The following is a 57,671-nucleotide window of genomic DNA, read 5'->3' as shown; positions in this document are numbered from 1 at the left end:
CATCATTCGGGTCACAGCGGTTGACCGCGCAGGTAACGAATCGGTACGGGAATTCCATCTTGTCATCGATATAGACCCAACCCACCTTTTGGAGGTGCTGAAAGAAGGAGCCGAAAAAGGCTGGATCAGCAAGGATGGGATCTTGCAAAGTTTATCTGCCAAAGTGCAGCACGCTGTGGAAGTGCAAAACGATGCTGAAAAATTGGAAAATGCCTTGAAGGCTTTTGAAAATCAACTGAAAGCACAAGACGGAAAGGCTCTCGACTCATCATTTGTCCAGATGCTGCTGCAAGATGTGAATTATATCCTGAATAAAAGCAGCCTGTAATACCCATCTAGAGCAATGAACCCTATGAAGGTTTATTCATTCAAACGGTCAAACTGAAATCCAAAATGAACTGATTAACAAGTACCAACGAGAAACAACCCCTTCATCACAATACACTGGTACCCATAGACTGGACACTTTTTTAAAAAGGTGTTCAGGGTGTGGGYATTCTTTGTACACTGGGTTAGGTACTGGAGGGAGAACAACATGACCAACTGGCAGAGCTAATGATTCGCAGCGGAGCCTCGCTTGCCGATATTTCGCAAAAGCTCGGTTATTTGAATCAGAGTTTCTTCACCCGCTGCTGCCCCTTTTCATTACGTTAACCGAGCTGGAGCTGCCAGCAGTTATTTCGAAGCTTGTATCCGAGGCGGAAATGCAAACTAAACCGGCAAGAGTCCGAAAAATATTGGTCGTCTCGCTGACAATTACGGGTGTACTCAGCATTTTTCTAACACTCTTCGCCTTACTTGCATCCAAGTGGATCGCATCCGTGTTTTTAAATGCGGTTCTTCTTAACAGTACAGACAATTGTGCATAAGGACCAGGGATTGACTCTATTTGCAGCCAAAACGTATAATGAAAACAAATCACAAACAAATCAGAAAAAGATATTTTCAGTGATTTTTTGGAATGATAACAAACTAGAATCAAACTAATAAAAGGTCCGACTAATTCAAGAGCGAAGGGAATTCAAACCAATGCTGCTGGTACCTACTATTGAAGCTCTGATGGCTCTACCTCCTGATGCTCGCAACGCCGGTACTCTGGTCTATGTGAGCGGTTATTATGCGGAAGAAGATGGCGGGGGCATGCAAGTCCGCTGGGTCCCCTCTAGCGCGAAAGCCCATAATGGGGGTACGGTCCTTGACCCTGAAGCGGGCAGTGGGAAGCCTGGCAGATGGGAGCAAATTCATAACGGCATCGGCGATTTCCGCAAGTTCGGACTGTTCGACGCTACGAAGGATGCCGACGATGCACTTGATGCAATGATGCACGATCCAGCTGTTCGCCGTATTGAGGCGTATACGAATCTGAATTTCTCGGTACGACACACATATGATCGCAGCAATATAGAGCTGGACTTCCATAACAACACGGTTACGACAGTAGGGATCGAGCTGAACACGAAGGACAATCCGTTTGGTGCGGTTCTCTGCTTCCGTGGCACGGCGACCGGAGTGACACAAACCGTCACCTTGTCCGCAGAACTTGCAGAGCTGACCGATGTGTTGGAAGTGTATGATGCTACAGCATTCAAGGTAGAGGAATGGTGGCTTGCACGAGTTAGCAACCACCCAGCCGGCGGTGCGCAGCGCGAACTGGATTACCTTCTGCGGGTTACTGAGATTATCGACACTACACATGTCCGGGTCAATTACAAGCTAGGTTGGCCGCTTGCAGCGGGTAGGCAAATTCAGTACAAGCAGATGAATCCGGTATTCCGCAGCCACGTACGCAATATGAGATTCGAAGGCGTTCCTGTGCCTCCATCTATCTCGACTACAGTCAGGCTGTTCGACACTTGGGATCAGATTGGTTCCAATCCAGTTGCCTACGAATTCGCTGTGGAATGCGATGTGTCCGGTATTTATGCGACGAAGGTATTCTGGCCGGTCATTGAGCGCCGATATTGCTCGCATTATGTGACGGAACGCTGTGAGCTGATTAATCCGGTGGAACGGGATTGGGGAGGCACTGGCTACCTCACCCAGCAGCTTAATGTTCTGTATGGTCATGTGAAGGATTGCAATACGAGCAACTCGCGTCACTTGAACGACTTCACATGTGCGGCCTATTGTATGGTAGAGAACTGCCATGGCGACGGCGATGACTACGGGCCGTTCGTCACGCATGGACAGTTCGAGCATGACCTCGTCTTCGTCGGCAACTCCGGCTTGTTATCGTTCGCGAACAGCGGTACGACTTGGGGTAACAGCGCGAAGCGCATCACGGTCAAGAAGCATGTCGCCTCACGTGTTGTAGCCCACAAGTGGCTGACTGATCTGACGTTGGAAGATGTACACGCCGTCAAGAAGGAAGGGCTCATCGACTCCGGCTCCATCTGGGCGAATGTGGATGGCTTGCAGATGCGGGGTTGCACCGCCGAGGCGATGCTTACGCTAACCAAGGGCTCGAATCTAGCTCGCCGCAAAAACGTCATTGACGGCTGTTCCTTCGGCATGCTGAACGGTTATGAATTGGCTCGCCCGATTCATTCGGGCACGACTGAACCCGGCTATACGCCGGTCAACGACGACCTGACGATTGTAAATAGCGAATTCTACAACATCGAAGATGTCGACTTGGGCAGCATCAACAAGTTGACGTTGACCAATACGTGGTTCAAGGGTGCTTCCGGGACGACCGGCAGAGTGAGAGTTGGATCGCGGGACATTGTGATGTTGGGAGGCGGCTTCGTCGATTGCGGCTTCGTCCTGACCGGCGCCTGGGACAAGAGCAATCGGGACGGGACGAACCCGGACATGCTGACCGACCAATCGATCTCGATTGATGGAGGCGTGTCCTTCCATGGAACGAATGGAGAGCGAGCGTTCCTGAAAAGCGTCGACGCGACCAATGTGGTGAAGTGGAGCTTCGGCAACTGCACGAGCCAGGCAGCCGATGCGGATACCGCGCACTTCCATATCGAAGGCGGGTCCCACAAGCTGAAGGCGGTCGGATCGGTGTTCGAGGGCGGCAAGTATGAAGTGGCGGACGGTAGCTTCGGCGGGAGTCAATACTTCCTGCTGACTTCCTGCGTGGAAGAAGGCGTCAACCGTACCTCGCTGCCGGTTGAGAGCGATACGGTGAAGCACCGCGCGGGTAATATTTTCTTGACCGAATAGACAAGATCAGCTCTCGAAGTTTCGTGGCACTAGGTTCCATTGGAGGCCGCGAAACTTCGTTCTTTTCACAGCGGCACGCTGGAATTATGGTATACTGGTTCTATTAGAACAACTTAGAACGAACTGGAACGATAGGCAGAAAACGGGGTTTGAGGTAATGGCGAAGCAGGTGGACAATCAAGTGGAGAAGCAGGTAGGACGTAAAAGCTCCCGCGCACGGTTGAACGACCTAATCAACCAGTTGAGGGAAGAGATCATGACAGGCAAGCGAGCGGAGGGAGAGTACCTACCCTCGGAGAAAGCCTTCGCAGAACAATACCAATTAAGCAATCAATCCGTGCGTAAAGGGCTTGAGGTGCTGCTTGCAGAACAGCTGATCGAGAAGATTCCACGTGTCGGCAGCAAAGTACTGGGCCCTCCGGAAGACGGATTCGTTACGGTGAAGCTTGGGTTCCACACTTCGATTACGAGCGAGGCGCAGATCGACGAGATTCTCTCTCGCTTCCATAAGCAATATCCTACCATTCACGTGCAACCTGTACCTATATCGTACTCGGATTTCGGCCACGTGAAGCAGTATTTGACAGGCCGCATCCTGGATGCCGTAATGATGAACTACAATGACTTCCGCAATTTCCTCGAGCAGGGTCACCTGGAGTTATTGGAGCCCCTGGAGCGTAACGAGGGCGTGTACCCGTTTCTATCTGATGCCTTCACCGTGGATGGGCGTCAGCTCGCGCAACCGTTCATCTTCTCACCGCTTGTCCTTTGCTACAACAGGCAGCATTTCCTGGAGAACCATATGCCGGAGCCGGACAGCAGCTGGAAGTGGGACGACTTGATCCGTAATGCAGAGAAATTGAACTTGCCGAATGAACGGATCGGATTCCACTGTGATCTACTGTCGCCGAACCGCTGGCCGCTGTTGCCTATACAGCAGGGCGTCCAGGTCGAGCGTGATCACGATGGGGCCATTCGGTTAGCTGGCACACGGATGATGGAAGCCCTGCAGATGTGTCGAGAGATGAAGCGCCAACTTCCGCTCATGTCTGAAGGTATCACTGTCGGACAATCCGAACAGTTGTTGGCGAAGGGCAAAGTATCGATCATCATGACCAGCTATTTTTACCTCAACTACTTAATCGAGGATCAAGTAGCATTCGATTTGGCGCCGGTCCCGCACATGGGTACACCTTCCACGCTGCTGCTTAACATCGGTTTAGCTGTCAACCGGCTATCCCCGGTCAAGGAAGCGGCTGTCAAGCTGGTGGAGTTTCTAACCGCTTATGAGACCCAATTGCTGATTCGTCAACAAACATACAGCCTTCCTGCGATGAAGATCGCCGCGGAATGGCAGGGGGAAGAGATTATGTACCGCCCGTCCAGGTTCTCCTTATTCCGCGAGACGATCCCCGGCTTTCGATATTTCACAGATATGGGCCTGCAAGCAAGTGAGCTGGCTCTGATTAACCGGGAGGTCAAGCTGTATTGGGCTGGTCTGGAGAACGAGAAGACGTTCTGCTCGCGTATCGAGGATCAGTTTCGCCTTGTAACGTCGTAGCCTTATAGAATGGTAGCTTTGTAACGTCGTAAGGTTGTCGCAAGCTCAATGGAAGGAGGCGTATCCATGAATATCGGGATAACCGGTGCTATTCTGATCATCCTCATCGTCTTGCTGTTGTTCGGGCCGTCCAAGCTGCCGAAGCTGGTTCAATCGGTCAGCACCATGGTGCGGGAGATGAAAAGCAGCAGCAAAGATCGGAAGGACGAGGAGAAGGACAAATTGGGTTGAATGGAATTTGCTTCATGTTCAGAATCGTGCTACTATGGGATTCATAGAGACAAATGGGCGAACTCGTAGAGTCAGAAGGTTACAGCGCATTGGAAAGCAACCTTAAGCCGCAGTATTTTATTATCGGAATCTATTTATTATGAGAAGGAGCTAATTCCCCCATGCAAACAGGTACAGTGAAATGGTTTAACGCAGAAAAAGGTTTCGGATTTATCGCAGTTGAAGGTGGCAACGATGTATTCGTTCACTTCAGCGCAATCTTAGGCGACGGCTACAAGTCGTTGGACGAAGGTCAACGCGTAGAATTCAACGTAGTACAGGGCAACCGCGGTCCACAAGCCGAGAATGTTGTTAAACTGTAACTCATAGCTTAAGTCAGTCCTATTGGAGAGTGCCTGCGGCACTCTCTTTTTAACAGAATCAGAAAGTATAAACTTCGAGAGGTTACATCCTGATTCGGCATAAAAAGTTACCGCTAAAGACGAACCCGCTTCATCGAGTTGCTCCGATAGGAGCTTTTTTTATACATTTAAGAATTTATAAATCCAGGGGTCCCCGCAAAGTAATAGGAATAAGCTATGCAGGTTCACTTCACTTTGTGGGGTTATTTGCTGGTATTCTGAATGGAAGAAGCAGATAGAATATAGATAGAGAGGATGAATGGACGATGGCGAAGCAAAAATATTATGTGGTGTGGGCTGGAAAGAAGCCTGGCGTGTATACGAGCTGGCCGGAATGCCAGAAGCAAGTGGAGAAATTCGAAGACGCCAAGTTCAAATCATTCGAATCGCAGGCAGAAGCGGACGCAGCCTACAAGGCGGGCTGGAAGGGAATTTGGGGCGTAGGTTCCAGCAAGGGAGCTAGCACAGGCGCGAAGAGCTCCAGAACCGCAGGAAAAGCGAAGACAGAACCGGAATACAGTATGGATGCTATCGAATATGATAGTATTTCCGTGGATGTGGGCACGAACGGCAACCCCGGTCCTGTCGAGTATAAGGGCGTCGATACCCGGACGGGAGAAGTTATATTCGCGGTGGGGCCGATTAAGAAAGGCACGAACAATCTGGGGGAATTTCTTGCGATTGTGCACGCCTTGGCCCACCTGAAGCAGCAGAACAGCAAGAAGACCGTGTATAGCGATTCGATGAATGCCCTGAAATGGGTGAAACAAAAGTCGGTATCGTCCACGTTGGTGCGGGATGCGTCGACCGAGGAAATATGGACCTTAGTGGATCGGGCAGAGAAGTGGCTGCAGACGAACCGATATGAGAATCCGGTATTGAAGTGGCAGACGAAGAGCTGGGGGGAAATTAAAGCGGATTACGGTCGGAAGTAGCAGGGCAGGGTAGGGCGGGGGGAGGCAGGGCAGCCTTGCGAGAGCAGGGTGTTGACCCGCACAACAGAAGGAGGAGCGATGCTGCACATGGACACTTTTCAAGCGCTGGTCGTGGATACACTGGAGGGGGAAGTGAAGATCGGTCCGCGGATGTTGACCTTGAGCGAATTGCCGGAGGGCGACGTGCTCGTCCGCGTGCACTATTCCAGTGTGAATTACAAGGATGCCTTGGCTTGCATCCCGAACGGCAATATCGTGAAGCAGCATCCGTTCATCCCAGGTATCGACCTCGCAGGGGTCGTCGTGCGAAGCAAGGATACCCGGTTTCGCGAAGGAGACGAGGTGCTTGTAACCGGCTATGAACTGGGAGTTTCGCATTTCGGAGGGTTCAGCGAATATGCCTCGGTTGCTGCTGAGTGGCTGGTGAAGCTGCCGCAAGGGCTGACGGCGAAGGAAGCGATGATCCTCGGGACGGCCGGATTCACGGCGGCCTTGTCCGTCCATGAGCTGCAGCGGAGCGGGGTTGCTCCTGACAGCGGTCCTATTCTCGTAACAGGCGCGAGTGGTGGGGTTGGCAGCATTTCCGTGGCGATCTTGGCCAAGCTTGGGTATGAGGTGGTGGCTAGTACCGGCAAGCCCGAGCTGGAGAGCAGGCTGATTGAGCTTGGAGCCTCCCGGATCGTGTCGCGAGAAGCGCTCATTCCGGATAAGCCGCGCTCACTCGACAAGCAAGTATGGGCGGGATCGATCGATTGTGTAGGGGGCAAGACGCTATCGTCGCTATTAAGCAGCATTCGCTATGGGGGAGCTGTGGCCGTAAGCGGATTAACGGGTGGGACCGAGTTGACCAGCAGTGTGTTTCCCTTTATTCTGCGAGGCATTCGGCTAATCGGGATCGATTCCGTGTACACCCCCATGGAGCAGCGTACTCGGATGTGGGAGCTGCTAGCGTCCGAGTTCAAGCCAGCTGCGTTGAATGCCATGTACACGGAGATTTCACTTGAGCAAATTCCGGCCATCGTACCAGTCATCCTGAAGGGAGAATCCCAGGGAAGATTGCTTGTCAAACTATAAGTGATCCCTAGTATTCTCAATCGGCGACTAATCTGTTAAAATCAGCTAGAAATAGTCGGATATAAAATCAGAGGTTGGTGCAGTATGTGGGTTACGTATGTGGCTGTGGGGATTGCTTTGTTTTTTGCCATGAACATTGGAGCGAGCGGTGCGGCCGCCGCAATGGGTGTAGCGTATGGAAGCGGGGCCATTAAGCGCAAGCGGCTGGCGCTTGTCCTTGTCGCGATCGGTGTATTCCTGGGGGCATATCTGGGGGGCGGCGAAGTAGTCAAAACATTGGGCTCTGGCATCATTCCTTCCAACCTGCTAACGGTCTACTTAGTCATCATTATCTTGCTGTCGGCGACGATGACCTTGTTCGGAGCGAACCTGCTCGGTATTCCGTTATCCACTAGCGAGGTGACCGTGGGCTCTGTAGTGGGTGTCGGTGTTGCTTATCAGCTGCTGTACGTGGATAACATCTTACGCATCGTGTTCTTCTGGGTTATCATTCCGGTTATCGCCTTCGGCATTGCCTGGTGCGCCGGCTACTTGATCCGCTGGCTGGAGCGGCGAGATGAGCGCTGGAAAGGGATTGGCAGTGGAGGGTGGAAGCGGACGCTCGTGTTGCTGGTCATCTTCGCGGGATTCCTGGAGGCCTTCTCTGCCGGGATGAACAACGTGGCCAATGCTGTTGGCCCGCTCGTAGGAGCCGGTCTGATGAGCACTCAATCCGGTGTGTTATGGGGAGGTCTGTTCGTCTCGGCCGGAGCCATCCTGATGGGAGGCCGGGTGCTGGAGACCAACGGTAAGAAAATTACCAACCTGTCGTTGCTTCAGGGGATCGTCATCTCCGGTACAGGAGGGCTTCTCGTCATTGGAGCTTCCTTGTTGGGCATTCCTGTCCCTCTTACCCAAGTGACGACGACCGCGATACTTGGAATAGGAACCGCCGAGCATGGACTCCAGTTGTGGCAGAAGGGTATTATCGCGAAGATTCTAAAAGTGTGGGTCGTTTCCCCAGTGCTCTCGCTCGTAGTTTCCTTCACGTTGGTCAAAATTTTCGTTGAGCCATCGCCGTATACGGTGTTGGTGTTGGCTGCCTTGCTGGTAGCTATAATCGGAGTTAAGAGCTTGTACGATTCCATTCAATATGAGAAAAGATCGGTGAATGAAGACGGAGGCGGGATTTAATCAAAAGCCGTAATTTCCATAAGGAGGAAATTACGGCTTTTTGGCGAAATAAAGGGGGAGATACTTCTTGACGTTCGCTAGTCCATTGTGGTGGACGTTGGGATGAATGTATGCGCATACAAAACGTATAAACGGGCAAAATGCAGCGCACATGGAGGAGGATGACGATTAATGGCCAAGCAAGTCAAGCTGCTAGTGGGAACGAACAAGGGTGTATTCATGTACAGCTCGACAACCGACAGGACGGAGTGGGAGCTAAGCGGACCCTTCCTCGCAGGTTGGGAATCTTATAGCGTAATGGGCGATAGCCGGCACGGTCATACGCTGTTCGCTGGCACGTCCCATGCCGCTTATGGAGCGACACTGCGCGTTAGTCACGACTTCGGGCAGACCTGGACGCAGTTGGAAGAGGGGCCGGTCTATTCAGCCGAGAGCGGCTTTGCGTTGAACCGAATTTGGCAGCTCGTGCCGGGTGCCCCGTCGCAGTTGGATACGATGTATGCGGGTGTAGAGGAGGCGGGCTTGTTCGTCAGCCACAACCGGGGCCGCACGTGGGAGGAGCTGGACAGCTTGACGAAGCATCCCACGCGTCCCGGCTGGTACGGCGGTGCAGGCGGGATGTGCCTGCACACGATTATCGTCGATCCGCACAATTCGGATCGCATCTGGGTGGCGATGTCAGCCGTCGGCGTGTTCCGCACGGATGATGGCGGCGCCACCTGGAAGACGTGCAATGCCGGCTTGGCCCGCGTGCCGACTGGCCAGCCGTATGATGAGATCGGCTACTGCATTCACAAGATGGTCGTCGATCCGGACCGCCCGGATACACTGTATATGCAGGAGCATGGCGGAGTGTTCCGTTCCGACGACGCGGGCGATTCGTGGTACCCGATGGAGGAGGGGCTTACGTTGCGCGGAGAGGATGCACCGTTCGGTTTCCCGATCAGTGTCTCCAAGACGGGAGACATGTTCTTGATTCCGCTGGAGAGCTCCGAGCAGCGGACGATGAAGGACGGCAAGATGCTCGTCTACCGCCGACACCGGGATGAAGCGGCCTGGGAGCCGGTAGGCGATGTCGTCCCGGAGGAGAAACGGCATGTCAGCGTGCTTCGAGATGCGATGACCGTAGATACGCTCGATCCTTATGGGCTCTACCTCGGCACAACGTCGGGCGAACTGTTCTGCTCGCTTGACCGAGGTGTCAACTGGCAGCGGTTGCCGGGGCAGCTGTCCCGGATCTTGACCGTGAAGACGTGGATCGTGGAGGACTAGTATGGAGATTGAAGTGACAGTCCCGGGTTTGCTGGCCGATTGCACCGGGGGACGCAGCCGCTTCCCTCTTGAGGCGGACACGCTTCAGGAGGCACTCGATCGGCTGTTTGCCGACTACCCGCTGCTGAGGCACCATGTCTTCGCGGAGGACGGGCAGCTTCGCAGGCACGTGCTGCTATGCTACAACGAGGACAACCTGGCGTGGTTGGCCTCGAAGGACATTCCGCTGAAGGCGGGCGACCGCTTGCATGTGCTGCAGCTCGTGTCAGGTGGGTAGCCGACGAGAGTGGTTGGACTAAGAGGGGCTATAAAGAGGGCAATAGGGTTCAGTCGCGCGGGAAGTTGGGTACTATGCAGAAAGTGATTGTTGTGGAGCTCATTCGAACAAATCCTGCAATTAGCATTTGCAGGAATTCAATAACCTTGGACAGGGTGGGGCGAAAAAAACTGTACTATTGCAGCATTTCGGAATTCGAAGAGGCCACATGGAAGACTTAACATAACCAATTCCATCAAGAGCACAAGATTTCAACAGCGATCGAAGCCCCTCTGCCTGCCCTCTCCGCGCACACAACTTAACTCAACTATCAAGGACCCGGCCGCTGGTCGGGTTTTTCTTGACATAAAAGTAACCATAGGTTATATTATAACCAACGGTTAGTAACCAGAGGTTACAAAAATGGAAGAGAGTTGACTCGCATGGCAACTAAACAAGAATTACGTTCTGAAGAAACGAAGAGGAGTGTCCTCGAAGCTGCCGGCAAGCTATTCGGCGCTCGAGGGTTCGATGCAGTCACGATGCGGGAGATCGCGAAGGAAGCCGGCTGCTCGCACACTACCATCTATATATATTTCAAGGATAAGGAAGCGCTGCTGCACCAGCTGTCCATGTCCCCGTTGCAGCAGTTGAAGGAGCAAGTAGAAGTGATTCATCGCCAGAATGCGATTGCTCCCGAAGCAAGGTTGAAGCAGATCAGTCAGACTATGATCCGCTTCTGTCTGGTGAATCGGAATATGTATGATATCTTCTTCACCGTCCAGTCAGTACGGGTCGATGAAGCGGAGCCCCAGTCGGAGCTCAATCGGATGCGGAACGGACTATTCGCTATGCTGCAACAGGCTGTACAGGCATGCTTACCTACTCCTTATACAGGGGAGCAGTTGCTAGCATACAGCCGCATTTACTTTTACACCTTGCAAGGCATTGTAGCTACGTATACAAACTCGTTAGAAACGGAAGAACAGCTGATGGAACGATTAGGAGCGACGTTCGATGAAGCAGTAGAAGTGTTGTTGATCGGGTTCACCCACAAATTAAATCAAGGAGCTGGCCGATCATGAAAATAACGAAAATTTCGGAGCATGTCTGGAGCTTGAAAACTTGGATGATCATCCCCATTCACGTATGGGTTGTGAAGGGTGAAGACGGTCTGACATTGATCGATGCTGGAATACCTATGATGGCGAAAGGGATTCTGAATTTCATCAGTAGCCTCCAGGCCGGTCCTTTGCGTAGAATTCTACTGACACACGGGCATTCTGACCATGTGGGTGCGATCCAACGGATTAGAGCGGTGTACCCGGAAGTGGAAGTGTACGCCCATCGTATTGAAATCCCTTATATGGAAGGAGCGCTGCCGTATCCTCGCCGCAAGAAAGCAGCAGCGAGCGTAGCGAAGGGATTGGCAAAGCCGCTTACCGAAGCGGAATCCAGTTTGGACCAGACGAGCAACAGCGGTGACAGCGGGAGCGGTATCCCTGCCCTGAGCCCAATCGGCGGATTAACGCCATATCTCACACCGGGCCATTCCCCGGGCCATGTTGTTTATTTCCATGAGAACGACCGTGTGATGTTAGCGGGCGATCTGTTCACCTCGAAGCAAGGCAAGCTTCGTAAACCTATGGCCAGCTTCACAGCCGACATGGACGAAGCGATTCGCAGCAGCGCGATCGTCGGACAACTGCGGCCCGTGCATCTGGAAGTTTGCCACGGCAATGCCGTACTTCATCCGGCGGATCAAATGAACGAGTATGTCCGTCTATAGCAGGATTCCGCAAGCGTCAGAACGAATTTGTTCTCCAAGGCGATTTTTGAGGAAAAATCGGGCAAAAACTGGCCTCTGAAAGCCGCAGGAATAATTAAACGAAGGAGAATCCACATGATCCAATGCGGGATGTATGAGCTCGACATCACGCCTCCGCTCGGCAGCACGATTCCCGGCTATTTCAACGATCGGAAGGCGACAGGGATTAAAGATCATTTGTATGCCAAGGCGCTCGTCGTAGAACACGAAGGGAAGACCGTTGCCTTCATCGGGCTGGACTGCATCTATGTTCCACCTGCCGTGAATACAGCTATTCGCAAGCGGATTCAGCATGTGATCGGCATTCCGCCGGAGGCGGTCATGGTGTCCGCCACGCATACGCATACCGGCGGGCCTGTATTGGACTGTACGTTCTTGAAGGCCGATGAGGATTACTTGGCGTTTCTCGGGGAGAAGGGCGCGGATGCGGCGATTCTCGCCTACCATCGCCGTGCTGAAGCGCAAGTAGGTTTCGGCCGCGGCTATGAAGGAGATATTGCCTTCAACCGGCGCTTCTGGATGAAGAACGGCAAGCTGCAGACGAATCCGGGGATCGGCAATCCGGATATCGTCGAGCCGGAAGGTCCGATCGATCCCGAGGTGCTAGTCATGCGAATCGACGACAAGGATGGGAATCCGCTCGGAATCGTGACCAACTATACGGTCCACACCGACACCGTCGGCGGAACGGAATATTGTGCCGACTTCCCGGGTGAACTAAGCGCCACGCTGAAGCGTGAGTTGGGTGAAGGAGCGGTGAGCCTCTTCTTCATGGGAGCGAGCGGGAACATCAACCATCACAATGTGAAGGGGACTCCTGTGCGGGACCCGGACCGCTACAAGAAGATGGGCCGCATTCTGGCGGGGGAAGTGCTGAAGGTCAGGGAGAAGATCACCCCGGAAGCGACACTCGATATCCAGTACGGACAACGGTTTTTCCCGATCCAACACCGAGATCCCTCGGAAGAGGAAGTGGCGGCGGCACGATTCGCCCTTGTGAACGAAGCGGAGACTCCGCTCGAGAAAGCATTCGCCACTGAGCTGCTTCAAGCACTGGAGTGTGATCGGGATGGCGAGGTGGAGATTCATACGATTCAGCTAGGGCCACTTGGCGTCGTCGGCGTACCGGCAGAGCTGTTCGTCGAATTCGGTCTGGATATCAAATCTGGATCGCCCTGTGCGTACACGATGATCAACGAGCTGAGCAATGGCTCGATTATGGGATACGTGTGTACGCGCGAAGGGATCGAGCGGGGCGGTTATGAGCCGCGCATCACGAGCAATAGCCGGCTCCCCGCTGAGACGGGCGAGCTGTTCGTCCAGCATGCGCTGGAGCTGCTTCGCAGCGAGAGCTAGACCGAACCAGAGCACTCTTTTACTGTGAGGTAGAAGGGTGTTTTTTGCTATGCGGGGATATTTCAATAACTCTATAAAATAGCTATTTACATAGGAAATCGGTTGAAGGAGAATGGAGGTGTTAATGAGTTAATATGATGCAGAATCGAGGGGATACGATGAAGATCTTTATCATGACCGACATGGAAGGCGTGTGCGGCGTGGTGAGTCACGATGAATGGGTTACACCTCCAGGCCGTTATTATGCGGAAGGCAAGGAACTGCTTACGCTGGAAGTAAATGCAGCGATCGAAGGGTTTGTGGCGGCGGGGGCGACCGAGTTTCTAGTTGCGGACGGGCATGGTCATGGCGGTATCAACAATCTGCTGCTCGACAAGCGTGCGCAATACGTGAGGGGCCCACTTCCTGGACCTTTCCCGTTCATGCTGGACGAAACGTTCGATGCTATGGCCTGGGTAGGCCAACATGCGAAGGCCGGGACCGAATGCGCACAGATGGCACATACGGGGTGGTTCGACGTCATCGATTACTCGATTAATGGCATCTCAGTAGGCGAATTCGGGCAGATGGCCTTGTGCGGCGCGGAGCTTGGGGTGCGGTCAATCTTCGGAGCAGGTGATGAAGCGTTTACGAAGGAAGCGGTTGAGTTGATCCCGGGGATTGAGACCGTCAGCGTCAAACGGGGAATCTTACCGGGAAGCGGAGACGAATGCACCACGAATCAGTATAAAGACCGCAACAATGGTGCGATCCATATTCATCCGGAGCTCGCTCGCGAACGGATTCGCCTGGGAGCGGAGCGTGCGTTGCGCCGATTCGCAGACAATCGGGAACAGTTCGCGCTGCTGCAGCTCGAATCGCCTCTTCAGCGGGAAGTCCGCTACCGCCACGATGAAACGAAGGAGGCACGTACAATGGTGTCCGAGCATCCGGACAGCGTGATCGGACTGATGAACGGGAAGATGAGGGTGAAGGAGTAGGAAGGTTTACACAATCTTTATCCAAAGTTGACATAGCGGTTGCCTGGGTGGCCAGCCATCCGGCGGTTACGGCGCCGATCATCGGCGCACGTAACGTGGAACAGCTGGAGCCGTCCCTGGCTGCGCTTGATGTGGTGCTGGATGCGGCCAGCCGCCAAGAGATATCGGCGCTCTCTGTTGTGCCGTCACCTGCAACTGACCGCAGCGAGGAAGCAGCGCTATAGCGCGGAGACCAGCTGCTGGACGAATGATTCCAGATACATGCGGTCGGTCTCGTCGAACCGGCCCTTGCGCGGACTATCTATATCGAGCACGCCGATCAGGTGCCCATCCTTCAGGATGGGCACTACGATTTCCGACGCCGATGCCGCATCACAAGCGATATGGCCCGGGAATGCATGCACATCCTCGACGACGATCGTCTCCTGCCTTGCGGCTGACGTGCCGCAGACTCCTTTTCCCAGTGGAATCCTCACGCAAGCCGGCAAGCCTTGGAAAGGCCCGAGCACAAGCTCGCCCTCTTCGAATAAATAGAAACCTACCCAATTAATATCCTTCAGGAATTGTCCCAGCAGGGCAGACGCATTGGCCAAGTTCGCGATTCGGTTCGGTTCATCATGCACCAAGGCGGCCAGCTGCTTGATCACCAATTCATATTGTTCAGCAACAGTTCCCTCATAATTAGCGGCATTAAAGGTCATGGTGGATCGCTCCCTTTTCTATATCCCGGGGATTGGGTTAATTAGGCTGATCTTAACGCGACAGAAGGCTAGAGTCAACTTGGCGAGTTCGAATATATAGTACAAATTGTTGGATACCGAGTTCATTCAATGGTTCGGCGTTCGGTTGTACATCGCGATAAGAACATGTGGAGAAGACAGGGTCAATTCGTTGGAACTGTGAAGCAATAGGGTGAACATATAATCCAAGCACTTGACTATCCTAACCATTCCAACTCATATGTCTAGTCTGCTACAGTAGGGGAAGGCACTGCTTTTTTGCGAAAAGAGAGGGTGGATGAAGGAATGAAGAACATGAACATACGTCTACATTTTACAGGGCAATTAGAAGAGTTGCAGGAAGGAATCACCCTATTGGCGGGCCAGATCGGTGTGGAGTTGGCCGAGGATGGACTGCAGGTCGCGGTATCGCAGCATGCGGGAAGCGATGTAGAGGTAAGCTGCAGCGAGGGACAAGCGAGCATCCGCTATTCGCGCAAAATTCATTTCTTCCGCGCCTTCGGCTTGTTAGTAGAGGCCCTTCGTGAGCAAACGGAATTCCATCTCGTTGAGAAACCGCAATTTACGATGAATGGGCCGATGTTTGACGTGTCGCAGGGCGGCGCAGTGCTTACCGTGGAGAGTGTCCAGAAGTTCCTGCGCCATATGGCGCTCATGGGTATGGATATGATCATGCTGTACACCGAGGACAGCTATGACGTGAAGGAGCAGCCCTACTTCGGCTATATGCGCGGACGCTACACGCAAGAGGAGATCCGGGCCCTGGATGATTATTCCGACATGTTCGGAATCGAGATGATCCCTTGCATCCAGACGCTTAGCCATCTGGAGGATGTGCTGAAGTGGAACGCCTTCGCCGACATTCGCGATGATCGGGAGACGATGCTGGTCGGCTACGAACGCACATATGAATTCGTCGAGCAAATGATTGTCGCCGCTATGGCACCTGTTCGCACGAAGCGCATCCATATTGGGTTGGACGAAGCATGGAAGCTCGGGCTGGGTGAGTATCTGGTGAAGAACGGCCTGCGCTCGAAGTTCGACATCATGAATGAGCACATGGCTCGTGTCATGGACATCACGGAGAAGCATGGACTTACTCCGATGATGTGGAGCGACATGTACTTCCGGGCAGGGTCAAAGACAGGCGATTATTATGACAAGGAGATAGTCATCCCGGACGCATTCATTGAAGCGATGCCGAAGGGTGTACAGCAAGTATATTGGGACTATTACCACCACGATGAAGCGTTCTACACCGATTGGATCAATCGGCATAAGAAATTCGGCCATACGCCAGTGTTCGCGGGCGGCATCTGGAACTGGAGGGGCTTCGTCCTCAACTACGGTGCGACGTTCTCGTCTACGAATGCGGCACTTAACGTCTGCAAGCGCGAAGGTGTGACGGAGATTATCGCCACGCTGTGGGGCGACGACGGGACCGAGTGCGACTGGTTCTCGGCGCTACTCGGCTTGCAGTTGTTCGCGGAGCATGGGTACGCGGATAGGCTGGACGAGGAGAAGCTGAAGAAGCGGTTCCACTTCTGCACCGGCGGTCACTACGATGACTTCATGAACATCAAGTATGTAGACGAGGTTCCGGGGATTCCTGAAGGGAATCTGATTACGTACAATCCGTCCCGTTCCGCGCTCTGGCAGAACGTGATGATGGGGATGTTCGATGCGAACATTCGCGGATTCGGGCTGACCGAGCATTATGCCAAGCTGGAGCAGGATATGGCGGTCTACGCCGGACGTAACGGTGAATACGGCTTTGTGTTCGAGCTGTTGCGCCACTTGTGTTCCGTGCTGACTCTGAAAGTGGAGATGGGCATTCGCCTTACAGACGCATATGCAGTGGGAGATAAGCAAGAGCTGAAGCGAATCGCGGAGATCGAGCTCCCTGAACTAGCCGACCGTGTGAAGCAACTGCACGCGTACCATCGTCAATGCTGGCATCAATCCAACAAATCGTTCGGCTGGGACGTCATGGACTTGCGATACGGAGGGCTGTGGATGAGTCTGAACACGGCAGAAAGCCGAATTCTGGCCTACGTGGACGGTACAGTTGCTCAGCTCGAAGAGCTGGAGGAAGCGAGGTTGCCGTTCCAGGGCAATGCTGGTATCGCGGACTGCTACTTCTATCAGTTCATCCCAACTGCTAGCCGGATCGCCAGAATATCGTAACGAATCAGGACGACGCGAAGAAAAGGGGTCTCGTATCGGTAACGAGGCCCCTTTATTGATTAGATTTCATTCGGTCGGTTGACCGGTACTCCGGTCTTCTTGAAATCATTTATATTCCAAGTCAGTACATGATGGGGTGCGATGTTTCTGGCCAGCGCCGCAATGTAAACGTCAGGGAAGTCTACTTCTTTGTACGCAAGGTGCTGCAGGGATTCAAGTATTATGGTTTTCTCTTTTACCTTGATTGCCTTATGATTCACGAGTGTCATAAGTTTAGTCGCGATTATGCCACGTGAATATCGATAAGGGGAAGCTTGAAGGACATAGACGCATTCTGCGATCACAATGGGAGAGATATGAAGCGCATATTGGCCCTGATCGGCCTTTAGGAACAACTCTCGCGCGATTGGAGAGCGAACGGGATCTTAGTCCGCATCCTCTGCGTCGTATTTACTGCGTACGTGTTCCTCAATCGCTTCCTTGCGAATGTCATCCCATGCTTTTGTGACAGGCTCTTGTGGCGGCAGGCTACCGAATAGAGACATAAGGTCTGACTTCTCTTTTCGCTGGACGATGACCTCCCCTTGGGAATTAACTACAAATTCAATGTTATCCTCGCCGGGGGTTACTTGTAAGTATTTACGGATTTCCAATGGGATGATGACCTGGCTTTTTTGAGAAAGGGGTCTTGCGATAGGTGCAATAGGGCCAGTTGTGCTCATCTTGATATCCTCCTTCTTCATTCTCTTCCGAGGAGATTCTTTACTACCCATTGTATACTTACACCTCCATGTGAGTAAATGAAATTTCTCTAGTAATACTTTATTATTATTATCTTAATTTAATAATGTTCATCCGGAGAAATAAAAAGAAATCTTCTTGCAGGGAAAGCCAGATGGAAGTCGTATATGTACTAGTATCCACCATGCTGGATCCCACATTTCACACGTAACCCATGTGTGAATTGTGGGCTGGATGCTCCGCTAATGCAAATATGAGCCGAAATGGAAGGTCACTCCGATGGAATTGTCCCGGAACCGACAGCAAGAACACACTCAACTCCCGGCAGCCAAGTCCGTTAACTACCAAGCGTTGCGAAATGGTCACTATGAGGCCGTCAGTACGACCATTTTCGCCAACCTGATCGCTGGCCCGTACCTAACGGGTTATTTGCTGTACCTGGGTGCAAGCGCCGGACAAATTGGCTTGATCACGGCGATTCCGCTGCTTATGAATGCGGTGTTCGTGATTATATCGGCCTTCCTCATGGAGAAGTATACGAATCGGTACCGAACGGCAATGGTGTCGATCCTCCTTCACCGCATCCTCTTGTGCGCTTGCGGCTTGATTCCGTTCGTACTGCCTGGCGGGTGGGGAGTGTCTGCCTTCATCGCGATGTACATCATGCTCTGCTTCTTCGGATCCGTGTCGTCCGCGCCGTTCACCACCTTATTCGCGGATATGGTGCCTACCGAGATGCGAGCCCGATACTTCGGCGTTCGCTTCACCCTTACGGGTGCGGCGGCATCCGTGACATTACTCGCCGTGGGCTGGGGACTTGACCGGGTATCGCAATCGACCGGGTTCGCCTGGCTGTATATTATGGGCGCGGTCGCGGCGGTGATCAATATGACACATCTGTTCCGCTACCCCAACATTCCGTATACGCCATCGGGGAACGGACTATCCGCCAAGGTGCTGATCAAGCCATTTCGTGATAAAAGCTTTATTAAATCGATCTTGTTCGTGTCGTTCTGGATTATGGCCCAAGGTAGCTCGATCTCGCTATTCAGTTATGTGATGCTCGATATTATGTCGATCAAGTATGAATGGGTGGGCATCTCGAATACGTTACTAGCGGTCGTCTCCATCGCGGCATATGCCATCTGGGGGAAGTTGAATACGAAGTGGAGCAATCGCAGGCTCTTGCTATGGGTATTCCCGATTAATGCCGTAGCGATCATGCTGTGGGGCATTCAAGCCTTCGTTCCAGTCAATGTCATGCTGATTGTGGTCTACACGTTCCTGGGCTTCAGTATGGCGGGCTTCGGTCTGCTTGTGTTCAACTTCGTGATGAGCGATACACCGGAGAAGGACCGGCCGATGTATTTCGCGGTGTATACGTCGATGACGGGACTATTCGGATTTTGCGGTCCCTTGCTGGGTGGGCTCCTCTTCCAACATATAAAGACGTGGCCGATGTGGTTTCAATCGTATGGCTTCTTCGTAAGCGTCGGCATCGTGATGCTGCTGGCTTCGCTTACGGTCTCGTTCCGGATTTTTAATGAAAGAAAGTAGTGGTTCGGCCTGCAGTTCCGCTGCCGGACGAGCGGATGATACCGTGATCAAGCTCGTCATGAATGGTAGCGATTCTGAAGGATATAGTAGACAATCCGCATCGTTATAAGTTCAAGGAGGTCCAGCAGTACGAGTTGGGGCGTATGCTGGACGAGGTGGATGCGGGCTTCCTGGTCGCGGGAGCTATACACGAAGTTGGTTATACCTGGATCACAATCGGCACGATCATCGGTCTTCGCTTTGTTTGCTGATACAAGAATTTAATAAGCGTATCCTTCACGGACTGTTTGTACAATCCAACCTGATTGGAATTTAATTCCAACCAATTGTTCACGGCATGAATCGTAATCTTGGTCACTTCTTCCATCAACCCTTCCGACTCGCGGACATAGACAAACCCTCTGGAGATGATGTCTGGGTCGGACATCAACTTCTTGTCCGTCTTGGATAAGGTGACGATCACGATCAGAATGCCATCTTCGGACAAGTGCTTGCGGTCGCGCAGGACGATGTTCCCTACATCCCCGATTCCCAGACCGTCGACCAATGTGTTGCCTGTCGGGATGCGCCGATCTTGTCTGGCCACTCCATTCTGAATATCCACAACATCTCCATTGTTCAATATGAAAATGTTATCCTTCTCCACCCCCACCGATTGTGCCAACAAACTATGCTGATGCAGCATCCGATATTCGCCATGGATCGGGATGAAGAAGCGAGGCTTCATCAGCGTCAGCATAAGCTTCAACTCCTCCTGGCTACCATGTCCTGAGACGTGCATACCGGTAGTACTTCCCGACCCGTATATGACTTTCGCCCGTAACTGGAACAGATTGTCTACGATCCGCGCTACATTGCGCTCATTGCCCGGGATGGGCGTAGCCGCAATAATGACCGTATCCCCCGGCAAGACCTCGACCTGCCGATGGTTATTATTGGCGAGCCGGGAAAGGGCGGCCATCGGCTCTCCCTGGCTCCCCGTGCATAGAATTGCCACGGATTCCGGAGTGTAACGACTCACTTCTCCTGGCTCGATCAGCATGCCTTCTGGCATACGGAGGTACCCGAGGTTCAACGCGATCGTGACGACATTCACCATACTGCGCCCAAGCAGGGCTATCTTGCGGTTCGTCTTTATCGCCGCGTCAATCACCTGCTGGATTCGATGTACGTTCGAGGCGAAAGTGGAGATGAACAGCTTCTGCTCCGCACGGCGGAACGCTTCTTCCAGATGCTCCCCGACGAGTCGCTCCGACGGTGTGAAGCCGGGACGTTCGGCGTTCGTACTCTCGGACAGCAAGGCCAGTACCCCGTTTCTGCCAATGTCAGCCATCTCATGGATATCCGGGTACTGTTCGTTTACGGGCGTTAGATCGAATTTGAAATCTCCCGTATGGACGACCGTCCCCTCCGGTGTATCGATCGCTAGCCCCACGCAGTCAGGGATACTGTGATTTGTGGAGAAGAAACGCAGCGACAGCTGCCCAAGCGTAAGTTTCGTATGTGCATCAATCTCGTTCAGTTCGGTACTGCGCAACAAGCCGTGTTCGCTTAGCTTTGCTTTAATCAGCCCTACCGTCAGCCGCGTGGCATACACCGGCATATTGAGTTGTTTGAGGATGTAAGGAATCCCTCCGATATGATCCTCGTGGCCATGGGTTACGATCATCGCACGGATCCGGTCGGCATTGTCTAGCAAGTAGTCGATGTCGGGGATAATAAGATCGATACCGGGCAGATTCTCATCCGGGAATTTCGACCCGCAATCCACGACTATCAGGTCATCTGCGTATTGTATAACATACATGTTTTTCCCGATTTCACTAATGCCGCCTAGGGCGAAGATCGATATTCTGTTCTGCTCAGACATGTTCTCTGATGGGGGATTCTTTGGAGTCACATGCATTATAAGGCTCCAGCATCGCGAACGATGCGAAGTGCTTTTTCGTGATCTTCTTTATTTAAAACGACTGTCAGTAAAATGTCATATCCTGTAACTTGATTATCTGGCCCCCCAGCACTCATGCCACTTGCACTGACGCTTGTAGCTGCCAGAATACCCGCGTTTCGGTCAGGAAAATCACCGCCTAGTGTTAAAGCGGCCAGGCCTGGAAAATCTCCATTTAACGAATTGATGGGGTCAGTTCCTTCGCCGGGATATCCATCAATCCGGTCAATGGAACTATCAACGATATCGAGTGATTGAAGTTGCTTTAACGCCTCTTCAGCTTGTTCTGGACTCTTAAAATAAGCAAGAATGCTTGATTCGGTCATCTCATTACTGCCTCCTCATCTTAATCTAGACTCCCCAATTATTTGCCAGTAAAAAAAGAATTATTCAGTAAATGATCAAGCGTGCATAATACGAATTTGAAGAACCCCCCCGGACTGGTGTATGGAATAAAAAATTATTAACGCTCTCTGCGATACCTGATCCCTCTCCGATGGCGAAGATTCTCCTTTTCTAAGCGAAGATATTCCGATGTAGCCGAATAGTCCCCCATGCTATAACTGATTCAAGGAGATCTGCGGAGCAGGATTCCAAGGTAATTCTAACTTCGAGGGGGATATGGAATGGGAACATCTAAAAAGATCATGGGGCTCGGACTCGGGCTTACCCTGTTGGTCGGACTCGCAGCCGGCTGCACCAGCAAAGATTCGGGAAGCTCGAAAAGCGGCAGCACAGCGTCACCTTCTGCTTCAGCGGCGCCAGCTAAAGTGGACGAAATTTACTTCTTGAATTTCAAGCCTGAAATCGCGGAAGTGTATGCGAAGATTGCGAAGGATTATGAAGCGGAAAAGGGCGTTAAGGTGAAGGTCGTAACGGCAGCGGCCGGCACTTACGAAACTACGCTGAAGTCGGAAGTGGCGAAGTCCGATCCGCCAACTATATTCCAAATCAACGGACCGGTCGGGTATAACAACTGGAAGGATTACGCGGCGGACCTGAAGGGCACCAAGCTGTACAGCTACTTGTCCGATAAGAGCCTGGCGGTCACTAGCGGAGAAGGTGTGTACGGGATTCCTTATGTAGTAGAAGGCTACGGGATTATATACAACGAAGCCATCATGAAGAAATATTTTGCCCTGTCGGATAAAAAGGTAAGCATCAAGTCTTCGTCCGAAATCAACAACTACGCTACATTGAAAGCGGTTGTCGAGGATATGACGGCGAAGAAGGATGCGCTCGGCATTAAAGGCGTATTCGCCTCCACCTCACTCGCTGCAGGCGAGCAATGGAGATGGCAGACCCACTTGGCGAACTTGCCCTTCTATTATGAGTTCAAAGACATGTCCGGATTCGACAACACCGTGCTGGCCGGGCTGTCCGCAAACGAAATTAAGTTCAAGTATGCCAACAATTATAAGAATATGTTCGACTTGTACATCAATAATTCCGTAACCAAGGGCACGCTCCTAGGCAGCAAATCGGTCAATGATTCAATGGGCGAATTCGCACTCGGTCAAGCGGCGATGGTTCAGAACGGCAACTGGGCCTGGTCGCAGATCAGCGGCGTCAAAGGAAATACGGTAAAAGCGGAGGACATTAAATTCATGCCGATGTATACGGGAGTACAAGGCGAAGAAAAACAAGGTCTTGCGGTCGGCACTGAAAATTATCTCTCCATCAACAAGAAAGCATCTCCGGAAAAGCAAGCGGCTTCCATCGCTTTCCTGGAATGGCTGTTCTCCAGCAATAAAGGCAAGGAGTACGTAACGAAGGAATTGAAATTTATCGCTCCATTCAATACATTCGGGGAAAACGAGAGACCGACTGATCCGCTGGCCAAAGAAGTGACGAATTGGATGGGCAAGGGCGGTACATCCGTCGCTTGGACGTTCGCAGCCTTCCCGAGCGAGGATTTCAAAAATAAATTCGGCGATGCCCTGCTGCAATACGCTCAAGGGAATACAACCTGGGAGAAAGTCGTAACGACGGTCCAAGACAGCTGGAAATCCGAGAAAGCCAAGGCGAAAAGATAATCGAATGGGTTTACGATCATGCCACTGCGCACCTGGAAGCACAGTGGCATGAGTCTTCCTGTTCCAGCTTCAATGCGTTAGGGGGAATCCATTATGGAAAAATCTATGAAAAGATACTTTATGTTATTCGCATTTCCAACCTTGCTGGCGTTTACGGCGGTCTTTCTCATTCCGTTTATTATGGGTATCTATTTATCCTTCACGGAATTCACGACGGTGAACGATGCCACATGGGTTGGATTAAGCAATTATACCAAGGCCTTCTCGAACCAAGAATTTCAAGATGCGCTGTGGTTCACAGGGAAATTTACGATCGTATCCGTCATAACGGTGAATGTACTGGCCTTCCTGCTTGCCATGTTGTTGACCCAGGGGAGGAAAGGCACCTATTTGTTCAGAACCGCATTTTTTATGCCCAATCTGATCGGCGGGATTGTCTTGGGGTACATCTGGCAGTTGATTCTGAACGGAATCTTGTTCAAATACGAAGTCACGTTGACGTTCAGTGCCCAATACGGCTTCTGGGGGTTGGTCGTCCTGATGAGCTGGCAAATGATCGGCTACATGATGGTGATCTACATCGCGGGCATCCAAGGCATCCCGAAGGACCTGTTAGAGGTGGCCAAGATCGAAGGCGCGAACCGTCTTGCAATCCTCCGTCAAGTGACGATTCCCATGATCATGCCTGCGATTACGATCTGCTTGTTTCTGACCATGACCAATTCACTGAAGTTGTTTGACCAGAACCTTGCCTTAACAGCGGGGGCGCCCTCCAAGCAGACGACGATGTTGGCGCTGGACATTTACAATACGTTCTACGGGACGCCGGGCTGGGAAGGGGTAGGACAGGCGAAGGCAGTCGTTTTCTTCCTATTGGTCGTGCTCATCTCCGTGGTTCAGCTCACTATCACCAGAAGAAGGGAGATCGAGCATTGATGCAAAGAGTAACGGTGAAAGACAATATGATATTCATCGCTTTATTGGCTGCAGTTGCCGTGTTTTTATCTCCGATTCTAATCGTTCTGATGAACTCCTTCAAAGGCAAGTTCTACATCAGCGACACACCATTCCAATTTCCCGATAGCTCGACCTTTATTGGTTGGGACAATTATACTAGCGGCTTGGACAAGACAGATTTCGTGAGCGCGTTCGGGATGTCCCTGTTTATCACGGTATGCTCGGTAGGTGTCCTAGTCGGGCTGACCGCCATGACGGCTTGGTATATTACCCGGGTGAAAACCAAGTTCACCAAACTAATGTACTTCGCCTTCATCTTTTCGATGATCGTTCCGTTCCAGATGGTCATGTTCACGATGACGAAGACAGCCAACCTGCTGCACCTCGATAATCCGCTCGGGATTATTGTCATCTATTTAGGCTTCGGGTGTGGATTATCCGTCTTTTTGTATGCCGGGTTTGTGAAGTCCATTCCTATCGAGATCGAGGAAGCCGTCATGATGGACGGAGGCAGTCCCATCCAATCGTTCTTCAAAGTCGTATTCCCGATTCTGATGCCGATTGCGATTACCGTCGCCATCCTCAACGTGATGTGGATCTGGAATGACTATTTGATGCCTTATCTAGTTATCGGGACGGAATACAAAACCATTCCGATCGCCATTCAATATTTGAAGGGCGGATATGGATCAATCGATATGGGAGCCATGATGGCGATGTTAGTATTGGCCATTGTGCCTGTCGTTATCTTCTATTTGTTCTGTCAGCGGTATATAATCGAAGGTGTTGTAGCAGGAGCTATTAAGGGTTAATACTGACACCGATCGCGGTTAATTCCCTTCTTATTGCTTCATAATACAAGTTGAAGGTCATGGACTCAGAATTGCAGGAGGACATTCATGTGGTTGAAGAAGAGTCTGCTATCCAAATTGATCGTCGGCATGTTGATTTCGGCCATCATTCCGCTGTCCGTCTCCATCGCCATTTCTTATCGGACGACATCCAGTTCGGTTCAGAGCCAAGTCATCAGCTTGAATCAGCATGCCATGGACAACAGTACGTATTACCTGAAGCGGTATTTGGATGACTTAATCCGAATATCCGTTTCTTTCTATTATGATCCAACCATGATGAGTTATTTGAGATCGAACGCTTCCGCCGACTACAACCAGAGGCTTTACATTTCCAACCAGGTATACAGCATTCTCAAGGAACGGCCGGAGTTTCGCGCCGTGCGCTTCATCAGCTCGCAGACCGGGGATGTCTTCACCCATTCGGCATTCCTGCAGTTGGGCGAAGCTTACCACTTGGACGCAGGATCGACTCCCGAAACCGATCCAGCAGGTTGGACCGATACTCACGGCTATGAAGTTGTTTCGATAAACGGGGAAACGCACCTTGCTTTCCACCAGCCCATCATCGATTATCCGAGATCAACCCTCCTCGGCGTTGTTTCCATTTATGTGGGGCCGGACGTGTTCAAGCGATTAATCGGGCCGTTCTCCAAGTCTGGAGACTTCACAGGGGAACGTGTATTTCTGACGATCCGTCAAGACCGGAAGCTGCTCTATTCATCGGATGGGATCGCGACTTCGGACAGCTCAGTTGAGCTGGCGGGAGTGACCGGGAATCGCGGTTTCCGCGACGTAGAGTTGGGCGGCAGCAACGGAGTGATGATTTACGTTGCCGACGAGTTCAAAGGAATGCCGCTCACGCTAGTCAAATTTATCCCTTCCACGGTCGTGAATGAAGCGGCCGATCAGGCGCTCAAGAAATCATTGGTCATTCCGTTACTTACGACGGCTATCGTGCTTGTATGCGCCTTTCTGTTGTCCTATTTCCTGATCGCTCCTGTCAGGAGACTCGTTCGAAGCATTGCCAAGGTCCAATCCGGAAATTTCGACATGCAGCCCTTCCCAGACCGGGAAGACGAGCTCGGGGTACTCGAGCACCGTTTCCACTCCATGGTTCAGGGGTTGGACGAGCTGATGAATCGGGAATACCGCAGCCGGCTGGAATTAACCACGGCGAGGCTGAAGATGCTGCAGGCCCAAATCAACCCCCATTTTCTATACAATTCCTTGCAATCGATCGGAACGCTCGCGTTGCGCCACGGCGTGACCGAGATTAATGATAAAATAGCCGAGCTAGGCTCTATTATGCGTTACAGCATGGATCTGAACACCGAAACGGTACCGCTGCAAAAAGAAATCGAGCACATCAAGCATTACTTATCTCTTCAAACCGGCCGGTTCAAGAACAGGCTGTCCTATACGCTGTCATGCCCGGAGGGAGCGATTCAGATCGAAGTTCCCAAAATGATCTTGCAGCCCTTGGTGGAAAATAGCATCATCCATGGAATCGAGAGGGGCAATGGGTCTGGCACGATTCACATCGGAATCGAACTTGCGGATGAGCTGATCATTCGCGTGATGGATAACGGGAAGGGCATGGACACGGAGACGATGGAGCGAATCATGAAGGAATACGAGGGGCGGCAGCTTGCGGCTGGACACGAACAGGGAATCGGGTTGATTAATGTACTGGGACGCCTCCGCTTGAGATATGAGCATGGTTTCACATGGGATATTCACAGCGTTCCCTATGAAACCACCGTCATTACTTTGCGAATACCGCAAAATCGGCCGCTGCCAGAACAACCAAGTCACCTGAATCCTGAGGAGGGCCCTGTGTGAAAGCATTAATCGTGGATGATGAAGAGCATGTGCGTGAAGCCATCGAGTTGTCCGTCGATTGGGAGAAATTCGGGATCAGCGAACGGCTGATGGCGGAGGACGGCATACAAGCCATAGAACTCATTCGCCTGCATAACCCGGCTATCCTGTTTTGCGATATGAGCATGCCCAAGATGGACGGACCGGAGCTCCTCCGTTTGCTTCGCGAGGAGAACAGCGAGACGCAAGTCATCGTCATTAGCGGGCATGACGATTTCCAGTACACCCGCGCGGCGATCCGGGCATGGGGTGTCGATTACCTGCTCAAGCCTTTCCTGAAGAGCGATCTGGAGCAAGCGCTGGCGAGGGCATCGGCTGCATGGCGAGAGAATGAATCCAGCAAAACCGGCAACAGGGAGACCGAGTACCGATTGAAGCAGGTGGATGCCCTTCTGGACGAGCAAAAGCTTGCTGCTTATTTGAACGGGGAAGTTCCCTTCCATCCGGGCATACGTAGCCTTCTATACATGCTCGGCGATCCAATTGGAGGTGTCTGGGTAGCCCTTATCCTGCCTCGAAACCGGATCCAACTGGTCAACGGCCGGTTTGACGGCGACGGAGAGTTGTTCGTGTTCGCGATCAACAACATTGCCCACGAAATCTTAAAGCCCTATGGATCTTATTACTTCTGCCGGCTCGATCCGTATCAATGGGTTTTGCTCATATCCGGTGAGGAACGGGATGTACCATCTCTCGATATTAAGGGTTATATTCGCAAGCTGTCTGAGGCGTGGCATCGAACGCTCGGGATGTCCACATTTATAGGCTTAGCCGATGCTAGAGCGGCGGTCGACAACTTACCGGCTACAGTAGGTGATGCACGCCTATCACTCTTGCGGTCGATGGTTCTGGGTTCCGAGAAGTATCCGAATCCGGTTAGCGACGCTCCGCGGTTATCCGATCAGCAAATTTTGTTGGAAGCGGCCGTAAAAGGCGGAAACAAGGCCTATGCGGCCGAGATTATTCGCTCCTTCGTCGAGAAGCTCAGGGAGCGCGGAAATCTCAGCCTGAAAGAACTGCAGGCTTGCACCATGGAAGCCAATCTGCTGCTGGAGAGGGCGAGCCGGTTCCGCCTATCCAGCAAGGAAATGTCGGATCTGTATTTGCCCCTCTGGATCAGCGACTTGGAGGAGTGGGAGAAGCTGCTCGTGCAGCAATGGTGGAGAATGATCGAGGAATCGGGCAACGAAGGGAACGGTAATCACGCGGTTGAATCGATGCGGCAATATATCAACGGACATTATCAGGAGGACATCTCTTTATCCAGCCTCTCCGAACGCTTTCATTTCAGTCCGCAATACATTGCCAAAAAGTTCAAAGAGGTCTATAACACCACCGTAGTTACTTATCTCACTGAACTCCGAATCGAGAAGGCGAGATCGCTATTGATTCACACCGGAATGTCGGCACTAGATATATCCGTTGCCCTGGGCTATTCCGATGAGAATTACTTTGGCAAAGTGTTCAAGAAACAAATCGGTCTATCTCCTCTGCAATTTCGCAAACAGGAACAACAAAAGGGGACATTGAAATGAAAAAGAGTCTGTGGATTCTGATGGCCTGCACCGTTCTTGTCCTCGCGGCGGGGGGATTCCTCGCAGCAAGTGTAGGCAGCAACGGAGATGGCAAGGCTGGCGGCGCGGTACCAGATCAGACGGAGCCGGCCAAGACAACCCTGAAGCTTCTTCAGTTCAAAGCGGAAATTACGGATCAAGTACTCGCAATGGCGAAGGATTACATGGCGCAGCATCCGAATGTTGTGATCGAAGCGCAAGTGTTGAAGGACTACGATATTACTTTGGTCACAAGCTTCGCGTCCGGGGATGCACCGGATATATTTTCTATCAAGTCGTTTACCGACATCCAGGACTGGTCGCGTCATTTGGCCGATCTGTCGAATGAAGCCTGGATGGACCGAGTATCTCCTTCCGCCGTTCAGGGCATGACGGTAGACGGCAGGAAGCTGGGCTTCCCCATGTCATTTGAGGGATACGGCTTTATTTATAATAAGGATCTCTTCGCCAAAGCCGGGATTGACAAGATTCCGACGACTTTAACTGAGCTTAGGCAGGTAAACGAGAAATTAAGGGCGGCAGGCATTACCTCTTATGCCGAAGGGTATAAAGAATGGTGGATTCTTGGCCAGCACTTGTTTAATTTGCCGTTTGCCTATGAGCAGGATCCCTTATCGTTCATCAACAAAATCAACCGAGGCGATGAGAAAATCGCAAATTTGGCCAATATCAACGGATTCTTCGATGTATTGGACATGACTCTGGCATTCGGCAAAGGGACGGCTTCGATCGGCGTCAGCTATGACGATCAGGTGTCCCAATTCGCGACCGGCAAATCTGCGATGATGCAGCAAGGCGTGTGGACCATCGAGTCTATCCGCAAAATCAACCCGAACCTCCGGATGGGCATGTTCGCCATCCCGCTTAGCGACAATTCATCTGAAACGAAATTACCGGTAGGCGTACCAGGCTATTATGTATTGAATCAAAAATCAAAGCATCTTGAAGAGAGTAAAAAGTTTTTGAACTGGTTGCACCAAAATGGCCAAAAATACTTAGTCGATTCTTTCAAGTTCATTCCGGCATTCACCGATTTGAAGACGACGGAAGATATGGGACCGTTAGCCGCAGACCTCTCCGGTTATGTGGAAAGGAATCAGACGATTCCTTGGGCTCACGCTTTATGGCCGTCCGGTTCCAATCAGGAATTCGCGACACCGCTTCAGGAGTATGTTGGCGGCGGTCTGGACAAGGGCCGAACACTGTCGCGGCTGCAGGAGATCTGGCATTCACAGGCAACTCACGGCATGGATCGGTCCATTAAGCCATAGTGTATCGCGCTACTACCGAGGTCATTGAACAATTTACTGTTGGAATTGAGGGTGAACATGAACGGCTACGCATTATTCGGTGGCCTCTTTGAAATTGGTGAGGGAAATATAAGGGACAACAAATACTACCTAGTTCGATATTTGAACAAGCTGTTATAAATGTGACTCCGAGCTGTCTTGATGAAACTTCTCCGCGGAATGGATTCTTCTGGTGGGTACAAGACAAGCCCGCCCCTTATCAGAACTGGGTAATAAACTTCCTAAGGGCTTTTATCAATCACTTGGTTTTTACGGCAATGCGGTATTAATGTTAAACCAAATGGAGCAGAACCCACTAGATTATGATTATTTGAATATCAAGTTGGCTCCGCAAGGCTTATTGTTTAAGTTTTCGATAAGTTCAAAAAATATGTTTACCACACGGTGATGATCTGATAAATAAGCACAATATTCAAATGCGATGAAGAGAAGAGTAAGTAAATGGATTCTTTCACAGAGAGCTCCGTTAGCTGAAAAGGAGTAAAGAGTTGTTTTTTGAAAAAAACCTCAGAGCAACGCATCGGAACGCGATCTTAGGGGATGATGTGTCAAGAGCTCCTGTTACAGAGCTAGGGTATAAGCATTATATGGTAATGCCGTACTTGAAGAGGCGAATATGGCGACATATTAGCGAATCTGTGGTGGTACCACGAGTATACAAATCTCGTCCCTGAGACTAACGTCTTGGGGGTGGGATTTTTTTTGTTGTTGGTTAAAGGTGATGTTTGGAAACATCTCCCTTTGCTAGATGTGTTATCTATCGAGAAACCCGAGAACTATTATGAAATGAACGCTGCTTATCCAACCTATCAGGTTGAAACCGTTACGGAAAACAAAAATTCGGAATAGGCACGATTCTTTCTACCAAGCAACACCCGGATAAATTCCCGTTAATCTCTAAATCATTATATATCGAGCACCTTCCAACCATCATGGATGCACCATTTAAATTGTATATACGCATGGCATCGCTCCAGTAACTCCTTAGAGAGTGGGACGAGTCGGTCTTTGTTAAACCTCCCATCCAGAATGGTTAGTACGCCGAATTCCAGACCCACATCCCGTAATTTCAAATGGAGTGCCTCTGAGACCCGTAGACCGCAACCGTAAAGCATGCAAAACAACAACGGCATGATCCATTGTCTGTCCGGTACCTCAGGACGGTAATGACAAGCGTCAGCCTGCTTGAACAGCGCGAACTGAAGCTTCCTTTATTCACCCGGAGCACGAAAAAAGCATATGGGCAACAGAAGGCCTGCTGCGGCCTTCATATATAGCGGATAAATGAATCATGGTGGAAAATTGAATCATGCGAGCGGTGGAGAATTGGATCTCCGGAGACCCGGATGGTGATGGGAAACGCCGATGGCTGCTCCTATAATGAGTGTAAAGACGAACCGGATACTGAGTCGGACGCGAAAATCATCGTGTTATCCCCGGTGCGATCAGCGCGTGGAATATGTTTGTGATGCGGACATTTTTCCAAGGGCTCCCGAATGAGCTGTTCGAATAGGCGCGTATGGACGGAGCGAACGAATGGGTTGTTTTGTGGAAGATCGTGCTTCCGCGGTCGCTGCCCATTATCGCCACGATCTCGATGTTTTTCGCGGTCGGCCATTGGAACAGCTTTTTCCCGGTGCTGATTTATTTGAACGAATAAATGAAGTACCCTGTGCAAATATTGCTCCGGAATATTGTCGTTATGGGGCAGATGTCGGAGCAAAGCCAGGAGCTAAGCGGGCCTTATGCGGCCGTTACGTCAACGAAGGGGGTGATGATCGGTTCCCTGAAAGGATAAGACCGAAGCTTTCCTTGAAATCATTAAGCGTTTTAAAGTTACGTGAAATTGATCAATGAGAAAATGGAGGGGTGCAATGCGTATCAATCGAATGAAGACCGGCACGATCGGCTCTGCCACGATGTGAGGAATTCGTGGCGCAGCTCATTAAGGCGGTGCAGAAGCTGTCGGCCAAAGTCAATGTGCAGGAACGGGAGTTGTCTGCGAACATGCATTGGAGCTGCCTCTTCACACATCGAACGGCTCGTTCAGCTCCGCGATCCTAATCGACAGTCTTACACGATGATGCCGATACAGGCAGAAAGGTGGACGTTATGGATATCAAAAAATGGATTATTCTCGCATTGATTTTCGCATTGGCCGGATGTAGCGGAGGAGGCCGGCAGGCTGACACCAAGGGTGCCGAACAACCGACTCCTACGTCTGATGTTACCTTGAAATTGTTTATCGGCGTTCCCATTATTGACCAGGATATTAACAACTTGATTATCGAACCGGTCAAGAAGAAATATCCATACATCTCGATCGAGGTCGTAAAACCGGGTAAAGGCACTCAGATTCAAGAGCTTGTTGCCGCGGGACAAATACCGGATTTGCTCTACTCATGGAACGGCGGTCTGCCTCTTTACAAGGAATACGATCTGCTCTACGATCTAACGCCCCTCGTCACAAAGAATAAAGTGGATCTGACGCGCTTCGAGCCGGTTGTCATTGATTCTTTGAAAGCGATCTCGGACAAAGGCGAATTGTTTGCACTCCCTTTTTCGGAGGACTTAAGCGCTCTATTTTACAACAAGGACATTTTTGACCGGAGAGGTGTACCTTATCCGAAGGATGGGATGACGTGGGAGGACGCAATCGAATTAGCCAAAAAACTGTCTCATAGCGATAATGGAACCCAGTACTTTGGGCTCGAAATGGAAACGATTATGAGATTGCGGGGTGCTTTCGGGATCACGTATATCGATCAGAAGACGTTACGAGCAACGATCAATACCGACCCGTGGAGAAGGGTGTTCGAGACGGCCAAAGCCATTTATTCCGTCCCCAATAATACACCGAAAAACTTGCTGGCCTACGGGTCAAAGCCTGCATTTCTCCGAAATCAAAATATCGCCATGCTTGCCACGAACAATTTATTGAGCCAAGGCTTGGAGGATGCCGGGAATAAAGGGCTGAATTGGGATATTGTGCAATATCCGAGCTTCAAAGAGAAGCCGAACGTTAGCGGTCACGTCGCTTCTCATGTGGTTGCCATTACTAAGACGAGCAGCCACAAGGAACAGGCCATGAAAGTGATCGAGGTTATCACGTCCGACGAGGTCCAAACGTTAAGCACAAGAACGACGGCCAGAATATCGTCTTTAAAAAATCAAGATATTAAAAAGCAATTGGGAGCCGACATGTCTTTCCTACAGGGGAAAAATGTTGGAGCGTTCTTCAAAAGCCATGCCATCCCGTCGCCGATCTATTCTCAATATGAAGAAATCAACACAGACGCTTATAAAGTCGTGATGCAAAGCTTTAAGGATTTCTTTGATGGTAAGGATATCAATACTGCGTTAAGGGAAGCGGAAGAAAAAATCAATCTGTTCCTTGACAGCAAGAAGAAATAGGCGGCGATGATCATGGAGCTTAAACCGGGTGAAAGCTGAATCATGGTTTCAAGGTGGAAAAATGGAGCAGCGAAGACCAGAGTGGTCATCGCAAATCTTATGTTCCACGCCTATACTGAACCCGTCGGCACATTTCGGATCTGTGGGAATGGTGCCTGATCACACATAGCAGAAGCCGGGAGGAAGTGAGGGCCATCGTCAAATCCATTTTGAAAAGCAAGTACTACTACGCCATGTTTTTGATTCCGTTCGTCTATTTCGTTGTATTTCACTATATCCCCTTATTCGGGATTGTGATCGCTTTCAAGAAGTTCAACGTGTTTCAAGGCGTGTTTGAGAGCCCTTGGGTGGGGATGAAGTATTTCAGGCAATTTTTAACCGATCCTTACTTCTTCAGGCTTCTCCGTAATACGCTGCTGCTCGGGGTCTATCATATTGTGTTTTCGTTCCCGGCCCCGATCATTCTGGCGCTGTTGCTTAATGAGCTGAGGCATCAGGTGTTTAAACGATTCGTCCAAACGGTCAGTTATTTGCCGCACTTCTTATCCACCGTGGTCGTGGTGGGGATTATCGTCAATTTCCTGGCGTACGATGGGATCGTCAACCAGTTTATCGGTCTGTTCGGGGTTGAAGGCATCCACTTCCTGATGCTGCCGGAATGGTTCCGTACGATTTATATCACCTCAGAAATCTGGCAGGGGATCGGCTGGGGTTCCATTATCTATTTAGCTGCCCTGACCGCGGTGGATCCGCAGCTGTACGAGGCGGCTACGATCGATGGAGCCAATCGCTGGAAGCAAGTTTTGTACATCACCCTTCCCGGTATCGCTCCGACGATTATTATCCTGCTGTTGTTTAATATCGGGGCAGTCTTGCACGTGTCGTTCGAAAAAGTGCTGCTGCTGTCCAACGGCTCCAATCAGCCCACATCCGATGTGATTTCACTGCATGTTTACCGACGCGGACTGATTTCGAGCGATTTCAGCTACGCAACGGCCGTCGGCTTGTTCAACTCTGTGATCGCCCTGTTGTTCCTGACCGTCGCCAACAGGCTAAGTAAGAAAGTAAGCGAGACGAGTTTATGGTAAAGGGGGGCAGCCGGTGAAAATTCGTCAAAGCTTAGGTTCACGGACGTTCGATACCATCAACGTGATGTTCATGCTTGGATTGATGTTCATCACTTTGTATCCGTTGTACTACATTTTCATTGTTTCCATCAGTGACGGGCATATCGTTATGCGGGGCGATATCAGCTTTTGGCCTCGCGGCATGAACCTCGACACGTATCGGCTGCTGCTTCATGATTCCGCGATCATTCGGGCTTACGGAAATACGATATTGTATACGGTAGTAGGCACCATGATCAATTTAGGCTGTACGATTCTTTGCGCTTATCCGCTGTCCAAGAGAGATTTTTACGGGAGAGGCTTCTTCACGCTCATGATCGTGTTCACGATGTTTTTCAGCGGGGGATTGATCCCGAGCTACTTGCTGGTCAAGCAACTGCATCTGATTAATACGATGTGGGCCCTGATCCTGCCGGGGGCGATCAGCGCCTGGAATATGATCGTGATGCGGACGTTTTTCCAAGGGATTCCGAACGAGCTGTTCGAGTCGGCGCGAATCGACGGGGCACATGAGTTTTGGGTCCTGTTTCGCATCGTCTTGCCTCTCTCGCTGCCCATCATCGTGACCATCTCGATGTTTTATGCCGTCGGCCATTGGAACAGCTTCTTCTCCGCTTTGATCTATTTGGATGAAAAAGCGAAGTACCCGGTGCAAATTTTGCTGCGCAACATCGTCGTCATGGGTCAAATGTCGGAGCAGAGCCAGGAGCTTAGCGGCCCGTATGCTGCGGTCACGTCCACGAACATCAAGTATGCGGTCATCATGATTGTGGTGGCGCCGATCGTTGCCGTGTACCCTTTTATCCAAAAGTATTTCATTAAGGGGGTGATGATCGGTTCCTTGAAAGGGTAGAACGTCAGAATGGAAAGCTGTTACAATGAAAAAACGGAGGTGTTCGCGTGCAAGTCAAGAGAAAGAGGATGAGTACGGCGATCGGAGCGGTGTTGGCGGTTACGTTGGTGGCAGGATGCTCGGGTGCGAAGCCGGGCTCGGAATCGACCGATTCCCCGCAAGCGCCTAAAGAAATGACGTTGAAGATGATCCGGTACGAGCATCCGTCACAGGCGGTGAAGCAGGATACGCCGGTGTTGAAGGAAATCGCGAAGAAAACGGGCGTCAAGCTTCAGGTGGAGAGCGTTCCGGCGAGCAATTACAACGATAAAAAGCAGGTGCTGATCGGGACCAACAATATTCCCGATATTATCTTGGTCAACCAGAACGATATTAATCAATACGCCAGAATGGGCGCCTTCCTGAACATCACCCCATATTTGGATCAGGCTCCGAATTTGAAGAAACGGCTGGTGGAATTTCCCGAAACGAACAAGCTGCTGATCGACGGCAATTTGTACGGGTTTCCCATTACGGAGCAAAATCCTCTGACAGCCGGAAAAGCTCCGATGATCCGCACCGATTTGCTGAAAAAGCTGAATATCAAGCCTCCATCGACCTTTGACGAGCTGTACCAGGCGCTAAAAAAGCTCAAGGAAGCTTACCCGGACTCGACGCCCTGGACCGCGAGAGGGATGAGCACCTTCCTGGATGCGGTTGCCTTCGGCTGGGGAGGCGGCTATGGGATGTACTTCGACCCGGATGTACAGGGCGGGTCGTATGTATACGGGACGAATAAGCCCCAGTTCAAGGAAGTGCTGGCCTATCTCAACAAGCTGTTCAACGAAAAGCTGCTGGATCCCGATTTCGCCGTCAATACGCAGCAGAAATGGACGGAGAAGCTGAGCTCGGGCAAAGCGTTCTTCTATTTCGATAACAATACCTTTGCCGTCAATTTCAATCAGGCGCTGCAGCAGACCGATAAAGGGGCTATGCTGGATTTGCTCCCGTATTTCACGAACAGCCAGGGCAAGGTACGCGGGTTCGCCTATCAGCCGGGATGGATTTCGGAGCTGTACGCAATTAGTGCGAAGGTCAAGGATCCGGCTGCTGTCGTCCGATTCTACGACTGGTTGTACAGCGATGAAGGAGCTCAGGTGGCGAATTTCGGGATTTTGGGTGAAACGTACGAGCTCGTAAACGGCAAGCCTAAAATCATGAGCAGCGTGCTGGATAAATACAAGACGTCCGCCGACCCAGCCCGGGCGATGCTTTCCGATCTGGGAGCGGGCTACTTGAGCCAGGCGCCTCACGTGGATGAGACTCCGATCATCCAGGTTTCCAATCCGGATCTCGTCCGTTGGGCCGAGCAGATCGCAAAGGATCCGGGCTCCAAATTTCGCGCGCCGTCTCTGAAGCCGCCTTTTACGGATGATGAAAACGAACAGATCAAGCAAATCAACTCCAAGCTGAGCCCGATTACTGCGGATGTCGTGAAATTCATTATGGGCGCAAAGCCGCTTTCCGAGTTCGATGCGTTTGTCAAGTCGCTTAACGAGAACGGGGTTCCGGAGCTTGAGAAAATCTATAATACGGCGTCGGGCAGGGTTAAAAAATGACGGAAGCGCCGATTTCCAACGTCGGAAATGACAGGAAGCGTCCCAAGCTGTGTACCGAGACCGTAGCCGTCTATAAGCCGGATGGCGAAGGAGCCTGGACTTATTCGCATCATCCTCATATCACCTTCTTCAAAGAGCAATTTTATGCCATTTGGTCGAACGGTAAAACCAATGAGGATGATGCCGGGCAGCGGGTTCTTATGGCCGTATCGGATGACTTTCTACATTGGTCTGATCCGTTCCCGCTAGTGGATACGACTCGGGGCAAGCATTCGGAGCTGGTGCTGACGGCGGCGGGATTTCTCCAAACCGGCGAAACGCTCGTCGTCTATTTCGGGCAATACGAGTATAAGCCGGAGCATCTGGAGAACGGTATGCGCAAAGCCGGTGATCAAGGCCATATGGATACATCCTTGTATGCGATTACAACAACGGACGGCAAACACTGGAGCGAGCCGATTTCCATGCAGGTGCCGATCGTTCCCAATCACGGACCGCAGGCGACGCTTTCGGGCAGGCTGATCATCAGCGGCAACATTCTGTTCCCCTATACCGACGATCCGGAGGGTTTGCGCGGGTGGGTTCCGTCGGGATTGCATCCTGCCGACATGGCGGAGACGGTGTGCGACGACTCGGAGGGGTTCTGGCTGGTGCAGAAAGCCCGCGGATGGCCGGTCGGCTTGTGCGAAGGGTCGTTCTATCAGACGGAGGAAGGTATCATCCACATGCTGCTGAGAAGCAATTCCCGCCGGCTCTGGGTGACACGAAGCGCCGACGATGGAGAAACCTGGTCGAATCCGCTGCCGACCGGCTTTACTGACAACAACAGCAAGTTTCATTTCGGGCGTCTGCCGAACGGAACAATCTACTATGTCGGAACGCCTGATCCGGAGCCCAAGGGAAGCCGAAACCCGCTCGTTCTGTCGCTGTCCCGCGACGGAATGCGGTTCGATCGTCATTACATTCTGAAGAACGAGCCCGGCGAAAGGCTGTTCCCTGGCATGTACAAAGGCGGGGACTATGGCTATCCCCATACGCTGGTGCATGACGGATATTTGCACGTGATATACTCGATTTGCAAAGAAAGCGTTTACGCTATACGCATACCAATCGATACGATATAGATGTTCAAATATCGTCTGGAGGGAACAACGATGATGCGGATCAAACAACTGGTGCCTTCTAATCGGCTCTATTATAAAATTCTGCTTTATTTTTTGTCCCTCCTGATTCCGATTGTCATTATCGGCATCGTGACGTACGCCAATTTTGTCAGTAAATATAAGCATGACTTTGCCGCGAACACCAGGATGAGTCTGCAACTATCCGCAGGTCAGCTGGACGTTCACTTGCGGACCGTTCAGGAGGCGGGCTTCAGTTTTTTTAGCGAGTCATCCGTCAGCAGGCTGCTAAAGCCGAACGATCAGTATTCGATTGAGGATCGCGCGAATTTGCTGGATATTTTGCAAAGCCTGAAGCGCACCGGAACCGTCCTGACCGGGCTTGCCGACAACCTGGCCGTATTCATCGATCATGAGATCGTTTATACCACCTCGGGAATTGACGATTTCGACGGGTATTTCAAGCGGACCGCCAAGTACGAGGGCTTCGGAACGGAATATTGGAAGAAGATGAACCGGTCCGATCGGGTGATGGACATTATGGAGCCGACGACCCTGCAGATGAGCCAGTCCGAGGAACGGGTCGTGCCGGTATTGATCGGCCGGCTCGTGCGGGGCTACAATGCGGTGCTCGTAGCCAACATTTCTGTCGATGCCTTGCGGGATAAGCTGAAGGGCTTCGCTCCTTTCCCCTCAACGCAGTTCGTAGCGATGGACGGCTCCGGCCGCGTCGTATTCGGCCCGGAGAGCGACACGGAGCAGCAAAGTGTTCTCATCCACAAGCTGACCGAAGCATTTCCTACCGATGGATCCAGTAGTAAGGAGCTGTCGATAGGTCAGGTCGCCTATATCGCTTCCTATGTTCAATCCGCTCTGTTCGGTTGGAAGCTTTACGCCTTGACGCCGGTTAGCGAGTTCAATCGGCAAGCGAGCGGCATCCTGCGGATGATTGTCGTGATCTGTTTGGTGCTCGTCGTCATCGGACTGCTGTTTTCCTTCATTTTCACCTACAAGCTGTATACGCCTATTCAGCGGATCAAGGACGCGCTAGTCGATTCCCGCGACATGCATGACGATCCCCAGCATGCTGCCGATGAATTCGACGAGATCGGCATCGGCATCCGGCGCTTGGTCCGGCATAACCAGACGACCGAGCGGAAATTGAATATCGTACGGCAGGATTATATGGATCAAGCACTGCTGCACTTGATGAAGGATAAGGAGAGCCCGAACGAAGCCGAGCTTCACCGGATGCTGCAGGACCGGCTCGGCTTTGCCGGGAACCGGTACCGCTGCTGCGGCATTCACTTTCAATTCAAGGACGCCTTCTACGAACAAATTCGCGACGAGGATCGGATTGTGATCTGGAGCAAGCTGAAGAAGCTGATCATGAGCTTTCTGAACAAGCACTTTCGCTTGCACGTGGTGGAATGCACCCGGCATCTCTACGTGTGCATCATCGATTCGGACGGGAACGGGGAAGAGGAAGCACGTCTGCGTAAAGCGATGGATAGCTTGATGCAGACGTTCCAGTTCGATTTGCGCTACTGTATTCTGCATGTGGGGATAGGTGGCGTTCATGAAGGCGTGAAAGGGATAGGCGAATCGTACAAGGAAGCGATCGCCGCGTTGCAGCATCAGAAGGGGAACCGGGATTGTGAAATCATCGAGTATGAGCGTCTCGATATTCGTCCCAACGTGATCTACACATTTACCGATGAGATCAAGCTGCTTAACCTGCTTAAGGCCGGGGACGCCGCGCTTAAGGAGAAGATCGGGCAATACCTGCAGCAGCAGGAAAGCCGCATGTCGTCCCATGAGTTCCGTGTTCTGATCACGGATGTGTACCGGACAGGGCTGCGCTTCGTCATGGAACAGGGACTTGAACGAGAGCGAATGGTGAAGGAGGAGCGGCACCGGCTGCTTGGAGATCCCGAAGATTGGTCGCCGAACATCGAACGCCGGAAGGCAGAACTGCTTTCCTTCTTCGAGCTCCTTGCCGAAGAGCTGCAGAAGCGACAGCAAGCTTACAAGACGAATATGCTTGTCGCCGCGATAACGGACATGATCGAATCGGAGTACGACCGCGATCTGTACCTGGAGAGCATTTCCGATCGGCTCGGTTTCTCCCCGAAATATGTATCGCGGTTGTTTAAAGAGAAGACGGGAATGAATATCACCCAGTATTTGAGTAGGGTTCGGGTCAATAAAGCTAAGCAGCTTCTGGCTAATACGGATCTGTCTATCGCAGACATCGCGGAACGCGTCGGTATTCACAGCCGGACGACGTTTCTGCGGATATTCAAGAAAACGGAAGGGGTCGCGCCGCAAAGCTACCGAGAAGCGGAATTGGGAAAATTCGGCGGACTTACTGATTCATAATATGACAGGTTCGGAGGTGCTACTGAATGACGTATTCGCTGCTAGCCGCTGACAACTTATTGAAACGATTGGAGCCGCCGTCCGGCAAGGTGCGGATGGTGCTCGATACGGACACTTATAACGAAATTGACGATCAATTTGCCGTCTCATACGCGCTCGCCTCACCGGAACGTCTTGAGATCGAGGCTATTTACGCCGCACCGTTCGAGAATGCCATGTCGAGCGGTCCGGGAGACGGAATGGAGAAGAGCTACAAGGAGATTGAGCGGATTCTCGGATTGTTCGGAAGATCGTCCGCGGGCTTTGCCTTCAAAGGATCCGACCGGTTCCTTCCGGATGCTTCGACGCCGGTTCACAGCGCTGCGGTGTCCGATTTGATCGATCGAGCTTTAGCCTCGCCAGAGGATGATCCGCTGTACGTGGTCGCGATCGGAGCCATTACGAACGTAGCCTCCGCCATTCTGATCGATTCCCGGATACGCGAGAAAATCGTGGTCGTCTGGCTCGGAGGGCATGCTCTGAACTGGTCCAACACTCACGAGTTCAATCTTCGTCAGGACGTGCATGCTTCCCGCATCCTCTTCGACAGCGGCGTACCCCTAGTATGGATTCCATGCCAGGGCGTATCTTCGCAGCTGCTGACGACGCTGGCGGAAACGGAGCGGTATCTGAAAGGATACGGTCCGATCGGAAATTATTTGTACCAAACGCTGGAGCAATGCCGCGAGGACCACTTCGCTTATTCGCGGGTCATATGGGATCTGGCCGCCGTTGCCTGGCTGGTGGATCCGAGCCGGGTTCCGACCCAATTGGTGCACAGCCCGGTCCTTACAAAGCATGATAGTTGCCGATGGAGCTTCGATTCGAGCCGACATTTCATCCGTTGCGCGACCTCCGTGAGTCGGGATCGAATTTTTGGGGATTTGTATCGAAAAATTCACGCCTTGTCCAATCATAGATAAGGCCGAACCTTGGGAGGATTTATGGTGAACGAAGATCAGGATAAGAATCGGCAATTGGAACCGGTTGATTCACAGGTGGAGACGGAAGACGCGCCAAACAGGCAGAAACCGATCGGCAGAAGGGAGTTTCTGAGCGGACTCGGGATCGCGGGAGCCGCGATTGCTGCAGGGGAGTTGTGGAGGGGAGGATTGCCCTCCGCTTTTGCAAAAGAGGGCACGGTAACGGATGCGGTTTATAAATCACCCGCTGCTCACCTTAAAAAGAACGAATTGATCGACGTTCGCGATTATGGCGCGGTTGGGGATGGTACGACGGATGACACGGCAGCGATTCAGCAGGCATTAAACGGATCGAACGGCAGAAATGTCTGGTTCCCTGCCGGATCGTATCGGATTACAAGCACCTTGACCGTCCCGCTGATCCGGTTGATCGGGGAAGGCAGCGGGAGGACTTCGATTATTTTCGATAATATGGCGGACCTGGATGGAATCGTGTTCCAGGCGGTGGCGGAATCCGGCCGTGAGGGCGGGGTCGAGCACATGACCTTGGTTTGCAAGGGAGCGCATGGCCGATACGGGATCGTGACCCCTGTCGACAACAGTCTCTATTTCACGCACCGGGTCCGCTATTTCTTCCGAGGTCTGGAGTTCCGAGGGGATCAGCGGCAGGGGATCCCCACCGGTTTCGTCTACGATTTCGGATGGGAAACGTACATTCGGCTCGGCGATTGCTGGGGGGCCTATATCGAGCAAATCGATGCGGTCGGCGTATATGTGACTACCGCGGATCCGCAAACACAGCCCAACCACACCTTCCTGAAGCTGTCCGCGGCAGGCGCCATTCTCACGGCCAGAGTAAACGCGATTACGACTCACGGGGTCAAGAGGGGAATCGAGATCGGCGATCGCGCCTTCTTCTTCATCTCGCATGTGGATATTGCACACTCGTATGAGGGGATTATTTCGACGGGTACCACCATTTTCTCGGAAGGGCGCATTCACGATTGTCTGCTTAACGCACAGCGGGTCGGTTTGCATTTGAACAATCGGGCCTGGACGGCGGTTCACGACGTTGCCGTAAGCCGGCACAAATCCGGTTACGATCATGGCGGAGACTGGTATGGGTTCAAGTTCGAGACGGTAACCAAGTCCTGGATCAGCAACATTCGCGTACAAGCGGATACGAGCGTAACCAAGTTCTCCGGCAAGCTATACGGATTTCATTTTCAAAATTCAGGCGGGTTATGCTGCAACGGCCTGATTCCAGGACTTAGCCTGACCTACGGCATCTATTTGGACAATTGCCCGCTGATTGTGTTCGACGGCACCAGTTTCCTGGGTACTTCAGGAATCGGCTTCAGTTTTCAGAACAATACGAGGGACATTACGATCGGGACTCATAATTTCTCTGTCGGCTGGACGAAATACGAGTATGGTACGGTGGATAAAAGCCGGATTAATCTGGTGCAAAAGGATTTGCAGCTCGAAAGCAGGCAGCCTTTCCTTGTCATGCGGGAAACCGATGGGGCGGTCGATCAGAAAAACTGGAAGTTGACCGTCGGTGACGGAACGTTGGGACGCCAAATTCAGAATGATGCGGACGGAGGACCTGTCGATTACGAAATCGTCACCCGATCGTCGATGTCCGTCAATCGGATGGAATGGCGGGCGAACGAGTTTTATATGAACGGCCCCTCCGTTCAGACGAAGCAGATTTTGCCGATCGACGACAATGTCTATTCGCTGGGCTCGATGACGAACCGTTGGAGTACGATATACGCAGGTTCGCCCACGATCGTGACGTCGGACGCGCGTGATAAGGAACATATTCGTGAGAGCGACCTTGGATTGATTTTTGTCAACGCGCTTCGTCCGGTCTCTTACCGGCTCAAAGACGAGGACGTGACGGCTGGCTTGAAACGGACTCATTACGGATTGATCGCACAGGATGTACAGCGAGCGATAGCAGAGCTCGGCGTAGGCGATTTCGCCGGCTGGATAGAGGACTCCAAGTCGAAGAAACAAGGGTTAAGGTACGAGGAGTTCATCTCCCCTCTTATTAAAGCCGTACAGGAGCTTTCGTACAAAGTGAACGAGCTGAAACTAGAAATAGAGATTCTGAAGTCGCGTTAACAAGGCAGACGAACCACATACGGCCGCCGGCGGATTCATCCGCCGGCGCGCGGAGAAGGAGGGACAGAGCATGCAAGTCATCAAGCCCGACGAGAAGATGATCTACGGGGCGATCTCGTTCGAGCGGGGGGCTGGTTTTCTCAAGCCTTGGCGAATCCCCTTCGAGCAAGCGGAACTGTTTCCTCCGAACGCCATGAACGGAAGCGCTGAGACGGCTGCTGGTATTCGGCTGGAGCTCGACAGYGACACGACCCGAATCGAACTAGCCTTTATCCCGGTAAGCAAGGAAAGAACGCTGGACTGCTACATCGATGGGCAATTTCAAGAATCGAGACGGGTAGCCAAAGAGRCGGAGGGGGTCARCTTCAGCGATTTGCCGGCCAGAATGAAGCGGATTACGGTTTACTTCGCCCAGAATGCGCCTATTCAGCTGTGCGGCGTAACCGTTGACGATTCGGCTTCTTACGCATACGTGCAGATGGAACAGCCTCGCTGGATCGCCTATGGCTCCTCGATCACACAATGCGCTTCCGCGGCGACAACGCCTCCGCCTTCCCGGACATGGCCGGCCATCGTGGCAAGAGAACGCGGATTGGCTCTTACATGCCTGGGTTATGGGGGGAACTGCCACATGGAGCCGATGGTCGCCCGAATGATCCGCGATTTGCCGGCCGAGATGATTTCCTTGTGCCTCGGAATCAACGTTTATGGAGCCAACAGCTTTAGCCCTCGCACCTTCCTCGCTTCCGTCATCGGATTCATTCAGATCATTCGCGAGAAGCATGCCCGAACGCCCATCCTCGTCATCTCGCCAATTTTTAGCCCGGAGCGCGAAGAGCAGGAGAACGCAGTTGGGTTTACGTTGAAAGGAATGAGGGAGGAACTGGAGAAAGCCGTCCAATTGTTGAATCAGCATGGGGATCAACAGCTGTTTTTTATACACGGCCTGGATCTGCTGAGCGAACGGCATGCGCATCATCTTCCGGATAAGCTTCATCCCGATCCAGACGGATACGAGATCATGGCCGGGCATTTTATCGAGAAATTAGACCGGCTCGGACTCTGGACTCGGATTTCAAGTATATGAGGAATATTCAAAATCCCCCGAGCTTCTGCGCTGGTGCGCCGATACCGGGCGATTTCAGTTTCTGAAAGACACGAGTTGCGATACGGAGCTGATTCGTGCGAAACTGGAGGCCGTCCGGGGAAGCGCTTTGAAGCTGTTCAACGCGAATTCGGCGACTTTGCTCAAATCGCTCAAGCTGGGCGCAGCGGGATTCAGCGGCGTGATGGCCAATTTTCAACCGTGTCACTATGTATGGCTCACCCACCATTGGCGTGAACAGCCGGAAGCGGCGGAACGATTGATTCGTTTCCTCAGCATGACCGCTTTGATCGAAAAGCAGCTGTACCCGGTGAATGCCAAGTACTTCCTGATGTTAGAAGGCGTGCTTTCCAATTACCGCTCAAGAGCGAAGAACCATGCCGAATTCACGGAGACGAATCGGCTGGAGGTGGAGCAGTTGCGCGCGATATCCCGGGAGTTTCCGGATAAGGGAAGCCGGCTGCTTTAACGGATAGGAGATGGCGTGACAAGCATTCTGCAGTGGATTCGAGACAGCCATTAGTTTAACATGTGGCGAATTTCTTTTGCACGGGAATGAGTAGTTCAATGAAACAACAAAAACGGAGTCCCGCGGGTTTGCGGGCTCCGTTTTCTAATCCGTTTGGATGCGTTATTTTGCCACTGAAACCGTAGCCTGCAGCAAGCGTTCGGCCACGGACTCGGGCTGTTCGAGATGGGAGTCCGGTGACGAGCAGTAATGGTCTCGCATGATGTTCATAAGGAGGCCTCGATAAAGGAAGGGGACACCCAGCAAACGCTCGTGTCGGCAGCTTACTCCGACGGCAGCAGCGTGACCGTCTCATCGGGTATAACCTTCAACAGCAGTAATCCCGTTGTCGCCAAGATCGACGCGGAGCCATCGGTCAGCTGCAGGCGGCTACGCCCCACGCGCGCCCGCGTTTCATCAAGAGGAAGGACATCCACATACATCGGCATGAGGCCCGGCGTGGATCTGGGTACAGAACGAGCGGCTGGAGCCCGATACCCATTCCCTCGCACGCGCAAACGTATGGGTTTGCACACCAAAGGACCGTTCGGATGTTTTTTCCGGACGGTTTTTCTTAAATGCGGGCGGTCAAAAGGCGAGCCGGCCACTGCTTCTTATTCTTGTTCGGCGCAAAATCGGGGTAGGGTCCTAGTTCGCATAGGTTGACGGAATCATTCTAACTCCAAAACTGCAATAACCGCCCCTAGTCTCCGTACATGCTCCTCGATTCTTTGTTCGTCGAAGCGTAGAGATGGGCCGGATATGCTTAAGCCCGCGACAACGTCGCCCTTCCGGTTGCGAATCGGCATGCCCACGCATTTGATGCCGAATTGGTGCTCCATATTGTCGATGGCATATCCGCGGAGCCGGATCGTTTCCAATTCCTGCAGCAGCGTGCCGGTATCGGTAATGGTGTTGTCCGTTATGGAAGCCAGTCCCCGCCCGATCACGGCATTGACGACCTCGCGGGGGAGATAGGCGAGCATCGCTTTGCCGATCCCAGTGCAATACAGCGGAGCCTTGATGCCCATGACCGACTTGACGGTCATCAGATTTCTCGGTGAGGAGGAATCGAGGTACACGACTTCTGCGTCTTCGCCGGGAATAGCCAGAAAGATCGTTTCACCTGTAACGTCGGCCAACTCCTGCATGTGGGGTTGAACCGTTTTGCGGAAGCTGATGTTGCTCGATACGACATGGCCAAGCTGCAGCACCTTGAGCGTAAGCCTATATTTGCCGTTTTCCGGATTTTTTTTGATATAGCCGGCTTTGACGAAAGTGTCCATTATATTATGCACGTTGCTTTTGTACAGGCCGAGACGCTCGCTGATTTCGGTAACGCCGAGCTCGGGCGTCGTCGCGGTAAAGCAATCCAGCACCTGCAAAGCTTTAAATAACGTTTTCGTCTTGATTTGATCCTCTGCAATCATGATTTTCCACACCGCCCCAATCCAATAATCGATAAATCGAACCCTTATTTTTCCGATGCCCCTCGTTCCGTTTCGGAAGAGTATTTAGAACTGTGTTCTTATATTTAGAATTAACTATAGCCCCATTATACGTCAACAGTTACCAGCAAGCAACGATCAGGAGCAAAATGCGTTCGAAATCCGGGATTGCATTTCACCGATCGCTGTGCTACTATTTGGGTGAATAAAATATTAGAACGATGTTCTAAATATTAGAACGTAAGGGGGTGGCTTTTCTGTTTCCCGTTGCGTCAGGATTTGGGGGGACGGGGAGCGAGAGGTGGAAAGAGCGTAACGCAGCTACAGGCGGCGCATGGAAAGAACAACACGAATCGAGGGGACAAAGGAGGACGAACGATGCGTTACGATGTCATCGTATGCGGCGGAGGTCCATCGGGAGCCGCAGCCGCCATAGCGGCGGGGCGCGCGGGGGCGCGCGTTCTGCTGGTCGAGCGGTACGGTTTTTGCGGAGGCATGGCGACAAGCGCCCTGGTGAATCCTTGGGCCGGCCACGAATACCCGCATCCGGAAACGGGCGCTACCGGGTCGCTGATAGGCGGCATATTCAAGGAAATTGTCCGTCGGCTGCACAGGGCGGGCGGCTACGGCTCGGAGCTGACGGACTCCGCGTTTGACGAGGAACGCCTGAAAGTTGTGTATGATTGCATGCTCCAGGAGGCGGGCGTCGATATTTTGTATCATACGATGGTGACGAATGTAGTATGCCGACGCGAACGAATCGAATCGATCGGAGTCGCTTCAAAGGACGGCGCGGGAGTAATCGAAGGGGACATGTTCATTGACGCGACGGGCGATGCGGACTTGGCAAGCTTGGCCGGCTGCGAGTGGAGCCTGGGCCGGCCGGTGGATCAATTGACGCAGGCCATGACCGTGAGCTTCCGCATGGGGAATGTGAACAAGCGTCTTATGCTCGAGCATCTGCGCGAGCGCAACGAGACCGGACACAAGAAGGCGCGGCTGTTGGTCGAGCCGTATTTCCAGCAGGCGATTCGTGCCGGGCGACTGAACTACCCGTACCGGAATTGGATTCATTTTTATGACTACCCTCATCCGGGTGTTCTCCATTTCAATATGACCCGGATCAACAAGGTCAACGGGCTGGTCGCCAAGGATTTGAGCTTTTCCGAAACAGAGGGGCGCAGACAGGCTTTCCTGCTGGCTGATTGGCTGCGTACCGAGGTCCCGTACTTCTCCGCAGCTTATTTGGAGAAGGTCGCCTGTCAGGTGGGGGTGCGGGAAACCCGGCACATTAAAGGGCTTTATACGGTGACTGAGCAGGATATTACCGGGGCGAGAAAGTTTGACGACGCGATCGTGCGCAGCCGTTATTTTATCGATATCCATTCGCCCACCGGATCGGGCTTCGACCACGAGTCGTCGAAGGGCTACGGAGCGGTGGCGGACCGGTACAACGTCCCTGCGGGCGATTACTACGAGGTCCCGTACCGGTCGATTGTCCCCATGGGCATCGAGAACCTGATCGTACCTTGCCGGGCTTTGTCGGCCAGTCACGAAGCGTCGGCGGCTATCCGCGTGATGGCCACGATGACGGGCATCGGCGAAGCGGCGGGTCTTGCCGCCAGCCATGCGGCCGCACGGGGGGTGGCCGCGAAGGAAGTCGATCCGCAGTGGCTGAGAAGCAGGCTGGACTATTTGTCCGAGGGACCGGATTTCGATCCGCTGTGGAGCGGCCGTGCCAGCCCGCGGATTGCGGGATCTTCGGAGGCTCCGGAGGCTCCGGAGGTTCGGGAGATGCCGGGAGTTTGAGATTCCCGGAACTTCAAAAGATTACCGAATCCCCGGACCCGGCTTCTACCTTTGTGGGCAGCCCGGGCATCGCCCGGCTCGCGAGCGGGAGAATTGTCGTAACGATGGATTTGGGCAACCAAATTTCGCGCGCCGTCTCTGAAGCCGTCTTTTACGGATGAAGAAAACGAACAGGTCAAGCAAATCAATTCCAAGCTGAGCCCGATTACAGCGGATGTCCAGGGGAAACCGAAATCCGCTCGTTCTGTCGCTTTCCCGCGACGGAATGCGGTTCGATCGTCATTACATTCTGAAGAACCAGCCCGGCGAAAGGCTGTTCCCTGGCATGTACAAAGCGGGGACTATGGCTATCCCCATACGCTGGTGCATGACGGATATTTGCACGTCATCTATTCGCTTTGCAAAGAAAGCGTTTACGTCTTGCGCGTTCCGATCGATACGATATAAACGTTCCACTACCGTCATGCAGACGTTCCAGTTCGATTTGCGCTACTGTATTCTGCATGTGGGGATAGGTGGCGTTCACGAAGGCGTGAAAGGGATAGGCGAATCGTGCAAGGAAGCGATCGCCGCGTTGCAGCATCAGAAGGGGAACCGGGATTGTGAAATCATCGAGTATGAGCGTCTCGATATTCGTCCCAACGTGAACTACACATTTACCGATGAGATCAAGCTGCTTAACCTGCTTAAGGCCGGGGACGCCGCGCTTAAGGAGAAGATTGGGCAATACCTGCAGCAGCAGAAAAGCCGCATGTCGTCCCATGAGTTCCGTGTTCTGATCACGGATGTGTACCGGACAGGGCTGCGCTTCATCATGGAGCAGGGACTTGAACGAGAGGAATGGTGAAGGAGGAGCGGCACCGGCTGCTTGGAGATCCCGAAGATTGGTCGCCGAACATGGAACGCCGGAAGGCAGAACTGCTTTCCTTCTTCGAGCTCCTTGCCGAAGAGCTGCAGAAGCGACAGCAAGCTTACAAGACGAATATGCTTGTCGCCGCGATAACGGACATGATCGAATCGGAGTACGACCGCGGTCTGTACCTGGAGAGCATTTCCGATCGGTTCGGTTTCTCCCCGGAATATGTATCGCGGTTGTTTAAAGAGAAGACGGGAATGAATATCACCCAGTACTTGAATATGGTTCGGGTCAATAAAGCTAAGCAGCTTCTGGCTAATACGGATCTGTCTATCGCAGACATCGCGGAACGCGTCGGCATTCACAGCCGGACGACGTTTCTGCGGATATTCAAGAAAACGGAAGGGGTCGCGCCGCAAAGCTACCGTAATGCGGAATTGGGAAAATACGGCGGACTTACCGATGCATAATATGACAGGTTCGGAGGTGCTTCTGGATGGCATATTCGCTGCTAGCCACTGACAACTTATTGAAACGATTGGAGCCGCCGTCCGGCAAGGTGCGGATGGTGCTCGATACGGACACGTATAACGAAATTGACGATCAATTTGCCGTCTCGTACGCGCTCGCCTCGCCGGAACGTCTTGAGATCGAGGCTATTTACGCCGCTCCGTTCGAGAATGCCCTGTCGAGCGGTCCGGGAGACGGGATGGAGAAGAGCTACCGGGAGATTGAGCGGATACTCGGATTGTTCGGGAGATCGTCCGCGGGCTTTGCCTTCAAAGGATCCGACCGGTTCCTTCCGGATGCATCGACGCCGGTTCACAGCGCTGCAGTAACCGATTTGATCCATCGAGCTTTAACCTCGCCAGAGGACGATCCGCTGTATGTGGTCGCGATCGGAGCCATTACGAACGTAGCCTCCGCCATTCTGATCGATCCCCGGATACGCGAGAAAATCGTGGTCGTCTGGCTCGGAGGGCATGCTCTGAACTGGTCCAACACTCAAGAGTTCAATCTTCGTCAGGACGTGCATGCTTCCCGCATCCTCTTCGACAGCGGTGTACCGCTAGTATGGATTCCTTGCAAAGGCGTAGCCTCGCATCTACTGACGACGCTGGCGGAAACGGAGCGGTATCTGAAAGGATACGGTCCGATCGGAGATTATTTGTACCAAACGCTGGAGCAATGCCGCGAGGACCACTTCGCTTATTCGCGGGTCATATGGGATCTTGCCGCCGTTGCCTGGCTGGTTGATCCGAGCCGGGTTCCGACCCAATTGGTGCACAGCCCGGTCATTACAAAGCATGATAGTTGTCGATGGAGCTTCGATTCGAGCCGACATTTCATCCGTTGCGCGACCTTCGTGAGTCGCGATCGAATTTTTGGGGATTTGTATCGAAAAATTCACGCCTTGTCCAATCATGGATAAGGCCGGATGTGGGAGGATTTAAAAGAATCGTATCCGTTATTGCGATATCCGTAATCTTCGAACTTTCTGTAGTATATCACAGTCAGACATGCCGCAGAAGCTCGACCAATTCGTGTGAACAGAAAAGGATCGTATCCCCTTTCGGATTCGTATATAATGGGAGTGAGTTCATTACATTAGAACTTAGTTCTAAAAATTAGAACAATGAAGAGGTGGTAAAGTGAATTGCAAGATTACGAATTGTTATGATGAGAATCACCCTCCAAAGCCGCTGCCGACGGAAAAGATCGTGTTATACGACCCCGACCGACCAGGATGGACATTCTCGCATCATGCTTCGATCGCCTCGTTTAAAGGGACTTTGTACGCAATATGGTCAAACGGCCGACAGCACGAGGATGATGTAGGACAGYGCGTGCTGATGTCGACCTCGAACGATTTCTACCATTGGACGGAGCCCGCGCCCCTGGTGGATTCCCGGCGAGGCAAGCATTCGGACACGGTTTTAACCGCCGCAGGCTTCCACACGACCGGAGACGAGCTTATCGCTTATTTCGGGCAGTATGAATATGCACCGGACAACATAGAAGACGGTTCGTACAAGCAAATAGGGATCCATCATCGGGATACTTCCCTGTTCGCTTTGACGACTATAGACGGGAAACATTGGAGCGATCCGATCGATTTGGGCGTACCAACCGTACCGAATCATGGACCTGAAGCAACCTCCTCCGGAAGGCTGATTATTAGCGGCGGAATACTGTTCCCGTACACGGACGATCCGGAAGGGCTAACCGGCTGGAAAACGAACGGAATTTACGATGCATCACGATTTTCCGAGCCGGTCATTGACGATGCTTATTTCAGACGTCATATCGCCGATCAGAGGATGGGCTGGACGAACAGGCTATGCGAAGGATCGTTTTACGAGACTGACGATCGCATGATTCATATGCTGCTGCGCAGTAATACGAACAGGCTGTGGCTGACGGAAAGCGCGGATGACGGAGCTACTTGGTCCGAGCCTGTTCCTACCGATTTCAGCGATTGCAGGACGAAATTCCATTTCGGCCGGCTCCCGGATGGACGATTTTATTACGTCGGCTGCCCGGATCCGAAAGGAGGGAGGAAACCGCTTATCCTTTCCCTCTCGGAGGACGGAATTCGATTCGACCGGCACTACGTGTTGGGCAATGAGACGTTCGTCCGGAAGTTCGAAGGTTTTGCCAAAAACGGTCATTACGGTTACCCGCATACGCTCGTTCATGACGCTTACCTATACTGCATTTTCTCTATGATGAAGGAAGGCATAGCCGTTATACGGATCAAATGGGCTGAATTGCATTAGAGACGATAAATTGGGGAGGTCGTTCGATTTGAAGAGGTTCATCGCACTGACGTTGGCCATTTATTTGGCTTTCGTTCTCCTTACTGCCTGCAGCGGAGCCGATAAGGCCGAAGATATAACGGAAAAGTCGGCAAAAGAAAAGCCGATGGAGCCCGTCACCTTGAATTTGTTTTCACAGGATTTGACTTATACGGAAGAAACATTAACAGATATGCTGATCGCTCCTTTAAAAGAAAAGTATCCCCACATTACGATTAACTACATCTCTTTCAACGAAAAAGGCCGGAGCCTGGAGGAGCTTGTAGCGGCAGGTATGACGCCGGATCTTTATCTTGTACCTCAAAGCGGCTTCGGAAAACTCTCCAATCTGCAACTGGTTGAGGATGTTTCGCCGCTATTAAAAAATAGCAGGGTCGATTTGAATAAGTTTCAGTCGAATGCCTTGGATGCTGTGAGAGTGATGTCTGCTAAAGGTGAACTGTACGCCCTGCCATACGAATCGAGCGGAGATGCGCTTCACTACAACAAGGATATATTTGACAAATTTGGAGTTTCTTATCCGAAGGACGGATTGACTTGGAACGAAACGCTGGAGTTGGCCAGGAAGCTGAGCCGAATGGACAACGATGTTCAATATCGCGGTCTTGGCTTCGATGGTCCGATCCGGATGGCTTATTCCTTATCGATGCTCGCTGTCGATGCCAAAACGAACAAGGTTTCAATCAACAACGACAAGTGGAGGGATGCGTTCATTCTTGGCAAAACCATTTATACGATCCCGAATAATATGGCGGAGTCAACTTCAAGAATCGGTTCGCAGCCGATTGCTTCGTTTTTATCCAAAACGTTGGCGATGATCGTACGCGTTCAAGGTCTCGAACAGTTGAAATCGATCCCTCCCAACGAGTTGAATTGGGATATCGCGCAAGCTCCGAGCTTCGATCATTTGCCGAACGTAAACAGTATGCCGAATTTGCGTCTGATCGGCATAACCAGGACGAGCAAGCATAAGGATGCCGCGATGCAAGTCGTCGAGACTCTTACTTCCGAGGATGTGCAGCTCAGGCTGGCGCGGACGGTTCCACTTATGTCCCCGTTGGCCAATCCGGCGATGATCGAACAGTTTGGCGCAGACATACCGTCATTGAAGGATAAAAACATAAAGGCCGTATTCAAAAGCAAAAATGCGCAGCCCGTGGCTTACAGCGTGCATCAAGCCGAAATATATAACAGTTTTGTAAAAAATGCTTTCATTGAATATGTACAAGACAAACAAGATATTAACACCGCGCTTCGCTCGGCTCAGGATGCGGCCGAAAAAAAGCTGGCCGAATTGATTGCGCGTTAACAGCAGACGTTTCATTTCCGGGGAGCCGGAATTCGGTCGCCCCTGGAGCGGAAAGTAAAAATAGGGAGGGTTCGTCAATGGAGCAGCAACCGGAACAGCGCAAGCCCGCTGTATCAAGACGTAAATTTATGGCAGGTATCGGCATGGCCGGTGTCGGATTTCTGGCGGCGGGTACCTTGAACGTTCACGGCGAATCGTTAGTTGGCGGGAGCGACCCGTCTTTGACCAGGCGCGGTGGTATCCCTGGGGAACTCGACGAATTCAAGGCCGACCTGGCCGATTCCGTCGTTGCGACCAAGGGAGCGGCTCTGGTCGGATATGCCGGCGATACCGTCGCGGGAAGATTGAACAAGCTTATTCATGTCGGCGATCCGCGCTTCGCGGGCGGAGCGAAAGGGGATGGGACGACCGACGATACCGCCGCATTCGCTGCCCTAGAAGCGTTATATCAAGGTCAATATGTCGATCTGCAGGGAAAAACGTACAATGTCGATTCGATTCCCGCCGCCAATACGTACTACAATGGCAAGTTTATCGCCATATCAAGGAGCAGCGGGCAAGACGGAACGTTCGAGGCGAACGGATTGGCTTCTGTCATATCGGCCGAAAGGGATACTGGAGCGTACGACACGATGTATACGGGCGGTTATACGGTCACGAATTTCAGCGGAAGGACGACGAAGCATTTGGTCGCTTTGCTCGCTTCGCAAAATTGCCGCTCGACGTTCCCTCGTTCCGTCAATGTGGCATCCATCTACAGCGAAGCGAACGGCAACGCGAGCGGCAATTATAGCGCCAGAGGTTCGCGGGCGAACGCTCCTCAATCCGTCAATATCGCCTCCGAAGAGTGCGTGGTTGAGGGTTTTCGCGGGATCAATGCCGCGTCCATCCTGTGCAGAAGCGAATACTCGAGCGGCGCGAACATCGCCTCGCGGCGCTCGGCCGTATCGGCCCAGCATGGAACCAATATCTCTTGCGTGGATGCAACAGTCGGCATCGGCTCGGGCGCAGTCGCTTCTGTAACCGTTACAGGCGGCATCGTGACCGGAATATCGGTCTTATCGGGAGGAAGCGGTTATTCGGAAGCGCCAATCGTCGTTTTTCGCGACAGGAGCGACACCGGTAAAGGTGCGGCAGCGACCGCAACCGTTTCCGACGGTGCGGTGACCGGCATCGTCCTGACGAGCGGAGGCTCGGGATACTCGGATCGGGTTGATGCGGGCTTCCAAACCTCCGGCGACTACAGCGCCAATATCGCGACCACTAACGGTTGCAAGGCGCAGGCGTCAGCGACCGCGAACATCGCATCGAACGCCAGCATCGTAAAGGCTTTGCGTTCCGCGAATATCGCCACGAATAAAAGTACGGCCAGCGCAAGCAATTCCGCGAACATCGCCGTCGACGGCTGCTCGTCATCGGGTGTGCAGTCGGCGTGCATCGCCTCCAACGTTGGCGAGGCTCAGACGACCCGCGCCGTCCTGCTCGCTTCGCGCCGGACGATCAACAACCATCCGTCGAGTATCGCCGGCGGAGATGCAAGTTCCGGCGCCGCAAGCGCGGCCAATCGCAGTTGGCACATTTTCTCCACGTCGGGCGACGTGCATATAGCCGGAACATTGACGACAAGCCATATATTTTCCGACTACGCGGAATATTTCGAAAACGCCGAGCGGGGAGTGATCCCGCTCGGAACGATCGTTACACTGGACGGCGGCAAGGTTCGTCCGGCACGTGCGGGCGAGTACATACTCGGCGTAGTTTCGGGCACCGCCGGTGTCGTGCTGGGCGATACTCCTTTCCATTGGTCCGGACGGTACGCGACGGGCGAATTCGGCGAACCGGTCTATACGACTTTGGTCGATCCGGATACGGGACAAGTCGTCAAGACGAGAAAAGAAAACCCGGACTGGAACGGGGAGCTTCCACAAGTTCCACGCAGCGAGCGACCGGAGGAATGGTCGTGCATCGGTTTGGTCGGTCAAGTACATGCGCGTGTCGGTACGGATGTCAACGCAGGCGATTTCGTCGGGGCCGACGGCAAGCGGTCCGGGGAGGAAACCAGATTGCGCTGTATGGCAATCAAACAGAAGTTCGATGGGATAAAGGGCTATGCGGTTGCTTTATGCTTGATACGCTGACGGCAGTCGAACGCGTTATTGCAATATTTCCACTGGAGGGGTTAAAGGAGGCATCTGATCCATGGGGGACGAATTGTCGACTGAATTGGAAATTTGGGTAGGCACGTATTCGCCGGCAGACGAAGAAGGGATCGTCCGGCTCCGGTTCGACGCAGGTCAAGGCACATTGTACCGTTCGGGAGGCACGTCCGGGATCGACAGGCCGGCTTTTCTGGCTGTGGCCCCGGGCAGCCGTATGCTTTTCGCGGTAAGCGAGTCGACCGCCGGTCATGTCGCATCGTACGGGATCGACCCAATGTCAAGGAATATTGCAGAAAGGAACCGGATGTCCTCCGGCGGCGAAATTCCTTGCCATTTGAGCCTTGATCCGTCGGGAAAATGGCTGCTGGTCGCGAATTACAAGAGCGGGACAGTATCCGTGCATCCGGTTATGGAGGATGGTACGGCCGGACCGTCGACCGACCTAGCCATCCATCGGGGCAACAGCATAAACGCCAAGCGTCAGGAAGCGCCGCACCCGCACTCCGTATATCCGATTCCGTCCACGTCCTTCTGGCTTGTCTCGGATTTGGGAACCGATACGATCTATACGTACCGGCTGCATCCGGTTTCCGGCAAGCTCACTCTGATCGCGGAAGCAAAAGCCCGACCCGGGGCCGGACCGCGTCATCTCGCCTTTCATCCGGCGCTGCCCATTGTCTATTCGATCGAGGAGTTGGCCTCATCGATTACCGTTTATGCTCTCGATCCGCTCGACGGGTCGCTTGCTCCGCTGCAGACCTTGTCCACGCTCCCGGATGGCTATACAGGAAGAAGCTCTTGTGCCGAAGTGGTCGTATCGCGATCGGGAGTGTACGTATACGGCTCGAACCGGGGGCATGACAGCATCGCGGTGTTTCGTGCCGCGGCGGACGGACGTCTTACACCTGCGGGGCATGCTCCAAGCGGCGGTCGGACACCGCGCCATATCGTCTTGACGCCGGACGGGTCGCACCTTCTTGCGGCGAATCAGGACTCCGATTCCGTAGTCGTCTTGAAGTTGGACGAAGACGGAATTCCGCAGCCGACGGGGCTGGACTGCCCGGTATATAGACCGACCTGTCTTGTTGTTGTGGGAAAGACATGAAGCGGAATGCCGAAATTTTAAAAGAGAGGGAGTAAGCATGGCGAAAATGCAAATCTCTCAAGCTTCAACCGGATGTAATATTCCATCACGCCGGAACTCGCTCGGCTCTTGAACAGGCTTTTCAATACAGTTCGGCTTGAGGCGAACTCATCGCATAATTGTTCGAACGAAAACTTCTGCCCGACGCACTTCCATATAAGCGACGATTCGTTCGAAAAACGTTCGAAAAACTCATCATTGCGCGTTTCCAAACTAACCGAAGTCGATCTTTCCCGGCTTTTCCCTTGTTCTCCTCTGCGAATCAGCTGAATAAGCAGCATTTATTCGCTAGGCTCGATGACGAACCGTTGGAGTACGATATACATGGGGTCGCCCGCCATCGTAACGTCGGACGTGCGTGATAAGGAGCTTATCCGCGAGAGCGACCTTGGATTGTTTTTTGTCAACGCGCTGCGCCCGGTCTCTTACCAGCTGAAAGACGAGAGTTCGCCGGCTGGATCGAGGACGGCGAGTCGAAGAAACAAGGGTTAAGGTACGAGGAATTCATCTCTCCTCCTGATTAAAGCCGTACAGGAGCTTTCGGACCAAGTGAACGAGCTGCAACGTGAAATAGACGTTCTGAAGTCGCGTTAACAAGGCGGACGGACGACTTAGGGCCGCCGGCGGATGAATCCGCCGGCGCGCGGAGAAGGAGGGACAGAGCATGCAAGTCATCAAGCCCGACGAGAAGATGATCTACGGCGCGATCTCGTTCGAGCGGGGGGCTGGTTTTCTCAAGCCTTGGCGAATCCCCTTCGAGCAAGCGGAACTGTTTCCTCCGAACGCCATGAACGGAAGCGCTGAGACGGCTGCTGGTATTCGGCTGGAGCTCGACAGTGACACGACCCGAATCGAACTAGCCTTTATCCCGGTAAGCAAGGAAAGAACGCTGGAC

At 52.4% G+C, this 57,671-nt stretch carries 53 protein-coding genes, 2 pseudogenes and 1 other annotated feature (1 of these 56 running past the window's edge); of the genes and pseudogenes, 47 read left to right on the top strand and 8 right to left on the bottom strand.

Annotated features, from left to right (window positions below):
* The 15 genes and pseudogenes from AC1DWB_RS04410 to AC1DWB_RS04340 all read left to right on the top strand — a co-directional run.
* Positions 1-328 carry the 3' portion of an Ig-like domain-containing protein gene (locus AC1DWB_RS04410; protein WP_477539817.1) on the top strand. Its footprint begins 2,906 nt before the window's first position, so the window shows 328 of its 3,234 coding nt (coding positions 2,907-3,234); the start codon falls outside the window, past its left edge; the stop codon is at positions 326-328.
* Between the two features lie 701 nt (positions 329-1,029).
* Complete coding sequence (locus AC1DWB_RS04405) at positions 1,030-3,177, top strand: hypothetical protein (protein WP_477539816.1); 2,148 nt, start codon at positions 1,030-1,032, stop codon at positions 3,175-3,177.
* Positions 3,178-3,334: 157 nt separating this feature from the next.
* Positions 3,335-4,738, top strand: a complete 1,404-nt coding sequence (locus AC1DWB_RS04400; protein ID WP_477539815.1) for an ABC transporter substrate-binding protein — start codon at positions 3,335-3,337, stop codon at positions 4,736-4,738.
* Between the two features lie 66 nt (positions 4,739-4,804).
* Positions 4,805-4,969 (top strand): twin-arginine translocase TatA/TatE family subunit, encoded by a 165-nt coding sequence (locus tag AC1DWB_RS04395; RefSeq protein WP_477539814.1) that lies wholly within the window; start codon positions 4,805-4,807, stop codon positions 4,967-4,969.
* 161 nt (positions 4,970-5,130) lie between these two features.
* Positions 5,131-5,331 (top strand): cold-shock protein, encoded by a 201-nt coding sequence (locus tag AC1DWB_RS04390; RefSeq protein WP_477539813.1) that lies wholly within the window; start codon positions 5,131-5,133, stop codon positions 5,329-5,331.
* Between the two features lie 305 nt (positions 5,332-5,636).
* Positions 5,637-6,305 (top strand): ribonuclease H, encoded by a 669-nt coding sequence (rnhA, locus tag AC1DWB_RS04385; protein ID WP_477539812.1) that lies wholly within the window; start codon positions 5,637-5,639, stop codon positions 6,303-6,305.
* Positions 6,306-6,392: 87 nt separating this feature from the next.
* Positions 6,393-7,379 carry an acrylyl-CoA reductase family protein gene (locus tag AC1DWB_RS04380; protein WP_477539811.1) on the top strand — a complete coding sequence of 329 codons (987 nt, stop codon included), beginning with the start codon at positions 6,393-6,395 and terminating at the stop codon, positions 7,377-7,379.
* Between the two features lie 84 nt (positions 7,380-7,463).
* A complete protein-coding gene (locus tag AC1DWB_RS04375) occupies positions 7,464-8,552 on the top strand; it encodes an inorganic phosphate transporter (RefSeq protein WP_477539810.1) in 1,089 nt (362 codons plus the stop codon).
* Between the two features lie 171 nt (positions 8,553-8,723).
* Positions 8,724-9,824, top strand: coding sequence for a WD40/YVTN/BNR-like repeat-containing protein (locus AC1DWB_RS04370; protein ID WP_477539809.1), 1,101 nt, complete (start codon positions 8,724-8,726; stop codon positions 9,822-9,824).
* 1 nt (position 9,825) lies between these two features.
* A complete protein-coding gene (locus tag AC1DWB_RS04365; protein WP_477539808.1) occupies positions 9,826-10,101 on the top strand; it encodes a MoaD/ThiS family protein in 276 nt (91 codons plus the stop codon).
* Positions 10,102-10,523: 422 nt separating this feature from the next.
* Entirely contained in the window at positions 10,524-11,165 is a 642-nt protein-coding gene (locus AC1DWB_RS04360) for a TetR/AcrR family transcriptional regulator (RefSeq protein ID WP_477539807.1), read from the top strand.
* Positions 11,162-11,869 (top strand): MBL fold metallo-hydrolase, encoded by a 708-nt coding sequence (locus tag AC1DWB_RS04355; RefSeq protein ID WP_477539806.1) that lies wholly within the window; start codon positions 11,162-11,164, stop codon positions 11,867-11,869. The genes AC1DWB_RS04360 and AC1DWB_RS04355 overlap by 4 nt, the downstream gene beginning before the upstream one ends.
* Positions 11,870-11,983: 114 nt before the next feature.
* Complete coding sequence (locus tag AC1DWB_RS04350; RefSeq protein ID WP_477539805.1) at positions 11,984-13,264, top strand: neutral/alkaline non-lysosomal ceramidase N-terminal domain-containing protein; 1,281 nt, start codon at positions 11,984-11,986, stop codon at positions 13,262-13,264.
* Between the two features lie 158 nt (positions 13,265-13,422).
* The gene (locus tag AC1DWB_RS04345) at positions 13,423-14,244 is read left to right on the top strand and encodes a M55 family metallopeptidase (RefSeq protein WP_477539804.1); all 822 of its coding nucleotides are present in this window, start codon (positions 13,423-13,425) and stop codon (positions 14,242-14,244) included.
* Positions 14,245-14,270: 26 nt separating this feature from the next.
* Positions 14,271-14,468, top strand: a pseudogene (locus tag AC1DWB_RS04340) (aldo/keto reductase); the annotation flags it as partial.
* Here the strand turns inward: AC1DWB_RS04340 and AC1DWB_RS04335 are convergent.
* Entirely contained in the window at positions 14,463-14,945 is a 483-nt protein-coding gene (locus AC1DWB_RS04335; RefSeq protein WP_477539803.1) for a GAF domain-containing protein, read from the bottom strand. The pseudogene AC1DWB_RS04340 and the gene AC1DWB_RS04335 sit on opposite strands and share 6 nt — an antisense overlap.
* A gap of 324 nt (positions 14,946-15,269) precedes the next feature.
* Here AC1DWB_RS04335 and AC1DWB_RS04330 point away from each other — a divergent pair, with 324 nt between their 5' ends.
* Positions 15,270-17,171: a family 20 glycosylhydrolase gene (locus AC1DWB_RS04330; protein WP_477539802.1), complete on the top strand. Its 1,902-nt coding sequence runs from the start codon at positions 15,270-15,272 to the stop codon at positions 17,169-17,171.
* Positions 17,172-17,230: 59 nt separating this feature from the next.
* Here AC1DWB_RS04330 and AC1DWB_RS04325 read toward each other — a convergent pair whose 3' ends face one another.
* Positions 17,231-17,566, bottom strand: a complete 336-nt coding sequence (locus tag AC1DWB_RS04325) for a PIN domain-containing protein (protein WP_477539801.1) — start codon at positions 17,564-17,566, stop codon at positions 17,231-17,233.
* A 30-nt stretch (positions 17,567-17,596) separates the two neighbouring features.
* Positions 17,597-17,893 carry an AbrB/MazE/SpoVT family DNA-binding domain-containing protein gene (locus AC1DWB_RS04320; protein ID WP_477539800.1) on the bottom strand — a complete coding sequence of 99 codons (297 nt, stop codon included), beginning with the start codon at positions 17,891-17,893 and terminating at the stop codon, positions 17,597-17,599.
* A 298-nt stretch (positions 17,894-18,191) separates the two neighbouring features.
* Between AC1DWB_RS04320 and AC1DWB_RS04315 the strand changes: the two genes are divergently transcribed.
* On the top strand, positions 18,192-19,469 hold the full coding sequence (locus AC1DWB_RS04315; RefSeq protein ID WP_477539799.1) for an MFS transporter: 1,278 nt from the start codon (positions 18,192-18,194) through the stop codon (positions 19,467-19,469).
* Between the two features lie 199 nt (positions 19,470-19,668).
* On the opposite strand, the gene AC1DWB_RS04310 is transcribed toward AC1DWB_RS04315, so the two are convergent.
* Entirely contained in the window at positions 19,669-21,375 is a 1,707-nt protein-coding gene (locus AC1DWB_RS04310; protein ID WP_477539798.1) for a ribonuclease J, read from the bottom strand.
* Entirely contained in the window at positions 21,375-21,743 is a 369-nt protein-coding gene (locus AC1DWB_RS04305) for a hypothetical protein (protein ID WP_477539797.1), read from the bottom strand. The genes AC1DWB_RS04310 and AC1DWB_RS04305 overlap by 1 nt, the downstream gene beginning before the upstream one ends.
* Positions 21,744-22,236: 493 nt before the next feature.
* On the opposite strand from AC1DWB_RS04305, the gene AC1DWB_RS04300 reads away from it, so the two are divergent.
* The 7 genes from AC1DWB_RS04300 (at position 22,237) to AC1DWB_RS04270 (ending at position 29,990) form a co-directional block, all read left to right on the top strand.
* Entirely contained in the window at positions 22,237-22,284 is a 48-nt protein-coding gene (locus tag AC1DWB_RS04300) for a hypothetical protein (RefSeq protein WP_477539881.1), read from the top strand.
* Positions 22,281-23,453 carry an ABC transporter substrate-binding protein gene (locus AC1DWB_RS04295; RefSeq protein WP_477539880.1) on the top strand — a complete coding sequence of 391 codons (1,173 nt, stop codon included), beginning with the start codon at positions 22,281-22,283 and terminating at the stop codon, positions 23,451-23,453. Before AC1DWB_RS04300 ends, AC1DWB_RS04295 begins: the two co-directional genes overlap by 4 nt.
* 93 nt (positions 23,454-23,546) lie before the next feature.
* Positions 23,547-24,389: a carbohydrate ABC transporter permease gene (locus tag AC1DWB_RS04290; protein WP_477539796.1), complete on the top strand. Its 843-nt coding sequence runs from the start codon at positions 23,547-23,549 to the stop codon at positions 24,387-24,389.
* On the top strand, positions 24,389-25,222 hold the full coding sequence (locus AC1DWB_RS04285) for a carbohydrate ABC transporter permease (RefSeq protein WP_477539795.1): 834 nt from the start codon (positions 24,389-24,391) through the stop codon (positions 25,220-25,222). The genes AC1DWB_RS04290 and AC1DWB_RS04285 overlap by 1 nt, the downstream gene beginning before the upstream one ends.
* A gap of 87 nt (positions 25,223-25,309) precedes the next feature.
* Complete coding sequence (locus tag AC1DWB_RS04280) at positions 25,310-27,106, top strand: sensor histidine kinase (protein ID WP_477539794.1); 1,797 nt, start codon at positions 25,310-25,312, stop codon at positions 27,104-27,106.
* A complete protein-coding gene (locus AC1DWB_RS04275) occupies positions 27,103-28,680 on the top strand; it encodes a response regulator transcription factor (protein ID WP_477539793.1) in 1,578 nt (525 codons plus the stop codon). Before AC1DWB_RS04280 ends, AC1DWB_RS04275 begins: the two co-directional genes overlap by 4 nt.
* Positions 28,677-29,990, top strand: a complete 1,314-nt coding sequence (locus AC1DWB_RS04270) for an ABC transporter substrate-binding protein (protein WP_477539792.1) — start codon at positions 28,677-28,679, stop codon at positions 29,988-29,990. Before AC1DWB_RS04275 ends, AC1DWB_RS04270 begins: the two co-directional genes overlap by 4 nt.
* A gap of 451 nt (positions 29,991-30,441) precedes the next feature.
* Positions 30,442-30,704 (top strand) — a binding site (T-box leader).
* Positions 30,705-30,934: 230 nt separating this feature from the next.
* Here AC1DWB_RS04270 and AC1DWB_RS04265 read toward each other — a convergent pair.
* Entirely contained in the window at positions 30,935-31,144 is a 210-nt protein-coding gene (locus tag AC1DWB_RS04265; RefSeq protein ID WP_477539879.1) for a tyrosine-type recombinase/integrase, read from the bottom strand.
* Positions 31,145-31,548: 404 nt separating this feature from the next.
* Here AC1DWB_RS04265 and AC1DWB_RS04260 point away from each other — a divergent pair, with 404 nt between their 5' ends.
* The 12 genes from AC1DWB_RS04260 (at position 31,549) to AC1DWB_RS04205 (ending at position 45,193) form a co-directional block, all read left to right on the top strand.
* Positions 31,549-31,689, top strand: coding sequence for a hypothetical protein (locus AC1DWB_RS04260; RefSeq protein WP_477539791.1), 141 nt, complete (start codon positions 31,549-31,551; stop codon positions 31,687-31,689).
* Positions 31,690-31,961: 272 nt separating this feature from the next.
* Complete coding sequence (locus AC1DWB_RS04255) at positions 31,962-32,093, top strand: hypothetical protein (protein WP_477539790.1); 132 nt, start codon at positions 31,962-31,964, stop codon at positions 32,091-32,093.
* A gap of 48 nt (positions 32,094-32,141) precedes the next feature.
* Positions 32,142-33,443: an ABC transporter substrate-binding protein gene (locus AC1DWB_RS04250; protein ID WP_477539789.1), complete on the top strand. Its 1,302-nt coding sequence runs from the start codon at positions 32,142-32,144 to the stop codon at positions 33,441-33,443.
* 185 nt (positions 33,444-33,628) lie between these two features.
* Positions 33,629-34,531, top strand: a complete 903-nt coding sequence (locus tag AC1DWB_RS04245) for an ABC transporter permease (RefSeq protein ID WP_477539788.1) — start codon at positions 33,629-33,631, stop codon at positions 34,529-34,531.
* 13 nt (positions 34,532-34,544) lie between these two features.
* Positions 34,545-35,423 carry a carbohydrate ABC transporter permease gene (locus AC1DWB_RS04240; RefSeq protein WP_477539787.1) on the top strand — a complete coding sequence of 293 codons (879 nt, stop codon included), beginning with the start codon at positions 34,545-34,547 and terminating at the stop codon, positions 35,421-35,423.
* 47 nt (positions 35,424-35,470) lie between these two features.
* On the top strand, positions 35,471-37,021 hold the full coding sequence (locus AC1DWB_RS04235; protein WP_477539786.1) for an extracellular solute-binding protein: 1,551 nt from the start codon (positions 35,471-35,473) through the stop codon (positions 37,019-37,021).
* A complete protein-coding gene (locus tag AC1DWB_RS04230; protein WP_477539785.1) occupies positions 37,018-38,145 on the top strand; it encodes an exo-alpha-sialidase in 1,128 nt (375 codons plus the stop codon). Before AC1DWB_RS04235 ends, AC1DWB_RS04230 begins: the two co-directional genes overlap by 4 nt.
* A gap of 30 nt (positions 38,146-38,175) precedes the next feature.
* Positions 38,176-40,524 (top strand): helix-turn-helix domain-containing protein, encoded by a 2,349-nt coding sequence (locus AC1DWB_RS04225; RefSeq protein ID WP_477539784.1) that lies wholly within the window; start codon positions 38,176-38,178, stop codon positions 40,522-40,524.
* A gap of 26 nt (positions 40,525-40,550) precedes the next feature.
* Positions 40,551-41,486, top strand: coding sequence for a nucleoside hydrolase (locus tag AC1DWB_RS04220; protein ID WP_477539783.1), 936 nt, complete (start codon positions 40,551-40,553; stop codon positions 41,484-41,486).
* A gap of 21 nt (positions 41,487-41,507) precedes the next feature.
* On the top strand, positions 41,508-43,619 hold the full coding sequence (locus AC1DWB_RS04215; RefSeq protein ID WP_477539782.1) for a tail fiber domain-containing protein: 2,112 nt from the start codon (positions 41,508-41,510) through the stop codon (positions 43,617-43,619).
* Between the two features lie 70 nt (positions 43,620-43,689).
* A complete protein-coding gene (locus tag AC1DWB_RS04210) occupies positions 43,690-44,706 on the top strand; it encodes an SGNH/GDSL hydrolase family protein (RefSeq protein WP_477539781.1) in 1,017 nt (338 codons plus the stop codon).
* A gap of 25 nt (positions 44,707-44,731) precedes the next feature.
* Positions 44,732-45,193 (top strand): dihydrodipicolinate synthase family protein, encoded by a 462-nt coding sequence (locus AC1DWB_RS04205; RefSeq protein ID WP_477539878.1) that lies wholly within the window; start codon positions 44,732-44,734, stop codon positions 45,191-45,193.
* Positions 45,194-45,516: 323 nt separating this feature from the next.
* Here AC1DWB_RS04205 and AC1DWB_RS04200 read toward each other — a convergent pair whose 3' ends face one another.
* Positions 45,517-45,768 carry a hypothetical protein gene (locus tag AC1DWB_RS04200; protein ID WP_477539780.1) on the bottom strand — a complete coding sequence of 84 codons (252 nt, stop codon included), beginning with the start codon at positions 45,766-45,768 and terminating at the stop codon, positions 45,517-45,519.
* Positions 45,769-45,903: 135 nt separating this feature from the next.
* Positions 45,904-46,662 carry an IclR family transcriptional regulator gene (locus AC1DWB_RS04195; RefSeq protein WP_477539779.1) on the bottom strand — a complete coding sequence of 253 codons (759 nt, stop codon included), beginning with the start codon at positions 46,660-46,662 and terminating at the stop codon, positions 45,904-45,906.
* 285 nt (positions 46,663-46,947) lie between these two features.
* Between AC1DWB_RS04195 and AC1DWB_RS04190 the strand changes: the two genes are divergently transcribed.
* From AC1DWB_RS04190 to AC1DWB_RS04140, 11 genes and pseudogenes are all read left to right on the top strand, one after another.
* Positions 46,948-48,489: an FAD-dependent oxidoreductase gene (locus AC1DWB_RS04190; RefSeq protein WP_477539778.1), complete on the top strand. Its 1,542-nt coding sequence runs from the start codon at positions 46,948-46,950 to the stop codon at positions 48,487-48,489.
* Positions 48,486-48,650, top strand: coding sequence for a hypothetical protein (locus AC1DWB_RS04185; protein ID WP_477539777.1), 165 nt, complete (start codon positions 48,486-48,488; stop codon positions 48,648-48,650). The genes AC1DWB_RS04190 and AC1DWB_RS04185 overlap by 4 nt, the downstream gene beginning before the upstream one ends.
* A gap of 53 nt (positions 48,651-48,703) precedes the next feature.
* A complete protein-coding gene (locus AC1DWB_RS04180) occupies positions 48,704-49,336 on the top strand; it encodes a hypothetical protein (protein ID WP_477539776.1) in 633 nt (210 codons plus the stop codon).
* Positions 49,330-49,815 carry a helix-turn-helix transcriptional regulator gene (locus AC1DWB_RS04175; RefSeq protein ID WP_477539775.1) on the top strand — a complete coding sequence of 162 codons (486 nt, stop codon included), beginning with the start codon at positions 49,330-49,332 and terminating at the stop codon, positions 49,813-49,815. The genes AC1DWB_RS04180 and AC1DWB_RS04175 overlap by 7 nt, the downstream gene beginning before the upstream one ends.
* Before the next feature lie 26 nt (positions 49,816-49,841).
* Positions 49,842-50,777, top strand: coding sequence for a nucleoside hydrolase (locus tag AC1DWB_RS04170; RefSeq protein WP_477539774.1), 936 nt, complete (start codon positions 49,842-49,844; stop codon positions 50,775-50,777).
* Positions 50,778-50,997: 220 nt separating this feature from the next.
* A complete protein-coding gene (locus tag AC1DWB_RS04165; RefSeq protein WP_477539773.1) occupies positions 50,998-52,125 on the top strand; it encodes an exo-alpha-sialidase in 1,128 nt (375 codons plus the stop codon).
* Positions 52,126-52,153: 28 nt separating this feature from the next.
* Entirely contained in the window at positions 52,154-53,473 is a 1,320-nt protein-coding gene (locus tag AC1DWB_RS04160; protein WP_477539772.1) for an ABC transporter substrate-binding protein, read from the top strand.
* A 77-nt stretch (positions 53,474-53,550) separates the two neighbouring features.
* On the top strand, positions 53,551-55,611 hold the full coding sequence (locus AC1DWB_RS04155; RefSeq protein WP_477539771.1) for a peptidase G2 autoproteolytic cleavage domain-containing protein: 2,061 nt from the start codon (positions 53,551-53,553) through the stop codon (positions 55,609-55,611).
* A 61-nt stretch (positions 55,612-55,672) separates the two neighbouring features.
* Entirely contained in the window at positions 55,673-56,737 is a 1,065-nt protein-coding gene (locus tag AC1DWB_RS04150) for a lactonase family protein (RefSeq protein ID WP_477539770.1), read from the top strand.
* Positions 56,738-57,100: 363 nt separating this feature from the next.
* Positions 57,101-57,268 (top strand): tail fiber domain-containing protein, encoded by a 168-nt coding sequence (locus AC1DWB_RS04145; RefSeq protein ID WP_477539769.1) that lies wholly within the window; start codon positions 57,101-57,103, stop codon positions 57,266-57,268.
* A 172-nt stretch (positions 57,269-57,440) separates the two neighbouring features.
* A pseudogene (locus AC1DWB_RS04140) lies at positions 57,441-57,671 on the top strand (SGNH/GDSL hydrolase family protein); the annotation flags it as partial.

Source organism: Paenibacillus sp. P4_E11 (assembly GCF_056401635.1).
The sequence above is the reverse complement of the archived record's forward strand: the minus strand, read 5'-3'. Positions and strand labels throughout refer to the sequence as shown.

Bases quoted from the DNA above. Each gene is read 5' to 3' on its own strand.
- AC1DWB_RS04405 (WP_477539816.1), top strand. From the start codon at position 1,030: ATGCTGCTGGTACCTACTATTGAAGCTCTGATGGCTCTACCTCCTGAT.
- AC1DWB_RS04400 (WP_477539815.1), top strand. From the start codon at position 3,335: ATGGCGAAGCAGGTGGACAATCAAGTGGAGAAGCAGGTAGGACGTAAA.
- AC1DWB_RS04395 (WP_477539814.1), top strand. From the start codon at position 4,805: ATGAATATCGGGATAACCGGTGCTATTCTGATCATCCTCATCGTCTTG.
- AC1DWB_RS04390 (WP_477539813.1), top strand. From the start codon at position 5,131: ATGCAAACAGGTACAGTGAAATGGTTTAACGCAGAAAAAGGTTTCGGA.
- rnhA (WP_477539812.1), top strand. From the start codon at position 5,637: ATGGCGAAGCAAAAATATTATGTGGTGTGGGCTGGAAAGAAGCCTGGC.
- AC1DWB_RS04380 (WP_477539811.1), top strand. From the start codon at position 6,393: ATGGACACTTTTCAAGCGCTGGTCGTGGATACACTGGAGGGGGAAGTG.
- AC1DWB_RS04375 (WP_477539810.1), top strand. From the start codon at position 7,464: ATGTGGGTTACGTATGTGGCTGTGGGGATTGCTTTGTTTTTTGCCATG.
- AC1DWB_RS04370 (WP_477539809.1), top strand. From the start codon at position 8,724: ATGGCCAAGCAAGTCAAGCTGCTAGTGGGAACGAACAAGGGTGTATTC.
- AC1DWB_RS04365 (WP_477539808.1), top strand. From the start codon at position 9,826: ATGGAGATTGAAGTGACAGTCCCGGGTTTGCTGGCCGATTGCACCGGG.
- AC1DWB_RS04360 (WP_477539807.1), top strand. From the start codon at position 10,524: ATGGCAACTAAACAAGAATTACGTTCTGAAGAAACGAAGAGGAGTGTC.
- AC1DWB_RS04355 (WP_477539806.1), top strand. From the start codon at position 11,162: ATGAAAATAACGAAAATTTCGGAGCATGTCTGGAGCTTGAAAACTTGG.
- AC1DWB_RS04350 (WP_477539805.1), top strand. From the start codon at position 11,984: ATGATCCAATGCGGGATGTATGAGCTCGACATCACGCCTCCGCTCGGC.
- AC1DWB_RS04345 (WP_477539804.1), top strand. From the start codon at position 13,423: ATGAAGATCTTTATCATGACCGACATGGAAGGCGTGTGCGGCGTGGTG.
- AC1DWB_RS04335 (WP_477539803.1), bottom strand. From the start codon at position 14,945: ATGACCTTTAATGCCGCTAATTATGAGGGAACTGTTGCTGAACAATAT.
- AC1DWB_RS04330 (WP_477539802.1), top strand. From the start codon at position 15,270: ATGAAGAACATGAACATACGTCTACATTTTACAGGGCAATTAGAAGAG.
- AC1DWB_RS04320 (WP_477539800.1), bottom strand. From the start codon at position 17,893: ATGAGCACAACTGGCCCTATTGCACCTATCGCAAGACCCCTTTCTCAA.
- AC1DWB_RS04315 (WP_477539799.1), top strand. From the start codon at position 18,192: ATGGAATTGTCCCGGAACCGACAGCAAGAACACACTCAACTCCCGGCA.
- AC1DWB_RS04310 (WP_477539798.1), bottom strand. From the start codon at position 21,375: ATGCATGTGACTCCAAAGAATCCCCCATCAGAGAACATGTCTGAGCAG.
- AC1DWB_RS04305 (WP_477539797.1), bottom strand. From the start codon at position 21,743: ATGACCGAATCAAGCATTCTTGCTTATTTTAAGAGTCCAGAACAAGCT.
- AC1DWB_RS04290 (WP_477539796.1), top strand. From the start codon at position 23,547: ATGGAAAAATCTATGAAAAGATACTTTATGTTATTCGCATTTCCAACC.
- AC1DWB_RS04285 (WP_477539795.1), top strand. From the start codon at position 24,389: ATGCAAAGAGTAACGGTGAAAGACAATATGATATTCATCGCTTTATTG.
- AC1DWB_RS04280 (WP_477539794.1), top strand. From the start codon at position 25,310: ATGTGGTTGAAGAAGAGTCTGCTATCCAAATTGATCGTCGGCATGTTG.
- AC1DWB_RS04270 (WP_477539792.1), top strand. From the start codon at position 28,677: ATGAAAAAGAGTCTGTGGATTCTGATGGCCTGCACCGTTCTTGTCCTC.
- AC1DWB_RS04265 (WP_477539879.1), bottom strand. From the start codon at position 31,144: ATGCTTTACGGTTGCGGTCTACGGGTCTCAGAGGCACTCCATTTGAAA.
- AC1DWB_RS04260 (WP_477539791.1), top strand. From the start codon at position 31,549: ATGGACGGAGCGAACGAATGGGTTGTTTTGTGGAAGATCGTGCTTCCG.
- AC1DWB_RS04250 (WP_477539789.1), top strand. From the start codon at position 32,142: ATGGATATCAAAAAATGGATTATTCTCGCATTGATTTTCGCATTGGCC.
- AC1DWB_RS04230 (WP_477539785.1), top strand. From the start codon at position 37,018: ATGACGGAAGCGCCGATTTCCAACGTCGGAAATGACAGGAAGCGTCCC.
- AC1DWB_RS04225 (WP_477539784.1), top strand. From the start codon at position 38,176: ATGATGCGGATCAAACAACTGGTGCCTTCTAATCGGCTCTATTATAAA.
- AC1DWB_RS04220 (WP_477539783.1), top strand. From the start codon at position 40,551: ATGACGTATTCGCTGCTAGCCGCTGACAACTTATTGAAACGATTGGAG.
- AC1DWB_RS04215 (WP_477539782.1), top strand. From the start codon at position 41,508: ATGGTGAACGAAGATCAGGATAAGAATCGGCAATTGGAACCGGTTGAT.
- AC1DWB_RS04195 (WP_477539779.1), bottom strand. From the start codon at position 46,662: ATGATTGCAGAGGATCAAATCAAGACGAAAACGTTATTTAAAGCTTTG.
- AC1DWB_RS04180 (WP_477539776.1), top strand. From the start codon at position 48,704: ATGTCCAGGGGAAACCGAAATCCGCTCGTTCTGTCGCTTTCCCGCGAC.
- AC1DWB_RS04175 (WP_477539775.1), top strand. From the start codon at position 49,330: ATGGTGAAGGAGGAGCGGCACCGGCTGCTTGGAGATCCCGAAGATTGG.
- AC1DWB_RS04170 (WP_477539774.1), top strand. From the start codon at position 49,842: ATGGCATATTCGCTGCTAGCCACTGACAACTTATTGAAACGATTGGAG.
- AC1DWB_RS04155 (WP_477539771.1), top strand. From the start codon at position 53,551: ATGGAGCAGCAACCGGAACAGCGCAAGCCCGCTGTATCAAGACGTAAA.
- AC1DWB_RS04150 (WP_477539770.1), top strand. From the start codon at position 55,673: ATGGGGGACGAATTGTCGACTGAATTGGAAATTTGGGTAGGCACGTAT.
- AC1DWB_RS04145 (WP_477539769.1), top strand. From the start codon at position 57,101: ATGGGGTCGCCCGCCATCGTAACGTCGGACGTGCGTGATAAGGAGCTT.